Consider the following 57,671-nt stretch of genomic DNA (forward strand, 5'->3'; position numbering starts at 1 on the left):
CGCGAGTTCCTCACCCGCATGCTCGAAGGCAAGGCGCTGGCGGGCGTGCGGATCAGCACGCGGGATAACGAATTGCACTACGACTTCAACGATTGACCTGACGGAATGCGATCAAAACTGTGGGAGCGGGCTTGCTCGCGAAGACGGCGTATCAGTTGATGCATCCGGTGACTGATTCACCGCGTTCGCGAGCAAGCCCGCTCCCACAGTTGGAGCCGGTTCCTACAGTTATTACGCAATTTACGGGTTAACCGATGCTATTCAACCAAGCCTCACGCCTGGCCAAAGTCACCAGCCCTCTCGGGCCGGATGTGCTGCTGCTCAATGAAATGGGCGGCGGCGAAGAGCTGGGGCGGCTGTTCAACTATGAGCTGCAACTGACCTCGCTGGACGCCAACATCGACCTCAACCAGTTGCTGGGCAAGCCGATGAGCGTCGGCCTGCAACTGGCGGACGGTGGCGAGCGGCACTTCCACGGCATCGTCGCACGGTGCAGTCAGAACATCGACCAAGGCCAGTTCGCCAGTTATCAGGTGACGCTGCGCCCGTGGTTCTGGCTGCTGAGCCGCACTTCGGACTGCCGGATTTTCCAGAACCAGAGCATCCCGCAGATCATCAAGCAGGTGTTTCGCGACCTGGGTTTTTCCGACTTCGAAGACGCCCTGAGCCGGCCGTACCGCGAGTGGGAATACTGCGTGCAGTACCGCGAGACCAGCTTCGATTTCGTCAGCCGCTTGATGGAGCAGGAAGGCATTTACTACTTCTTCCGCCATGAACCGGACCGCCATGTGCTGGTGCTGGCCGACGCCTATGGCGCCCACACCAAGGTGCCGGGCTACGCGTCGATTCCGTATTACCCCAAGGACGAGCAGCAGCGCGAACGCGACCACATGCACAACTGGCACCTGGCGCACGAAGTGCAACCGGGCTCACTGGAGCTCAACGACTATGACTTCCAGCGCCCCAGCGCCAGCATCGACGTGCGCTCGGCGATGCCGCGCCCTCACACTGCCGGCGACTATCCGCTGTACGACTACCCCGGCACCTATGTGCAAAGCGAAGACGGCGAGCACTATGCGCGCACTCGCATCGAAGCCCTGCAAACCCTGCATGAACAGATCGAGTTCAGCGGCAATGCGCGTGGCCTCGGCTCAGGCCACCTGTTCAGCCTGACCGGCTTCAGCCGCCAGGACCAGAACCGCGAATACCTGATCGTCGGCTGTCGCTATTACATCGTTCAGGAAAGCCTGGAAAGCGGCGGCGGCTCGGGTTCGGCGCAATTCGAAAGCAGCCTCACGTGCATCGACGCCCAGCAAAGCTTCCGCCCGCTGGCAAACACCCACAGACCAATCGTCAAAGGCCCGCAGACCGCCTTGGTGGTCGGCCCCAAAGGCGAGGAAATCTGGACCGACCAATACGGCCGCGTAAAGGTGCACTTCTACTGGGACCGCCACGACCAATCCAACGAAAACAGCTCGTGCTGGATTCGTGTCTCGCAATCCTGGGCCGGTAAAAACTGGGGCTCGATGCAGATCCCGCGTATCGGCCAGGAAGTGATCGTGAGCTTTCTGGAAGGAGACCCGGACCGGCCGATCATCACCGGCCGGGTGTACAACGCCGAGCAGACGGTGCCTTACGACCTGCCGGAAAACGCCACACAGAGCGGCATGAAAAGCCGTTCGAGCAAGGGCGGCACGCCGGCCAACTTCAATGAAATCCGCATGGAGGACAAGAAGGGTCTGGAGCAGTTGTATATCCATGCCGAGCGCAATCAGGACATCGTGGTGGAGGTGGATGAAAGCCACTCGGTGGGGCATGACCGCAACAAGAGCATCGGGCATAACGAGACGGTGACCATCGGGAATAACCGTACGCGCATCGTCAAGCAGCAGGACGTCCTCTTGGTCGGTCAGAGGAAGACCGACAGCATCAGCCAGAGCTACATCATCGAAGTGGGTGAAAACCTGCGCCTGGTCTGCGGCAAAAGCATCCTGGAGCTGAACGCCAGTGGGCAGATCAACCTCACCGGCGTGAATATCAGCTTTTATGCCAGCGGCGATGCCGAGTTCAACACCGGCGGCGTACTGCATCTGAATAACGAACACGGGCCCGGCGCCACGCCCGATGGCCAGGGCATCAAAAAAAGCATCGACGCCAATATTGAAGCCGTCTTCCCCGCGCCTAAAAGCTCCTGACGAGACCCGTTTGCCATGACGTACCGAATCAACGAATTCCAGTTCCAACTGCCTGCGGGCGAGCTGCAAGACGCGTCGATCAACATCCTCAAGTTCCCTGAGCTGGGCACGTCCTTGATCATCAGCCGCAGCTTCCTCACCGACGGCGAAACCCTGCACAGCAATTTCGACGACCAGCTCAAGCGCCTGGAAAAACAGGTGCAGGACTTGCGCTGCCAGCCGAGCGTTTCCGTGCGTTTGGGTGCAGCCCAGGAAGTGGAAGGCATCGAGCTGCGCAGCCAGTTCAACAAGGGCAACGACAAAGTGTTCCAGTATCAACTGGCCTTGGTGTTGCCGGGAACGCGCAAGATGCTCGCCTTGAGTTATGTGAAGGCGGACACGCTTGGGGATGCCGAGGCGGCGCATTGGGCGACGATTAAGAACTCACTGTCGTTCGACGCTATTTCTTGATGAGCAGCCTGCATGTCTGACGCGTTATGGGCGGCCCGAATGGGCGATGCGCTGTCCCACACCTCGATGATGGCGGACATCCTCGGTGGTGTGCTGGAAGTGGCGGCCAATATCGCGATCACTGCGGTGGCGACGGCTGCCGTGGTGGCAGCCACCGGCATTACTGTGGCCACCGGCGGCCTCGGCTGCTTCGTGCTGGGCGCGGTAGTGGGCACGATTGTCGGCCTCGCCATGAGCAAGAGTGGTGCGGACAAAGGCCTGACCAAGATATGCGATGCCTTTAGCAACGCCCTGTTTCCTCCCTCGGTGCAGGCGAACATTCTCACCGGTTCCACCGATACCCTCACCAATAACCTGCCTGCCGCCCGCGCGGCCGGGGCGATCAGCTCCCATGTCACACCGGCCGGCACCGAGCTGGAAGCGTCCAAGCCTGAACCAGAACCCAGCTACCTGGACATGGCCGAAGGTTTCTTCTCGCAGATGTGGCGCCCCACCGTCGCGACGCCCGCGCCGGGCGCCGTGCCGAAGCCGCTGGACCTGGTCGTGTGCATGAAGCACCCGCCAATGCCGCCGCAGTTTCTTGCCGAAGGTTCGGAAAAGGTTACGGTCAATGGTCAACCTGCCGTGCGCAGCGGTGATCGCAGTACCTGCGATGCGACGGTGGTGTCGTCCGGCTTGATCTCATCCAACGTGGCCATCGGCGGCGGCTCGGTGGTGGTGCGTGAAATTCGCAGCGGCAAGACCCCGGGTGTCGGCCTGGCGGTCACGGCGTTGTTGATGCTCAAGGGCAGCAAGGGCAAGTTCTTCAGCAAGTTGCCGTGCATGTTGGTCAGCGGCGCGACCTCGATGGCAATCAGCAGTGCGATGGGGGCTGCGGCCAACGCCGCGATGGGCTCGTCGAACCCGGTGCATGCTGCGACGGGCGCGAAGATACTCGGCGATGTCGAGGAACTGGATTTCGTGCTGCCGGGTATCCTCCCGATTGACTGGCAGCGCTTTTACAACAGCCGCGACGAACGCCAAGGCAGCCTGTTCGGTGCCGGTTGGAGTGTGGCCTTCGAGGTGTGCGTCGACATCCAGCCGCATCCCGAGGGCGGCGAAACGCTGGTCTACACCGATGAACAGGGCCGGCCCATCGACATGGGTTCGATTCCGTTGGGCGGCGCAGAATTCAGTGCCGGTGAAGGGCTCGCGGTACGGCGACACCTGAATGGGCAGTTGCTGATCGAAAGTGACGACGGCGTGTACCGCTTGTTCGAGCCGACACCGGCAAACCCGTCGCGACTGCGCCTGAGCCAGTTGGGTGACCGTAACGACAACCGCATTTATCTCGACTATGACGACGCCGGGCGCCTGGTGCATCTGCGCGATACGTTCGATCTGGTGCAGGTTGAGCTGATCCGTGATCAGGGCCATGTGACCCACATCGAACGCCTCTATCCGGATCAACATCGTGAATTGCTGGTCAGTTATGGCTATGACGCCGAGGGCAATCTGGCGCAGGTGCGCGACGCAACCGGCCAGGTGCAGCGACGCTTCGCCTACGATGCCGGGCGGCGCATGGTTGAGCATCAATTGCCCACCGGGTTGCGCTGCTTCTATGAGTGGGCGTTGATTGAAGGCCTGGAATGGCGTGTGGTCCGGCACTGGACCGATGAGGGCGACGCCTACCAGTTCGACTACGACTTGCAGGCGGGCCTGACCCGCATCACCGACGGTTTGCAACGCGTCAGCACTCGGCACTGGAACACTCAGTACCAGATCATTCAATACAGCGACAATCTCGGCCAGACCTGGCTGTTCGAATGGAACGACGAACGCCAGTTGCTCGGCGCCACCGACCCGCAAGGCGGCCGCTATGAGTACAGCTACGATGAGAGCGGCAACCTGATCGGCGAAACCGACCCGCTCGGGCGCAGCGACTCCACCTTATGGCTGGAGCACTGGGCGTTACCGCTGGTGGAGACCGACGCCGCCGACAACAGTTGGCAGTATCGCTATGACCCGCGCGGCAACTGCATCGCCGAGACCGATCCGCTGGGTTACATCACCCGCTATCGTTATGACGCCCACGGCCAGGTCGTGGAAATCATCGACGCCACCGGCAAAAGCAAACAACTGCGCTGGAACCCGTTCGGGCAACTGGTCGAGCATATTGATTGCTCGGGCTACCCAACGCGCTTCAGCTACGACGAGCGCGGTTATTTGCAGCTCATCACCGATGCCCTCGGTGAACGTACCCAATTCAGCTACGACGCCCAGGGCCGATTGCTCAGCAGCCAACTGCCGGACGGCCGCACCGAACATTTCCAGCGCGATGCCAGCGGGCAGTTGGTGGGCTATACCGATCCCGCCGGGCACACCACGCTCTATCAACATAACCGGCGTGGCCAGGTGCGCCAGCGCACCGACGCCCATGGTCGCCAGGTGCAGTTCGGCTACGACAGCTACGGGCGTCTGCAAGCGTTGGTCAATGAAAACGGTGAAAGCTATCGGTTTGCGTGGGATGCCGGCGATCGGCTGGCTGAACAGCAAGACCTCGACGGCAGCGCCAAGCGCTACGACTACGACCGGCTGGACAACATCACAGCGGTGACTGCCGTTCCGGCGCCTTATGGCAATGGCTTGGCGGTGGTCCCCGAAACGCCGCCAGCGCCTATCGTTCATCGGCTGGAGCGTGATGCGGTCGGCCGACTGGTCGCCAAGACCACCGACGATGGCCGCACTGAGTACAGCTACGATGCGGTGGATCAGCTCACGGCGGTCACCTTCACTGATCTGCAAGGCAATGCCCAGGCGTTGGCTTTCGCCTACGACGCTGTCGGCCAGTTGCTTGCCGAACAAAGTGCCGGCGGCAAGCTGCAACATCACTACGACGAACTCGGCAACCTGATCCAGACCCAACTGCCGGACGGGCGCTGGCTCAATCGCCTGTACTACGGCAGCGGCCACCTGCACCAGATCAACCTCGACGGCCAGGTCATCAGCGACTTCGAACGCGACCGCCTGCACCGCGAAGTGCTGCGCACCCAAGGCCAGCTCAGCACCCGCAGCGAATACGACCGCAGCGGCCGCCTGCGCTCACGCCAACGCCGCCTTAACAGCCAGCCATCGCTGATGCCTGCAGCGACGCAAAAGCAGTTCGAATACGACCCCGCCGACAACCTGATCGGCAAACTCGACCAGCAACCCGCCGCGCAACATCGTCAACTGCTGCACTACGACGCCACCGGCCGCATCATCGCAAGCCAGGACAACCTGCACGGCCAGCGCGAAACCTTCGCCTACGACACCGCCGCCAACCTGCTCGACGGCCCGCAGACGGGCGCCGGCTTAGTGGTGCATAACAAGCTGCTGACCTATCAGGACAAGCGTTATCGCTACGATGCGTTTGGACGGATGATCGAAAAACGCAGCGCCAAACGCGGCGTGCAGCGGTTTGTGTATGACGCAGAAAGCCGGTTGGTTGAAGTGCGTAATGAAAGCGGCAGCGTGGTCAGGATGGTCTACGACCCGCTGGGGCGGCGGGTTGAAAAAACCGAGCACGGCAGCGATGGGTATCCGTTGGGGGAAACCCGGTTCATGTGGGATGGGCTGCGGTTGTTGCAGGAGCACAAGCACAGTCAAACCAGTCTTTATGTGTATGAAGACGACGGCGGCTATCAACCGTTGGCCCGCGTCGACGGTGACGGCCCACTGCAGAAAATTCGTTACTACCACAACGACCTGAACGGGTTGCCGGAGCAACTGACCGAAGCTGACGGACACAGCGTCTGGCAGGCGACTTATCGGGTGTGGGGCAACACGCTGGAAGAGGTGCGCGAGCCTTATTACATCGAGGAGCAAAATCTAAGGTTTCAGGGCCAGTATCTGGACCGGGAGACGGGGCTGCATTTCAATACGTTCAGGTTTTATGATCCGGATGTGGGGCGGTTTACGACGCCGGATCCGATTGGGTTGGCGGGAGGACTGAACCTCTATCAATACAGCCCAAATCCCGTCGGCTGGATCGATCCTTGGGGTTGGAGTTGCGTTCAGTTCAAACGCTGGAAACGCGGCCAAGCCATAGACAAACCGTTGCCTAACGGCAAAGCTCCGGCTTGGGATGTGGTAAGAAATCGGTATTGGAAAAACCGCTATGAAGCTTCAAAAACATCTGGCGAATTCAGTCCGTCTAACATGAGCCGTATGAAGCGTGGTTCGGCACCCCTGGACGCCAACGGCAACTCAATGGAATTGCATCACCACAACCCTCAAAGAAACGGTGGTAGGGATGTGAACAATCCTCGAAACCTGCGTGAGGTCACTCGCGAGCAGCACGCAGCACTGGATGAATTCAGACAGTTAGGAAGCAAGTAATGACCGCTATAGACATCATTAAAAAATTCGTCGAAGGCTCTATTTCACCCAAGGAATTCGAAGAAAAAGTCTACGCAGATGCAACTGTCGAAGCGTTGCTGAAAGCTGAGAAAAACTTGCCAGCGTACGTCAGTGAACCTGATCTCTATACCTATGCAATCAGTCAGGACTTTGGAAATTTTGAGTGCATTTACAATGTTCAAACGCTTCTGTCGGGTGTTCTGAGCAAGCATGGCATTACTCACACGGTGGAAAAAAAGTACGAAAATCTATTTAACCTGACGCTAAAAGTTCAACCAAAGTGGCTGTCCCTATCATCCGACTATCTATCGAACCTAATCGAAGAGCAAAAAAGTCTGAGTCCGAAAGATTTGCAGTCGTGGTTGAAGGAAAAAATAAAAACTGATTTCCGGTGTTTGAAAACACAGCCAAAATGGCTTCAAAGCCCCGAATGGCCAATAGAAAGTGGAAAGCCGATGGTTTTCGTGGGGCAGCTCGACATTAGCGAATTGAGCCACGACAGCGCACAGGCTTACCTTTTTTTTGATGAAGATAAAAAGACCTTCCATACCATCACCCAAGCTTGCTGATGAGCAGTTAAGTGGGAAACATCTAAATTTACAATCAAATAAATCCCTACCCTTTGGCAATTCCCAAGCCCTGCGCTTCGCCTACGAAGTCCACGGTCAGTTGCTCGCCGAGCGAGTGCCGGCGGCCACCTGCACCAGATCAACCTCGACGGCCAGGTGATCAGCGATTTCGAACGCGACCGCAGCGGCCGCCTGCGCTCACGCCAACGCCGCCTTAACAGCCAGCCATCGCTGATGCCTGCGGCGACGCAAAAGCAGTTCGAATACGACCCCGCCGACAACCTGCTCGACGGCCCGCAGACGGGCGCCGGGTTGGTGGTGCATAACAAGCTGCTGACCTATCAGGACAAGCGTTATCGCTACGATGCGTTTGGACGGATGATCGAAAAACGCAGCGCCAAACGCGGCGTGCAGCGGTTTGTGTATGACGCCGAAAGCCGGTTGGTTGAAGTGCGTAATGAAGCGGCAGCATGGTCAGGATGGTCTACGACCCGCTGGGGCGACGGGTTGAAAAAACCGAGCATGGAAGCGATGGGTATCCGTTGGGTGAAACCACGTTCATGTGGGATGGGCTGCGGTTGTACAACAAAAGAAGTAAGGGGTTGGATGCGTGACCCTGATAACTACGAGCTGGAATATTATTCCCACAACCGATCCAAAGGCGCGCTGCTGACTGACAGGTACAAAGACCCCGGTGACTTTATCGGCCCCGCAGAAAAGCCTAAATATTATTAAGGATTATTGGCGGACGAGAATCCAACACTGACAGATGAGATCATGGTCACTATGGCGGCAGGTAACGATCTCGATGAACAAAACCTTAAAACTGAAGCGCACGCCCTACACCAAAAGGCATGGAGTTTACTGCCGGAACCAAAGCCTGAGTGGACCCCCTTATCGTCTTGGGTCACTGGCTCCCTCTTCAACCTTCACTTCGAAAATGGCGAGTTCAACGCAGCCGAGCCATGGGCTCAAAAGACTCTTGAGGGCAGAGTCGGATATAGATACTGGTCCATTAATTAATGTGGGGATGGTATCTCTCGAACTGGGAAGAAGTGCCGGGGCGTATAAATACTTTGATGAAGCTTATAAATTCGGTAAGGCACGCGCCTTTCAAGAAAGACCAAAGAAACATTTGAATTTCTATCTGGATGAAAATAAAAAGAAGCATTGATTGCTCGTCCCCACAAAAAATGAGCACCCAACCCAGTCGGCGTGCCCATTTTTTTCCAACCCGCCTCCCTTCAGACGGTACCGCTCTTACGGGTTGACGCTGTCTTTGAGCGACTTGCCCGGCTTGAACGCAACGGTGTTGCTCGCCTTGATCTTCACCGGCTCACCGGTTTGCGGGTTTTTGCCGGTGCGGGCGCCGCGGTGGCGTTGCAGGAAGGTGCCGAATCCAACCAGTGTGACGCTGTCCTTGCGGTGCAGGGCGCCGGTGATTTCTTCGAGAACGGCGTTGAGGACGCGGTTGGCCTGTTCTTTGGTGAGATCCGCTTTTTCAGCGATGGCGGCTGCGAGTTCTGGTTTACGCATAAGTGAAGCCTCTTTGACGGTTTTTTGTTGTTATGTCCGTGCTGCTCTCTTATGGAGCAGCGCCCAAGGCGCCGCAGGCTCTACTCTGCGGCAGACGGGAGTGAGGATGGCATGCCCTCGCACGCTCCGCCAGTCTCGTGGCGACCTTTATAGAGGTAAGAACGTGCTGATTCCGACAGAACGACCGGTATTTACGCCAGTAACGGCGGAAGTTCTTTGTTCAAGGCCAGTTTTTCCATCACGGCGCTGCCGGTCAGCGCGTAGCCGAGCAGGCGGCCGCTGGCGTCGCGGCACAAGGCCTTGATGTCGGCGCCCTGCCCTTCGACGCTCCACACGCCTTCGGTGCCGCGTGGCGGTGGCGAAACCACCAGTGGGCAGATCGGGGTTTTCACGGTGATCGGCATCGGCCCGTAACTCACGGCCGTGGCGTTGCCGGCCAGGGTCTGGGCCAGGGCGCGGGCGCAGCTCATCAGCGGCATCACATAGAGCAGGTTCAGGCCATCGACCTCGGCGCAGTCGCCCAACGCGTAGATGTTGGCGTGGGAAGTCTTGAGGTGGCGGTCGACCATGATTCCACGGTTGATTTGCAGGCCGGCGGCGGCGGCCAAGTCCACCCGTGGGCGCAGGCCGATGGCCGAAACCACCAGGTCGCAGTGAATCACTTCACCGTCGGACAGGTGAGCCTCCAGGCCGTCAGCCGTGCGCTGCAGGCGATTGAGCACCGGGCCCAGATGGAAACGCGCGCCAAGGCTTTCCAGCCCGGCCTGCACGGCAGCGGCTGCCGCCGGGTGCAGCAGGGTCGGCATGACCTGCTCGCACGGCGCCACCAGGTCGATTTCGTAGCCGCCAAGGATCAGGTCGTTGGCGAACTCACAGCCGATCAGCCCGGCGCCGAGCAGCAGCACCCGGCGTTTGCCGGCGGCGGCGGCACGAAAGCGTGCGTAATCTTCGAGGTCGTTGATGGGGAAAATCAGCTCAGCCGCGTCGCCTTCAACCGGGACACGCACGGTTTCTGCGCCCCAGGCCAGGATCAGGTCGCGGTAGATCACCGCTTCCTCGCCGATCCACAGGCGTTTGTGGCCCGGGTCGATGCCGCTGATGCGGGTGTGGGTGCGCACTTCGGCCTTGAGTTGCTCGGCCATGGCGCCCGGTTCGGCCATGCTCAGGCCGTCGGCTTCCTTGTTCTTGCCAAAGCCGGTGGAGAGCATGGGCTTGGAGTAGGAGCGCCCGTCATCTGCGGTGATCAGCAGCAACGGGGTCTCGCTGTCGAGCTTGCGAAACTCCCGGGCCACGTTGTAACCGGCCAATCCTGTGCCGATGATCACGACAGGTGCGTTCATTCCTTTCTCCTTGAAGTACGTTTCAAAAATCGATGATTAACCGATTTCGATCATTTCGAAATCCATTTTGCCCACGCCGCAGTCCGGGCACAGCCAGTCTTCCGGAACGTCCTGCCACAGGGTGCCCGGTGCGATACCGTCATCCGGCCAGCCGTCTTTTTCGTCATAGATCAGGCCGCAGACTACACATTGCCACTTCTTCATTACTTGCTTCCTCAGGGTCCAGGCATCTTGGCCGACGGTCGATAGACCAACGCTGCCGTGCGGCTCAGGGCGTTTTGTACTGATCGGAGCCGGCAGATGCAAGCATGTTCGGCGCAAACGGCCGGTTCAGCCCGGCAAAAGCTCAGGATGCCATGGTAAGCTCGCCGCCTCTTTTGCTGCCGATACTGACTCACCGTGCCGCACTCAATCGCCCCTCCCGATGCTTGCCAATGGCTGACCCAGAGCCTCCTGAGCCCACTGCCCGCGCCCTTGACCCTTGACTGGCTGTTCGACGAAGGCTCGCTGACGCGCCGGCTGACGGGGCTGTCCGACGATGGCTTCAGCGTGACGCCGCTGTTCGAAGGTTGGCAAGCGCTGCGCGACGATGAATGCGCGGCGCTGAACCTGGCCCCGGCCACTGTCGGTTGGGTGCGCGAGGTGTATCTGCGCGGCCATGGTCAGCCGTGGGTGTTCGCGCGTAGCGTGGCGGCGCGCAGTGCCTTGCAAGGCGACGGGCTGCACATGGACGAACTGGGCAGCCGTTCGCTGGGCGAGTTGCTGTTTTGCGACCACGCCTTCACCCGCCAGGCCATCGAGGTGTGCCACTACCCACGGCAATGGCTGCCGACTGCGGATCAGGCCGACGGGTTATGGGGACGCCGCTCGCGCTTTGATCGCGGGTCGCTGAGCGTGCTGGTGGCGGAAATTTTCCTGCCGGGCTTCTGGCAGGCGTTGCATGACCGTGCGGAGAACTACTGATGTATCAACGTCTGCTCAAATCCCTGAACCACCTGAACCCCAGGGCCTGGGATTTCATTCAGTTGTCCCGCATGGACAAGCCCATCGGCATTTACCTGCTGTTGTGGCCGACGCTGTGGGCGCTGTGGATTGCCGGCAAGGGCTCGCCGTCCTTGCTCAATATCGTGATTTTCGTGCTCGGCGTGGTGCTGACCCGCGCCGGTGGCTGTGTGATCAATGACTGGGCCGATCGCAAGGTCGACGGCCACGTGAAACGCACCGAACAACGCCCACTGGTGAGCGGCAAGATCAGTTCCAAAGAGGCGCTGGTGTTTTTTGCGGTGCTGATGGGCATCAGCTTCCTGCTGGTGTTGCTGACCAACGCCACCACCATCCTGCTGTCACTCGGCGGCCTGGCGTTGGCGGCGAGCTACCCGTTCATGAAGCGCTACACCTATTACCCGCAAGTGGTACTGGGCGCGGCATTTTCGTGGGGCATGCCGATGGCGTTCACCGCTGAGACCGGTCACCTGCCTGCCACGGCGTGGCTGCTGTACATCGCCAACCTGTTGTGGACGGTGGGCTATGACACGTATTACGCGATGACCGACCGCGACGACGACTTGAAGATCGGCGTGAAATCCACTGCCATTCTGTTCGGCGATGCCGACCGCGTGATCATCCTCACGTTGCAAGGTTTGTCGCTGGTCTGCCTGGTGCTGGCGGGTATGCGGTTCGAGTTGGGCGGCTGGTTCCACCTGGGGTTGCTGGCGGCGGCAGGCTGCTTTGCCTGGGAGTTCTGGTACACCCGCGACAAGGACCGGCTGAAATGCTTCAAGGCGTTTTTGCACAACCACTGGGCCGGGTTGGCAATTTTTGTCGGGATCGTGGCGGATTACGCGTTTCGTTGACCCTGTGGGGAGCGGGCTTGTTGTGGCGAGCGGGCTTGCCCCGCGTTGGGCCGCGTAGCGGCCCCTCTCAGGGCCACTGTGTGTTGTCACAGAGACCGAGGCGTCAGGTTTCAGGGCTGCTTCGCAGCCCAACGCGGGGCAAGCCCGCTCGCCACGACAGGCCCTCAGCCCACGACAAGCCCGTTGCTTTAACCGGCCTGCTCGCCACAACCAGCTCGCTGGCCGTTAGGTGATCAGGGCTTGGCGACCTTCCAGGCACCGTCCATTTTGCCGTCACCGGTCATGTCACCGGCCTTCTTGTCCATCACGAAGGTGTAAAGCGGCTTGCCGCTGTAGGCCCATTGGCTTTTTTGATCATCACGGGTGATGACGGTCCACTTGCCCATCGGCTTGTCGGTGGATTCGGCCATCAACGGCGGCCAGTTGGTGGCGCACTTGTCGTTGCACATGGACTTGTCACCCGAGTCCTTGGCAAAGGTGTAGAGCGTCATGCCCTTGTGGTCCACCAGCATGCCGTCTTTGGTCATCGCCGGCTCCGCCGCAAACGCCAGTGTCGGCAGCGTCAACGCGGCCGTTACCAGCAGGGCTTTCCAGGAAAAAGTACTGTGAGTCATCGGAACCTTCCTTTTGTGGTTGTCAGGATTCGGACCCAAAGGGTAGTCCAGAGTGCCGAGAATTGCCCAAGCGACTAAATTACTGTCACACGACTGCAATAATTCCGTTATCTAATGCGGCGCAAGACAGTTAAATGACAAGAGGATTTAGGCATGGTTGGCAGGAGCATTCTGATCGTTGACGACGAAGCGCCCATTCGCGAGATGATCGCCGTTGCGTTGGAAATGGCCGGCTATGACTGCCTGGAGGCGGAGAACTCCCAGCAGGCCCATGCCATTATCGTCGACCGCAAGCCGGACCTGATCCTGCTGGACTGGATGCTGCCCGGCACTTCCGGCATCGAGCTGGCACGCCGCCTCAAGCGTGACGAGCTGACCGGGGACATCCCGATCATCATGCTCACGGCCAAAGGCGAAGAGGACAACAAGATCCAGGGCCTGGAAGTTGGCGCCGATGACTACATCACCAAGCCATTTTCCCCACGCGAGCTGGTTGCCCGCCTGAAGGCCGTGCTGCGCCGTGCTGGCCCTACCGATGGCGAAGCGCCGATCGAAGTCGACGGCCTGATCCTGGACCCGATCAGCCACCGCGTGACCATCGATGGCAAGCCAGCCGAGATGGGCCCGACCGAATACCGTCTGCTGCAATTTTTCATGACCCACCAGGAACGCGCCTACACCCGTGGCCAACTGTTGGACCAGGTGTGGGGCGGCAATGTGTATGTGGAAGAGCGCACCGTCGACGTGCACATCCGCCGCCTGCGCAAAGCTTTGGGCGACGCCTACGAGAATCTGGTACAAACCGTGCGCGGCACCGGCTATCGGTTTTCAACCAAAGGTTGAAAGCAGCTAAAAGCAGTTAGCTACAAGCGGAGTTGAAGCCCATCGGCTCTGACTTGAAGCTTGCAGCCTGAAAATTTTCACTGTCCGAAGGACCGATTGTGAACCAGAACTGGCATGGCACCCTGATCCGCCACATGCTGTTATTGATCACCGGCTGCCTGGTGGTCGGCCTGGTCAGCGGCCAATACGGCTGGAGCCTGGCCGTCGGCATCGGTCTGTACCTGGGCTGGACCCTCAAACAGCTGCTGCGCCTGCATGAATGGCTGCGCCAGCACAAACCCGACGAAGCACCGCCTGACGGCTACGGCCTGTGGGGCGAGGTGTTCGACAGCATCTACCACTTGCAACGTCGTGACCAACGGGTTCGCGGGCGTCTGCAGGCGGTGATCGACCGGGTGCAGGAATCCACCGCCGCGCTCAAGGACGCGGTGATCATGCTCGACAGCGACGGCAACCTGGAATGGTGGAACCGCGCCGCCGAAACCCTGCTGGGCCTCAAGACGCCCCAGGACAGCGGCCAGCCGGTGACCAACCTGGTGCGCCACCCGCGCTTCAAGGAATACTTCGAGCAGGACAATTACGAAGAAGCCCTGGAAATCCCCTCGCCCACCAATGACCGCGTGCGCATCCAGCTGTACCTGACGCGCTACGGCAACAACGAGCACCTGATGCTGGTGCGCGACGTGACCCGCATCCACCAGCTGGAACAGATGCGCAAAGACTTCGTCGCCAACGTCTCCCACGAACTGCGCACGCCGTTGACGGTGATCTGCGGCTACCTGGAGACGCTGCTGGACAACGTCGACGAGATCAACCCGCGCTGGAGCCGCGCCCTGCAGCAAATGCAGCAACAGGGCTCGCGCATGCAGACCCTGCTCAACGACCTGCTGTTGCTGGCCAAGCTTGAGGCCACCGATTACCCGTCGGACAACCATCCCGTCGCTGTGCAGAGCCTGTTGCAGACCATCAAGAATGACGCCCAGGCGCTATCCGGCGAGCGCGGGCAGCAGATCAGCCTGGACGCCGACCCGCTGGTGCTGCTCAAAGGCAGCGAGGGCGAGTTGCGCAGCGCGTTTTCCAACCTGGTGTTCAACGCCGTGAAGTACACCCAGGACAAGGGCAATATCCGCATTCGCTGGTGGGCCGATGAACACGGCGCACACCTGAGCGTGCAGGACTCCGGCATCGGCATCGACGCCAAACACTTGCCGCGCCTGACCGAGCGCTTCTACCGCGTCGACTCCAGCCGCAACTCCAACACCGGCGGCACCGGGCTGGGCCTGGCCATCGTCAAGCATGTGCTGTTGCGCCATCGCGCACGGCTGGAAATCAGCAGTGTGCTGGGGCATGGCAGCACGTTTACCTGCCACTTTCCGCCGACGCAGGTGACGCGTTCGCGGGTGATCGGCACAGATGAATAACCCGAAAGCGACGCTGGGTTAAGTGTGGGAGCTGGCTTGCCTGCGATGGCGGTGGGTCAGCTGAAAATACGCCAACTGACAGTCCGTTATCGCAGGCAAGCCAGCTCCCATACTGGACTTGCATCGTTTCCAGGAACGCATTCCTTGCCCCGCCCGGCAGCGAGCACTAGGCAAGCGCCCCGTCAGCCGCTACATTGGCCGACTTGCGCCTGCCTTACAGGCCCTTCTGTCACTCCTTATTGAACACACGGAACCTGCAAAACCCCATCATGGACCCTTCCCCTGGTATCACCCTCGCCACACTCTTCGCCGACTTCGGCATGATTCTTTTTGCACTGATCCTGGTACTGCTCAACGGTTTCTTCGTTGCGGCGGAATTCGCCATGGTCAAACTGCGCGCCACCCGGGTCGAGGCCATCGCCCACAAGAACGGCTGGCGCGGGCAGATCCTGCGCACCGTGCACAGCCAGCTCGACGCCTACCTGTCGGCCTGCCAGCTGGGTATCACCCTTGCCTCCCTGGGCCTGGGCTGGGTCGGTGAACCGGCTTTTGCGCATATCCTCGAGCCGTTGCTGGGCGCGGTGGGCGTAGAGTCGCCGGAAGTGATCAAGGGCGTGTCGTTCTTTGCCGCCTTCTTTGTGATCTCCTACCTGCACATCGTGGTGGGTGAATTGGCGCCTAAATCCTGGGCCATCCGCAAACCCGAGTTGCTGTCGCTGTGGACCGCGGTGCCGTTGTACCTGTTCTACTGGGCGATGTACCCGGCGATTTACCTGCTCAACGCCAGCGCAAACGCCATCTTGCGTATTGCCGGCCAAGGCGAGCCTGGCCCGCACCATGAGCACCATTACAGCCGTGAAGAACTCAAGCTTATCCTGCACTCCAGCCGTGGCCAGGACCCGAGCGACCAAGGCATGCGTGTACTCGCCTCCGCCGTGGAAATGGGCGAACTGGAAGTGGTGGACTGGGCCAACTCTCGCGAAGACCTGGTCACCCTGGACTTCAACGCCCCGCTCAAGGAAATCCTAGCGCTGTTCCGCCGCCACAAATTCAGCCGCTACCCGGTGTATGACGCGGTGCGCAACGAGTTTGTCGGCCTGCTGCACATCAAGGACTTGCTGCTGGAACTGGCGGCTCTGGACCACATCCCCGAGTCGTTCAACCTGGCCGAGCTGACCCGCCCGCTGGAGCGCGTATCGCGCCATATGCCGTTGTCGCAGTTGCTGGAGCAGTTCCGCAAAGGCGGCGCGCACTTTGCTCTGGTAGAGGAAGCCGACGGCAAGATCATCGGCTACCTGACCATGGAAGACGTGCTGGAAGTGCTGGTCGGCGATATCCAGGACGAACACCGCAAGGCCGAACGCGGCATTCTCGCCTACCAACCGGGCAAACTGCTGGTGCGTGGCGACACGCCGCTGTTCAAGGTGGAACGCCTGCTGGGCGTCGACCTGGACCACATCGAAGCCGAAACCCTCGCCGGGCTGATCTACGACACCCTCAAACGCGTGCCGGAAGAGGAAGAAGTGCTGGAGGTTGAAGGCTTGCGAATCATCATCAAGAAGATGAAAGGGCCCAAGATCGTGCTGGCCAAGGTGCTGTTGCTGGATTGATCTGCAAAGTTGATGGCCGTGCACCTTCGGCCAAACAATGAAAATCAACCTGTGGGAGCGGGCTTGCTCGCGAAAGCGCTGGTTCAGTCGATTCATTCAATGACTGAGAGTCCGCATTCGCGAGCAAGCCCGCTCCCACATTTAGTGTGTGATGTTTATCGACAGCGTCTGCGCTGTGATCACGCACCCGGCACAAAGTGCTTCTGCGCCGTGCCGCGTGCGATCAGGCGGGAGATGTAGTCGAGTTTCTGCGCGTCCTGGTCGATAAACCGGAAGGTCAGCTGCAGCCAGTCGCTGTCGGGCTTGGGCTCGTAGGCGACGACGGCGTGCAGGTAGCCGTTGAGGCGTGCCACTTCGGCGTTGTCGCCTTGCTCAAGATCGAGTACCGCACTTTCCAGTACCTGCGGCAGGACTTCACCACGGCGCACCACCAGCAGCGCTTCCTTGATGCTCAGCGCTTTGATCACGCATTGCTGGGTGCCGCTGGACAGGCGCAGTTGGCCTTGGCCACGGCCGCCGGCCGGCGATGCCGCTGGCGTTTGCACCGGCGGGCTATTGAGCAGGCCTTTGCTTGGCGCAGCCACCGGCGCCGGTTTCACGGCTTCAGGCTTGCCGCCGGTCAGGGCGCTCAGGGAGTCGTTGCCAAAAGCCGAATTCATTTTGGTCGGCGCACTGGCGATCAGCGCGTCGAGGCGACCGATCTTGTGCAGGGCCTGCTTGACCTTGTTCAGCAATTGCTCGTTGGTGAACGGCTTGCTGACGTAGCCGGAGACGCCGGCCTGAATGGCCTGCACCACGTTTTCCTTGTCGCCACGGCTGGTCACCATCACGAACGGCATGGCTTTGAGATGGGCCTGCTCGCGGCACCAGGTCAGCAACTCCAAGCCTGACATCTCGGGCATTTCCCAGTCGCACAGCACCAGGTCGAAGGTCTCGCGCATCAGGATGGATTGCGCCTTTTTGCCGTTCACCGCATCTTCGATCTTGATCCCCGGAAAGTAGTTGCGCAGGCACTTCTTCACCAGGTCGCGGATAAACGAGGCATCGTCCACCACCAATACACTGACTTTACTCATCGACCCTTCATCCTATAAAAACTTCGGCACGCAAAACGCCTGACTGATGGCATTTTGCCAAAACTCGCGGGTCACAGAAGGACTTTATTGTTCCTGCCGCGCAAAAAATTCAGATGCCGCAAACGAAAACGCCCGACCAAAGGCCGGGCGTTAATTTCTCGGGCAACCTTACTTATCGTCAGATTCGCCCGGAACATTAGGGATTTGATCGGCTGTGCCTTCAACTTCGGCTTTCATGCGCTTGAGGCCCATGTGCCGCACGTCGGTACCGCGTACCAGGTAAATCACCAGTTCCGAGATATTGCGCGCGTGGTCGCCGATACGCTCCAGCGAACGCAGCACCCAGATGATGTTCAAGACCCGCGAGATAGAGCGCGGGTCTTCCATCATGTAGGTGGCCAGCTCGCGCAGTGCGGTCTTGTATTCGCGGTCGATGGTCTTGTCGTACTGCGCTACCGACAATGCCAGCTCGGCGTCGAAGCGGGCAAAAGCGTCGAGGGCGTCGCGCACCATGTTGCGCACCTGGTCGCCGATGTGGCGCACTTCCACGTAACCGCGCGGCGCTTCGCCTTCTTCGCACAACTGGATGGCGCGACGGGCGATCTTGGTGGCTTCGTCACCGATGCGCTCCAGGTCGATCACCGACTTGGAGATGCTGATGATCAAACGCAGGTCAGACGCGGCCGGCTGACGCCGCGCCAGAATGCGCAGGCATTCTTCGTCGATGTTGCGTTCCATCTGGTTGATCTGGTCATCGATTTCACGCACTTGCTGGGCCAGGCCCGAGTCGGCCTCGATCAGCGCGGTGACGGCGTCGTTGACTTGCTTCTCCACCAGCCCGCCCATCGCCAGGAGGTGGCTGCGCACCTCCTCAAGCTCGGCGTTGAACTGCGCGGAGATGTGATGGGTAAGGCCTTCTTTGCTAATCATGGGTTTGCTCCGCAAAAGCTGTAAGCCGCAGGCTACAAGCTGCAAGCTGATGTGTGTCGTTGATCAAACTGCTTTTACTTGCCGCTTGAAACGTGCGGCGTGCAGCTGGGGCTAGCCATAGCGACCGGTGATGTAGTCTTCGGTCTGCTTCTTCGCCGGGTTGGTGAACAGGGTATCGGTGTCGCCAAATTCCACCAGCTTGCCCATGTACATGAACGCGGTGTAGTCGGAAACCCGCGCCGCCTGTTGCATGTTGTGGGTCACGATGACGATGGTGAACTTGGATTTCAGTTCGTAGATCAGCTCTTCGACTTTCAATGTGGAGATCGGGTCGAGTGCCGAGCAGGGTTCGTCGAGCAGCAGCACTTCCGGCTCCACGGCGATGGTGCGGGCGATCACCAGACGTTGCTGCTGGCCGCCGGACAAACCGAGGGCCGACTCGTGCAGGCGGTCCTTGACCTCATCCCACAGTGCCGCGCCTTTAAGCGCCCATTCAACGGCCTCGTCGAGGATGCGTTTTTTGTTGATGCCCTGAATGCGCAGGCCGTAGACCACGTTTTCGTAGATGGTCTTGGGAAACGGGTTGGGCTTCTGGAACACCATGCCCACCCGGCGGCGCAGCTCGGCCACGTCCTCGCCCTTACGGTAGATGTTGGTGCCGTAGAGGTTGATCGCGCCTTCTACACGGCAACCGTCGACCAGGTCGTTCATGCGGTTGAAGGTGCGCAGCAACGTCGACTTGCCGCAGCCGGACGGGCCGATGAAGGCGGTCACGCGCTGCTTGGGGATGTTCATGCTGACGTCGAACAGCGCCTGCTTCTCACCGTAGTACAGGCTCAGGCCCGGCACTTCGATGGCCACGGTTTCCTGGGCCAGGCTCAGGCTCTGCTTGTCGCGACCCAGGGCCGACATGTTAATGCCGTGGGTGTGGGTTTCGTGTTGCATGGGATGCTCCCTGTGCTACCAATTCGTTTCGTTGAACCGATGGCCCCATGATTGGGCCTGGCGGTTTATCTCAAATCTGTGTCCGGCGCGGTTCAGTGTGGGAGCGGGCTTGCTCGCGAATGCGGTCTGTCAGCCAGCCCAAGTGTTTCTGATACACCGCATTCGCGAGCAAGCCCGCTCCCACATTTAGTACGCGTTCACTTCAATTAGCTGTCCAGCGCCTTGTATTTTTCGCGCAGGTGGTTACGGATCCACACCGCCGACAAGTTGAGCGTGGCGATCACCAGCACCAGCAGCAAGGCGGTGGCGTACACCAACGGCCGCGCAGCTTCGACGTTGGGGCTCTGGAAGCCGACGTCATAGATATGGAAGCCCAGGTGCATGATCTTCTGGTCCAGGTGCAGGTACGGGTAGTTGCCGTCCACCGGCAGCGACGGCGCCAGTTTCACCACACCCACCAGCATCAGCGGCGCCACTTCACCGGCGGCGCGGGCCACGGCGAGAATCATGCCGGTCATCATCGCCGGGCTGGCCATCGGCAGCACGATCTTCCACAGCGTTTCTGCCTTGGTCGCGCCCAGTGCCAACGAACCCTCGCGCACGGTGCGGGGAATCCGCGCCAGGCCTTCTTCGGTGGCCACGATCACTACCGGCACCGCCAGCAGCGCCAGGGTCAGCGAGGCCCACAACAGGCCCGGCGTACCGAACGTGGGTGCCGGCAGGGCCTCGGCAAAGAACAGACGGTCAACCGAGCCACCCAGCACATACACGAAGAAGCCCAGGCCGAACACGCCGTAGACGATGGCCGGTACGCCCGCCAGGTTGTTCACCGCAATGCGGATAATCCGCGTCAGGGTGTTCTGCTTGGCATATTCGCGCAGGTACACCGCCGCCAGTACGCCGAACGGCGTCACGATCATCGCCATGATCAGGGTCATCATCACGGTGCCGAAAATCGCCGGGAAGATCCCGCCTTCGGTGTTGGCTTCCCGTGGGTCATCGCTGAGGAATTCCCAGACCTTGCTGAAGTAGAAGCCGATTTTGGTCATCGTGCCCATGGCGTTCGGCTGGTAGGCGTGCACCACTTTACCGATGCCGATTTCCACTTCTTTGCCGTTAGCGTCGCGCGCCGTCAGGCTGTCGCGGTTGAACTGCGTGTGCAGGTCCGCCAGGCGCGCTTCGATGTCCTTGTAGCGGTTGTTCAGTTCTGCGCGGTCCGAGTCCATATCAGCTTGGGCGGTAGCGTCGAGCTTGCCTTCCAGCTCCAGCTTGCGACCGTGCAGGCGGATACGCTCCAGCCCGGCATTGATCGCGCCGATGTCGGTTTTTTCCAGACTCTTGAGTTGCGCCGCCAGCTTGTTCACGCGGTCAACGCGGGCCTGCAGCTCCGGCCACGCGGCCTCGCCTTCGGCGATGACCTTGCCGTCCTGTTTGACGTTGACCAGGGTGCCGTAGAAGTTGCCCCATTCACGGCGTTCGATGGCCATCAGGTTGGCCGGCTTGGTCTGGTCCTTGAGCCACTCGCCGACGATCCAGGTGAAGTCGTTGCCGTTCAGGTCGCGGTTGCCGACCTTGATCAGCTCGCGGGTCATGAATTCCGGGCCTTGGTCGGGCACCGGCAGGCCAGCGCTTTTCAGGCGCTCGCGCGGCACTTCTTCTTTCTGCACCACTTCGCCGATGACGATGTGGTTTTCCTGGCCCGGCACGTTGTAGTTGGCTTGGATAAGGTCAGCCGGCCAGAAGTGGCCCAAGCCACGCACGGCGATCACGGCCAGCAAACCAATGGTCATGATGACCGCGATGGACACCGCGCCACCGCTGATCCAGACGCCGGGGGCGCCGCTCTTGAACCATCCATTCAGGGAGTTCTGTTTCACAGACTTCTACCTTTCTTAAAGCGACGAGTATTTCTTGCGCAGACGCTGACGAATCAGCTCGGCGAGGGTGTTCATGATGAAGGTGAACAACAGCAGCACCAGCGCCGAGAGGAACAGCACGCGGTAGTGGCTGCCGCCGACTTCCGACTCGGGCATTTCCACCGCGACGTTGGCCGCCAGTGTGCGCAGGCCTTCGAACAGGTTCATCTCCATCACCGGCGTATTACCGGTGGCCATCAACACGATCATGGTTTCACCGACCGCACGGCCCATGCCGATCATCAGCGCCGAGAAGATACCCGGGCTGGCGGTCAGGATGACGACGCGGGTCATGGTCTGCCATGGCGTGGCGCCCAGGGCCAGGGAGCCCAGGGTCAGGCCGCGCGGCACGCTGAACACGGCGTCTTCGGCGATGGAGTAGATGTTCGGGATCACCGCGAAACCCATGGCCAGGCCGACCACCAGTGCGTTGCGCTGGTCGTAGGTGATGCCCAGGTCGTGGGAGATCCACATGCGCATGTCGCCGCCGAAGAACCAGGTTTCCAGGTACGGGCTCATGTACAGCGAGAGCCAGCCCACAAACAGGATCACCGGGATCAGGATCGCGCTTTCCCAGCCATCCGGAACGCGCAGGCGGATCGACTCAGGCAAGCGGCTGAACACGAAGCCGGCGACCAGAATGCCAATCGGCAACAACATCAGCAGGCTGAAAATCCCCGGCAAGTGCCCTTCGACATACGGCGCCAGGAACAGGCCGGCGAAGAAGCCGAGGATCACCGTCGGCATCGCTTCCATCAGTTCGATCACCGGCTTGACCTTGCGGCGCAGGCTCGGGGCCATGAAGTAGGCGGTGTAGATCGCCGCAGCAACGGCCAGCGGTGCAGCCAGCAGCATGGCGTAGAACGCGGCCTTCAAGGTACCGAAGGTCAGCGGCGCCAGGCTCATCTTGGGTTCGAAATCAGTGTTGGCGGCCGTCGATTGCCAGACGTATTTAGGCTCGTCGTAGTTTTCGTACCAGACCTTGCTCCACAACGCGCTCCAGGACACTTCCGGGTGCGGGTTGTCCAGCAGCAGCGGTTGCAGCTTGCCGCCGGCTTCGACGATGACGCGGTTGGCGCGTGGCGACAGGCCGAACACGCCTTGGCCATCGACCACCGGGTCGACCAGCAGCGTGCGGTGCGCGGTGCTGTGGAACACGCCGAACTTGCCGGACGCGTCGAGGGCGGTGAAGCCTTTGCGACGTTCTTCAGCGGTGATTTCCACGATGGGCGCGGTGCCCATCTGGAAGGTACGGATCTGCTTCAGGCGTTGCTCGCCGTCCGGGTCACGGGCCATGAACCACTGGGCCAGGCCGCCTTTGGAGTTACCCAGGATCAGCGAGATACCGCCCACCAGCTGAGTGCTGGCGGTGATCTCGGCATTACCGTCTTCGAGCAGTTTGTAGCGACCATTGAGGCTCTTGTCGCGCAGGCTGAAGACGTCGGCAAGGGCACGACCGTTGATCACGTACAGCCACTGCTGGCGTGGGTCGATGAAGATCGCCTTTACCGGCTCGGTCATTTGCGGCAGCTCGATACGCTTCTGCTCGCTGGTGACTTCGCCAGTCATCATGTTTTCTTCGCGGCTCAGGCTCAGCACGTTCAAGTAGGAACCTGCGGAACCGGCAACGACCAGCGAGGAATCGGTGGCGTTAAGTGCGACGTGCTCCAGCGGGCGACCCTGCTCGTCGAGCACGATCGGCGTTTCGCCGTAAGGGTATTCAATCGCCGGGGTGATGGTTTTCTTGCCATCCGGGTAGGACACCTTATAGGTGTGGCGGAACACCAGGGACTGGCCATTCGACAAACCCAGGATCACCAGCGGGCTGCCCGGCTGGTCTTCACCAATGGACGCAACACTGGCACCGGCGGGCAGCGGTAAATCGACACGCTTGAGCTCGGCGCCGGTGCCCACATCAAAGAACAGCGCCTGGCCCTTGTCGGAAACCCGCATGGCGACCTGGTTCTGCTCTTCGAGGGAGATCATCAACGGCTTGCCGGCGTCCTGCATCCAGGCGGGCGTCAGCGCATCTTCCTTGGTCAGCGAGGCGCCCTGGAACAGTGGCGCGACGACGTAGGCAAGAAAGAAGAAAATCAGGGTGATGGCGCCGAGGACGGCGAGGCCGCCGATCAACACGTACCAACGGGTCAGGCGATCTTTGAGCGCGCGAATGCGGCGCTTGCGTTGCAGCTCAGGCGTATTGAAATCAATGCGCTTGGGGGGAGAAGTCGTCGTCATGGTGGAATTGGCCAGATCATTCATGCGCACACCCTAGCGATCCTGTATGACAGAAAGATGACAATGCAGTGACGCAAGAAATCCGCCGCGGAGCAGAGCTGGCAGCGGACTAAAAAATTAGGGGTGTAGACGGTTAATGTGGGAGCGGGCTTGCCCGCGATGGCATCAATACGGTTTCAACGCTACACCGTGTCGCCAGCATCGCGGGCAGGGCCCGCTCCACAAAAAAGCATGCATCTACACCAGGTATCGCAGGCTTAGTTGCCTTCTTTCAAACCCAGGTCAGCCAGGGCTTTGGCGGCCACTTTGGCTGGCAGCGGGATGTAGCCGTCTTTGACGACAACTTCCTGGCCCTGTTTGGACAGAACCAGCTTCACGAACTCAGCTTCCAGCGGCGCCAGAGGCTTGTTCGGGGCTTTGTTGACGTACACGTAGAGGAAGCGCGACAGCGGGTATTTGCCGTTCAGGGCGTTTTCTTCGCTGTCTTCGATGAAGTCAGTGCTGCCTTTCTTGGCCAGGGCCACGGTCTTCACGCTGGCGGTTTTGTAACCGATGCCCGAGTAACCGATGCCGTTCAGCGAGGAGCTGATCGACTGCACAACCGACGCCGAACCTGGTTGTTCGTTCACGTTTGGCTTGTAGTCGCCTTTGCACAGGGCTTCTTCTTTGAAGTAGCCGTAGGTGCCGGATACCGAGTTACGACCGAACAGTTGCACCGGCTTGTTGGCCAGGTCGCCGGTCACACCCAGGTCGCCCCAGGTTTTAACGTCAGCTTTGGCACCGCACAGACGCGTCGAGGAGAAGATCGCGTCGACTTGTTCCATGGTCAGGTGCTGGATCGGGTTGTCCTTGTGCACGAACACGGCCAGGGCATCCACAGCCACCGGGATAGCGGTTGGCTTGTAGCCGTACTTCTGCTCGAAGGCCGCCAGTTCGGTGTCCTTCATCTTGCGGCTCATCGGGCCCAGGTTGGAGGTGCCTTCAGTCAGCGCAGGAGGAGCAGTGGCGGAGCCGGCAGCCTGAATCTGGATGTTGACGTTCGGGTATTCCTTTTTATAGGACTCAGCCCACAGGGTCATCAGGTTAGCCAGGGTGTCGGAACCAACGCTGGACAGGTTGCCCGATACACCGGTGGTCTTGGCGTAAGCCGGAATTGCCGGGTCAACACCAGCGGCTACCGCGTTAGCGGTCGCAACGCCAGCAGCGACAAAAGTCATTGCCGCCATCAAACGTTTCAGTTTCATGCCTTGCTCCTAGCAGATAGGGATAGTTGGATCGGGGCCAAGTATCGGTAGGCCGTGTGAACACTCTATGTCCGCAATGTGACAATTAGATGAAAGGCCAGCATTTGTGAAAAACCTGACAGGAAGGGGAAAGATCAGTAAATCCGGGACTTGCGAGGAGGTTGAAGCGCATGAAGCGGTGTTTCAGAAACACTCTGTAATCGTTGGCCAACCATAAACCCTGTGGCGAGCGAGTGCCCTCGCCACAGCGTCATCACAAGGTTCTAGCGCCTCCGCTTCCACAGATAGCCACCCACCAGCATCCCCATTACGCACAGCACGGCGACATAGTAGGCAGGGCCCATCGGGCTTTCCTTCATCAGCAGCGACACCGCCAGCGGCGTCAAACCACCAAACACGGCGTAGGCGACGTTGTAGGAGAACGACAACCCGCTGAAACGCACCACTGGCGGGAAGGCTTTCACCATCACGTAAGGCACCACGCCGATCACCCCGACAAACAGGCCGGTCAGGGTATACAGCGGGAAGAGCCAGTTCGGGTGATCGATCAGGCTGTGGTACAGCGTCCACGATGTTGCCAACAACAACAGGCAACCGATGACCAGCACACGGCCAGCGCCAAAACGATCAGCCAGGGCGCCGGAAGCGATGCAGCCCAGGCTCAGGGTCACGATGGCCAGGCTGTTGGCTTGCAGTGCGATGGTCGGGCTGAAGTGGTAGACGGTTTGCAGCACGGTCGGGGTCATCAGGATGACCACGACAACACCGGCCGACAGCAACCAGGTCAACAGCATCGACAGCACGATGGCGCCACGGTGGTCGCGCAACACCGCGCGCAATGGCAGCTCGGCGGCCAAGGTTTTGCGTTGCTGCATCTCGGCGAAGATCGGCGTCTCATGCAGCCAGCGGCGCAGGTACACCGAGAGCAGGCCAAACACGCCGCCCAGCAGGAACGGGATACGCCAGGCGTAGTCGGACACTTGTTCCGGGCTGTAGAGCGAGTTGATGGCGGTGGCCACCAGCGACCCCAACAGGATGCCGGCGGTGAGGCCGCTGGTCAGGGTGCCGCAGGCATAGCCGATGTGGCGCGGCGGTACGTGCTCGGAGACGAACACCCAGGCGCCCGGTACTTCGCCGCCGATGGCCGCGCCCTGGATGACGCGCATCAACAGCAGCAGAAGCGGCGCCCACAGGCCGATCTGCGCGTAGGTCGGCAGCAGGCCCATGATCAAGGTCGGCACGGCCATCATGAAGATGCTCAACGTGAACATTTTCTTGCGGCCGAGCAGGTCGCCAAAGTGCGCCATGATGATGCCGCCCAATGGACGAGCCAGGTAGCCGGCGGCGAAGATGCCGAAGGTCTGCATCATGCGCAGCCATTCCGGCATATCAAGGGGGAAGAACAGTTTTCCGACCACGGTGGCGAAAAACACGAAAATGATGAAGTCGTAAAATTCCAGCGCCCCGCCCAAGGCAGACAGCGACAGGGTTTTGTAGTCGTTGCGGGTCAGCGGGCGCGACGGTTGCGCGCTGCTTGCGGGCACGGAGGACATGGGGAGGGTTCTCTTATAGTAATGACGGCAAGCCCGGGACTTGCGGCGGGTCTGGCAAGATAGCAAATCGTTTGAAAAAGCACAGCGTCCACCGAATAACACTTCGCAGGCGCGCGTTATTCCCCGTTTCTTCCCTTTATTAGCCATCAGAAGCACAGTTGCAGGAAAAAGCCGCGTTACAGCCGGGATTTGCCGACCAAATGAGCGCTGGGAGGTCGTCGTGGCGCCAGCGTCTCGATATACTCGGCCCGTGCAAGCGCCAAACCCGCTGTCTTGAGGGGCTGCTGTGCCAAAACGTCGTTGGGTGCCATCCAGCCGATTTGGCAGAGTTTCCCTTTAGTACGCCTTACGAGAAACGCATCGAGCGGTGTATGTTGGTGCTGAAACGTTTTTCCAGAGACGGCTATCCACTTGAAATACCCATGAAGCGTCACGGGTCAGAGGCACCCTCGGCATGATCGAACTCGAACAAGAAGATCCTATCCCGCAAGGCGATCTCGCCCTGCAAATCACCGCACTCCCGCGTGAAACCAACGGTTTTGGCGACATCTTCGGCGGCTGGCTGGTCGCGCAGATGGACCTGGCCGGCACCGCCATGGCCAGCAAAGTGGCCGGCGGACGTGTCGCCACGGTGGCGATCGATCGCATGGCGTTCCTGGTGCCGGTGGCGGTCGGCGCGCAATTGTCCTTCTATACCCAGGCCCTGGAAATCGGCCGCAGCTCGATCCAGATGATGGTCGAGGTGTGGAGCGACGACCCGCTGTCCAGCGAATGGCGCAAGGTGACCGAGGCGGTATTTGTGTTTGTCGCCATCGACGGCAGCGGCCGTACCCGCTCGGTGCCATCGCGCGCGCGTTAAACATCGCCGGGTTTTGACGGTCAATTGCCCCATTGCCTGCCATGAGAGAGCACTGCTATGCCTACGCCCCACGTTGAAACCGTGAAGATCGACGAGCTGGACTGCTGGCGCGTCCGCCACAACGGCGCCGAAGTGATGGTGGCCCAACAGGGCGCGCACATCTTCAGTTACCAGCGCCAGGGCGAGCAGCCAGTGATCTGGCCGAACCCTGAGGCGGTGTTTAGACAGGGCAAAGGCATTCGTACCGGCGTGCCGGTGTGCTGGCCGTGGTTTGGCGTATTCGACCGTAACCCGCAAAGCGTGAAGGCGATGCGCCAAAGTGACCAACCCGCGGGGGCCCATGGTTTTGTGCGCACGGCACTGTGGGAATTGGCCGCGACCGAACTCGAAGGCGATGCATTGCGCGTCGATCTGGTATTGCCGGTGCCCGCGGGCGGCTTCCCCGGCTGGCCGCATCAGGTCGACCTGAAGCTGAGCCTGCTGCTGGACGAGCAACTGCATATCCGCCTGACCAGCCACAACCGTGGCACCGACACCGTGACCCTCAGCCAGGCGCTGCACACTTATTTCGCCGTGAGCGACGTGCGCAATGTGCAGGTCGAAGGCCTGGACGGGCTGGGTTATATCGACACCGCCGACGGCTGGAGCCACAAACAGCAATCCGGCCTGCTGCACTTCACCGCCGAGACCGACCGCATCTACCTGAATACTCCGGCGCAGTTGAGCATTGTCGATAAAGACTGGCAGCGTCGCCTCCAGCTCACCAGCCAAGGCTCGAACTCGACCGTGATCTGGAACCCATGGACCGAACGCGCCAAGGCGTTCGACGACATGGCCGATGACGGCTGGCAGGGCATGCTGTGCATCGAGACGGCGAATGTGCTGGATGATGTGGTGGCATTGGCGCCCGGTGAAAGCCATACGCTTGGCGTAAGCATCACCCCTCTCGCCGTGTAAACCCAATCAAAAATGTGGGAGCGGGCTTGCTCGCGAATACGGCGTGTCAGCCACATATGCACTGACTGACACCCTGCATTCGCGAGCAAGCCCGCTCCCACATTGGGTTCTGCGGCAAATTAAAGATCGGACTCTTTGACCGCCCGCACCTTGCCCGCGTCCAGCGCGTACGCCGCATCCGCCAAATCGTTATTGACCTTCTCCACCTTCAACGTGCCGGTAACCCACAGCGGCGTGTAGATGTCATCCAGCTTCAACCCCTTGGGATAGCGCACCAGCACCAACTGGTTGGGCGGCGGCGGCGGCACGTGGATGCAAGCGCCTGGGTACGGCACCAGGAAGAACAGCGTGCTGCGGCCCTTGGCGTCGGTTTCCAGCGGCACCGGGTAACCGCCGATGCGGATATTCTTGCCATTCATGGCGGCCACGGTCTTGGTCGAATACATCACCGCCGGCAAGCCCTTGCTTTGCTTGAGGCCACCTTTGTCGGTGAACGTGCCTTGGGCTTCGGGGGAGTTGTGGTCGATCTCGGGCATGGCTTCGAGGGCTTTCTGGTCCGACAGCGGCATCAGGTCGAGCCAGTCGGTTTCCGGCAGTTCGCCAGCGTGCGCCAGGCCAGAGCCCAGCAAGAGGAGAGTAAACAGAAGACGGCGCATGGTGAGGCTCGGCAAGTACAGGTGGCGAGCATTCTAGCCCTCTGCGCCTGCGCAGCGCAGAGGGCTTTGTCGCTTAATTACTTTTTACGCAGCAGGCCGTAGATCACCAGCAGCACGATGGCGCCGATCAGCGCACCGATAAAGCCTGCGCCTTGACCTGCCTGGTAGATGCCCAGGGCCTGACCACCGTAGGTGGCGACCAGAGAACCTGCGATACCCAGCAGGATGGTCATGATCCAGCCCATGCTGTCGTCGCCAGGCTTGAGGAAACGCGCCAGCAGGCCGACGATCAAGCCGATAAAGATGGTTCCGATGATACCCATGGCATTTCCCTCTGATTGAATGTGAGTCATGCCAAAGCCTAGTCAGGCTTTGCCATCCTGCAATCAGAGAGACGGCGGTGACCAATGGTTCCCGCCGATCCTCGGGTTATTGCTCGGCGATCAGCGCTTCGACCTTGAGGATCTGGGCTTGCAGCGTCGCACGGTCTTTGCAGCGCAGGTTGGCGTGACCGACCTTGCGTCCGGCCTTGAAGGCCTTGCCGTAGTGATGCAGATGGCAATCATCGATCGCGATCACGCGCTCAACCGGCGGCACAACGCCGATGAAGTTGAGCATGGCGCTTTCGCCGACCTTGGCCGTGGAGCCCAACGGCAAGCCCGCCACCGCGCGCAGGTGGTTTTCGAATTGGCTGCACTCGGCGCCTTCGGTGGTCCAGTGCCCGGAGTTGTGCACACGCGGCGCGATTTCGTTGGCCTTGAGGCCACCGTCGACTTCAAAGAACTCGAACGCCATCACACCGACATAATCCAGCTGCTTGAGCACACGGCTGGAATAGTCTTCGGCCAGGGCCTGCAGCGGGTGATCGGTGCTGGCCACGGACAGCTTGAGGATGCCGCTGTCGTGGGTGTTGTGCACCAACGGGTAGAAGCGGGTTTCGCCATCGCGGGCACGCACGGCGATCAGCGAGACTTCACCGGTGAAGGGCACGAAGCCTTCCAGCAGGCATGCGACGCTGCCCAGCTCGGCAAAGGTGCCGACCACATCGGCGGCGGTGCGCAGCACTTTCTGGCCCTTGCCGTCATAACCCAGGGTGCGGGTTTTCAGCACAGCCGGCAGCCCGATGCTGGCAACGGCAGCGTCCAGATCCGCCTGGGACTGGATGTCGGCGAAGGCCGGCGTCGGAATGCCCAGGTCCTTGAACATGCTCTTTTCGAACCAGCGATCACGCGCGATGCGCAAGGCTTCGGCGCTCGGGTAAACCGGTACGAACTGCGACAGGAAGGCCACGGTTTCGGCTGGGACGCTTTCGAATTCGAAGGTCACCAGGTCGACTTCATCGGCCAATTGGCGCAGGTGATCCGCGTCGCTGTAGTCAGCCCGCAGGTGTTCACCGAGGGCCGCCGCGCAGGCGTCCGGCGCCGGGTCCAGGAAAGCGAAGTTCATCCCCAGCGGTGTTCCCGCCAGGGCCAGCATGCGACCCAATTGGCCGCCACCGATTACACCGATTTTCATCAATCAATAACCTCAGGCGATGCGTGGGTCTGGATTGTCCAGCACGCTGTCTGTCTGCTCAGCACGGAATTTTTTCAGCACCGCGTGGAACTGCGGGTGCTTGGCGCCCAGGATGCTGGCAGACAGCAAAGCGGCGTTGATCGCGCCGGCCTTGCCGATCGCCAGGGTGGCCACCGGGATACCGGCCGGCATCTGCACGATGGACAACAGCGAATCCACGCCCGAGAGCATCGACGACTGCACCGGCACACCGAGCACCGGCAGGTGGGTCTTGGCCGCACACATGCCTGGCAGGTGCGCCGCACCGCCGGCACCGGCGATGATCACCTCGATGCCACGGGATTCTGCTTCATCGGCATACTGGAACAGCAAATCCGGCGTGCGGTGGGCAGAGACCACTTTCACTTCATACGGAATGCCGAGTTTTTCCAGCATATCGGCGGTGTGGCTAAGGGTGGACCAATCGGACTTGGAGCCCATGATCACGCCAACCAATGCACTCATCGTCGTGCCTCTTCTCTCTGGGCGCCCGCAGGCGCGTCAAAAAACAACAAGCCACGCGGGAAATCCGGCGTGGCTTGTTGTACGAAATTTGGCCGGTTGGACCGGCCGAAGGCCGCGCAGTATACCGTAATAATCCAGATAAACAGCCCCTGGAATGACCATCTGTCCAGTGGCGCAAACCAGCGGTTTTATTGACTTTCAGGTCAGCGAAAACACTGCCGATGAACCATGGAAACTGGATCAATGTGGGAGCTGGCTTGCCTGCGATAGCATCACCTGAATATGCCTGATGTACCGAGGCGTCTGCATCGCAGCGGTGCGGCGATCCGACAAGCCAGCTCCCACACTAACCACGTTCAACTGGAGGGGACTGCGCCGCCCCGCCTTCCAACTTGCGCCACAACAACCGTACGTTGGCCTTGCGCACCAACGCGCAGCGATACAAACGGATCTCCAACGGCACATGCCATTGCGGCCCGCCACACACCACCAGTTCGCCCCGCGCCAATTCGGCACGCACACTCAGTTGCGGCACCCAGGCAATGCCCAGCCCTTCCAGCGCCATGCTTTTGAGGCTATCGGCCATGGCGGTTTCGTAGATGGTGGTAAAGCGCAGGGAGCGCTGGCGCAGCAGCAGGTTTACCGAGCGCCCCAGAAACGCTCCGGCGCTGTAAGCCAGTAACGGCACACTGCCCTCGCCTTCCAGGTCGAACAGCGGCTTACCGTCGGCATCGGCGGCACACACCGGGAGCATTTCGGTGTTGCCCAGGTGCAGCGACGGGAAGATTTCCGGGTCCATCTGCATGGCCGCGTCAGGGTCGTAGAACGCCAGCATCAAATCGCAGCCGCCTTCGCGCAGTGCATGCACCGCGTCGCCCACGTTGGTGGCAACCAGCCGCGTGGCGATGTTCAGGCCTTCGTTGCGCAGTTGCGCGATCCAGCGCGGGAAGAAGCCCAGCGCCAGGGAATGCGCTGCCGCCACTTGCATGACCTCGCCCTGCCCGCCTTCCAGATGATGCAAATGGCGCAGCACTTCGCCGAGCTGCTCGACCACCGTGCGCGCGGTCACCAGAAACAACTGCCCCGCCGCCGTCAGTTCGACTGGCGTGCGCGAGCGGTTGACCAGGGTCAGGCCCAGCGCGGCTTCAAGGCTGCGAATACGCCGGCTGAATGCCGGCTGGGTGACAAAGCGCCGCTCCGCCGCCTGGGAAAAGCTGCGTGTCGCCGCCAAGGCGCTGAAGTCTTCCAGCCATTTGCTCTCAAGGTTCATCACTTCCTCCCACGGGTACGCACCATTTTGGCACACACGCCCGCCATGATAACCGGGTCACACCTACATTATGCCGTTTGTGCATAGGCCAGTGTTTAACAGCATTGGCCCAAAAACTCCCACAAGCCTAGCATTCGCAGCGTTCCGGCCAGTTCCGGGTTCATATCGAGATGATTTCCGTCATGTCCTCCGCTGCATCATTCCGCACAGAAAAAGACCTGCTTGGCGTACTCGAAGTACCGGCTCAAGCGTATTACGGCATCCAGACCCTGCGAGCGGTGAACAACTTCCGCCTCTCGGGCGTTCCGATTTCGCATTACCCGAAATTGGTGGTCGGCCTGGCAATGGTCAAGCAAGCGGCTGCTGACGCCAACCGCGAGCTGGGCCAGCTCAGCGAAGCCAAGCACGCTGCCATCAGCGAAGCCTGTGCCCGTCTGATCCGCGGCGATTTCCACGAAGAGTTCGTGGTGGACATGATTCAAGGCGGCGCTGGCACTTCAACAAACATGAATGCCAACGAAGTCATCGCCAACATCGCGTTGGAGGCCATGGGCCACAACAAGGGCGAATACCAGTACCTGCACCCCAACAACGACGTGAACATGGCGCAGTCGACCAACGACGCCTACCCGACCGCGATCCGTTTGGGTCTGCTGCTGGGCCATGACGCGCTGCTGGCCAGCCTCGACAGCCTGATCCAGGCGTTCGCCGCCAAAGGTGTTGAGTTCAGCCACGTGCTGAAAATGGGCCGCACCCAATTGCAAGACGCCGTGCCGATGACCCTCGGCCAGGAATTCCGCGCCTTCGCCACCACCCTCGGTGAAGACCTGGCCCGCCTGAAAACCCTGGCGCCAGAGCTGCTGACCGAAGTAAACCTGGGCGGCACCGCCATCGGCACCGGCATCAACGCCGACCCGCGTTACCAGGCCCTGGCCGTGCAACGCCTGGCGCTGATCAGCGGCCAGCCGCTGGTACCGGCCGCCGACTTGATCGAAGCCACCTCCGACATGGGCGCGTTCGTGCTGTTCTCCGGCATGCTCAAGCGTACCGCGGTGAAGCTGTCGAAAATCTGCAACGACCTGCGCCTGCTGTCCAGCGGCCCACGCACAGGCATCAACGAGATCAACTTGCCGGCACGCCAGCCAGGCAGCTCGATCATGCCCGGCAAGGTCAACCCGGTTATCCCGGAAGCCGTGAACCAAGTGGCGTTCCAGGTAATCGGCAACGATTTGGCCCTGACCATGGCAGCCGAAGGCGGCCAACTGCAGCTGAACGTGATGGAGCCGCTGATCGCCTTCAAGATCTTCGACTCGATCCGCCTGCTGCAACGCGCCATGGACATGCTGCGCGAGCACTGCATCGTCGGCATCACCGCCAACGAAGCCCGTTGCCGCGAGCTGGTGGAGCACTCCATCGGCCTGGTGACCGCGCTGAACCCGTACATCGGCTATGAAAACGCCACCCGCATTGCGCGTATCGCCCTTGAAAGCGGCCGCGGCGTGCTGGAACTGGTGCGCGAAGAAGGCTTGCTCGACGACGCCATGCTCGACGACATCCTGCGCCCCGAAAACATGATTGCCCCACGTCTGGTCCCACTGAAGGCCTGACGTTTGTTGCACCGCTCACCAGGTTGAGGGACTAGACACCTCTCACCTTTTGAGGGCCTGAAGGCTCCTTCTTCAGGCCCTTTTTTTTGCCTCAAGGTTGCGAAATGACGCCCATAAAAAATCCAATATCGCCCTGCAAACCCTCCTTGCCTGCAACAGCTTGGCTGAAACCTTTAATCGCCCCGTGCAGACGGATCACGCTCTCCTAGGTATAGTGCCGCCCCTCTTCGCGTCAGAGATCGTCGGTAACGAGGTCCTGGACAGCGCGAAACCGCATGAATAACAACACCCGCAAAAGGATTGGGGTCGAAGCGTCGTGCACTGCCTGGTGCCGAGCGATGCGTCGCACCGTCCTGCGTTTTTGCCATTAGAAAAATCAGCGAGGAACACTCCATGCTCGAAGTCATCAACGACTTCCTCTCAGGGAAAGTACTGATCGTGCTCATTGTCGGGCTCGGCGGCTATTTCACGATTCGCTCGCGTTTCGTTCAGTTGCGCCACTTTTTCCACATGTTCTCGGTGTTCAAAGACAGCCTGAAGAGCAGCTCCGGCCAGCTCAGCTCGTTTCAGGCGCTGATGCTCAGCCTGGCCGGCCGTGTGGGTGCCGGTAACATCGCAGGCGTCGGTATCGCCGTGACGCTGGGTGGCCCCGGTGCCGTGTTCTGGATGTGGGTCACCGCGCTGGTGGGCATGTCTTCGAGCTTTATCGAGTGCTCCCTCGGCCAGCTGTACAAACGCACCGACGCTGAAGGCACCTACCGTGGCGGCCCGGCGTACTACATTCAGCACGGCCTGCAGAAGCGCTGGCTGGGTATGGTCATGGCGTTCCTGTTGCTGGTGACCTTCGGTTTCGCCTTCAACGGCCTGCAAGCCCACGCTGTGACCCACTCGCTGAACAACGCGTTCGGCCTGGACACCACCTACACCGGCCTCGCGCTGGCGGTATTGCTGGGCCTGGTGTTCATCGGCGGGATCAAGCGTATCGCCTCGATCGCCGACCTGCTGGTGCCAGTCAAGACCCTGGTCTACATCGCCGTGACCCTGTACGTGATCGTGCTGCAATTCGACCACGTGCCGGCCATGCTCGCGACCATCGTCAAGAGCGCCTTCGGCCTCGACCAGGCCTTCGGTGGCCTGGTGGGCAGCGCGATCATCATGGGTGTGAAGCGCGGCGTGTTCGCCAACGAAGCCGGTTTGGGCAGTGCGCCTAACGTGGCGGCAGTGGCCTCGGTAGAACACCCGATCGCCCAAGGTGTGGTGCAGGCGTTCAGCGTGTTCCTGGACACCTTCGTAATCTGCACCTGCACCGCGTTGCTGATCCTGCTCTCCGGTTTCTACACCCCAGGCTTTGAAGGCGACGGCATTGCCCTGACCCAGAACTCCCTGGCGGCGGTCGTCGGCGACTGGGGCCGGATGTTCATCTCGGTGGCCCTGGCGTTGTTCGTGTTCACCTCGATCATGTACAACTACTACCTCGGCGAGAGCAACCTGCGCTTCATCGTGGGCGACAACCGCAAGGTGCTGATGGGCTACCGCGCGCTGGTGCTGGTGCTGATTTTCTGGGGTTCCATCGAGAACCTGAGCACCGTGTTCGCCTTCGCCGACATCACCATGACCCTGCTGGCGTTCGTCAACCTGTTTGCCCTGGCGTTCCTGTTCAAGATCGCCATGCGCATCCTGAACGACTACGACGGCCAGCGCGCGGCGGGCATCAAGACCCCGGTGTTCGACTCCGGCCAGTTCCCTGACCTGGACCTGGACCGCAAGGCCTGGCCTGCGAACCCGGTGAAGCCTGAGCCTGGCGCTCAAGCCTCGGCTGAACTGAACGCTCAAGCGCAACGCTGAGCGTCACAAGCCTAGATAGATGACACGCCGCCCGGCCTTGGGCATGCTCTGGGCCCGGCGGCGTTTTTCGTTCAGGAGAAGTCTCGATGTCCACAGCTAACACCATCATGGTGCTCTACACCGGCGGCACCATCGGCATGCAAGCCAGCGCCAACGGCCTGGCCCCGGCATCCGGTTTTGAAGCGCGCATGCGCGAACAGCTTGCCACCCTGCCACTGCCTGCCTGGCGCTTCCGGGAAATGGCGCCCCTGATCGACAGCGCCAACATGACCCCGGCCTACTGGCAGCGCCTGCGCGTCGCGGTGATTGAAGCCGTGGACGAGGGCTGCGACGCAGTACTGATCCTGCACGGCACCGACACCCTGGCTTACAGCGCGGCGGCCATGAGCTTCCAGTTGCTCGGCCTGCCTGCGCCGGTTGTGTTCACCGGTTCGATGCTGCCTGCCGGCGTGCCCGACAGCGATGCCTGGGAGAACGTCAGTGGCGCCCTGCGCGCGTTGGGCGAAGGCCTGTCGCCGGGCGTTCAGCTGTATTTCCATGGCGCGCTGATGGCGCCGACGCGTTGCGCAAAGGTCCGCAGCTTCGGTCGTCATCCGTTCGCCGCGCTGCAGCGTAACGGTGGCGTCGCCAAGGCCCAGGCCATTCCCGCCGCCCTGGATTATCGCCAACCCAAGGCCCTGGCCAACGTCGGTGTGTTGCCGCTGGTGCCGGGCATCGCCGCGGGCCAACTGGACGCGCTGATCGACAGCGGCATTCAGGCACTGGTGCTGGAATGCTTCGGCAGCGGCACCGGGCCGAGCGATAACCCGGCGTTCCTCGCCAGCCTTGAGCGGGCGCAGGCGCTGGACGTGGTCGTGGTGGCAATCACCCAATGCCATGAAGGCGGCGTGGAGCTGGATGTGTACGAAGCCGGCAGCCGTTTGCGCGGCGTAGGCGTCCTGTCTGGCGGTGGCATGACCCGCGAGGCGGTGTTCGGCAAATTGCAGGCCCTGCTTGGTGCCGGGCTTGCGACCGGTGAAATCCGCCGCCTGGTGGAACTGGACCTGTGCGGCGAACTGAGCTGACCGGCATGTAACTTGCTCCCCTTCCAGCCATCCCCTGGCTGGAAGTTCCCATGCTGCACTCCCACCTCACCACCCTCAATGCGGTTTCGTTGGTGCTCAACACCTTCCAGGCCGAAGGTTTGCCGTTTGAGGCGCTGCTGGCCGGCAGTGGTATCTGCGCGGCGGACCTGAGCCGCTCCGACACGCGCATCACCACCAATCAGGAGATGCGCGTGTGTGCCAATGCCGTGGCCCTGCGCCAGGATGTCGGCCTGGAGCTGGGTCGCCAAATGCATGTTTCGGCCTACGGCATGCTCGGTTACGCCCTGCTCACCAGTGCCACCTTCGGTGACGCTTTGCGCCTGGCCCTGCGTTATCCGGCGCTGTTGGGAACACTTTTCGAGCTGAGCCTTGAAGAGGACGGCGATCGCATCTGGTTCACCGCCAGCGACTACCGCGAAAACCCTGCGCTGGAAATGTTCAACGTCGAACTGTGCCTGGCCTCGCTCAAGGTGATCTGCGATGACCTGCTCGGCCAGCCCTTGCCGCTGCTCGCCGCGCGCTTTGAACATGACGCCCCGGACTACCGCACGCGCTACACCGAGCGCTTCCCTTGCCCGTTGCAGTTTCAGGCCACCGCCAATGCCTTTGCCTTCGACAAGCACTGGCTCGACCGGCCGCTGCCGCTGGCCGATGCGATTACCCACCAGGCCATGGCCGAGCGCTGCCGCAAACAGAACCTGGAGTTCACCGGGCGCCAGGCCTGGCTGGGCAGGATTCGCCAACTGCTCACCGCCCAACTCAACGCAGCACCTGGCCTGGAAGGCCTGGCCGAGCAGATGAACTGTTCAGCGCGCACCCTGCGTCGGCATCTGCACGACCTGGGCTGCAGCTATCAGGAACTGCTGGACGAGCTGCGCTTTGAGCGCGCCAAGCAGCTGTTGGCTGAAAACCAATGGCCGATCTATCGGATTGCCGAGGCGTTGGGCTTCAGCGAAACCGCGAGTTTCAGGCATGCGTTTGTTCGCTGGAGCGGCGTGGCGCCGAGCCAATTTCGACCATGACGCCCCATTGAGGGGCGAATTTCGGACAGACAATTTGGCCATATTCATCCCCTTTTGGCCGCTCCTGCCATTCTCATAAACCGCGTCCGCCGCAAGACTGCATCCACCGATACAGCCTGCGGAGAACAACAAATGCTGACGATCTACTCGGACGATCACCACCTGCACCACGGCCGTTGCGAACTGATGGACGGGCAACTGATGCCCTGCTTTGAGATGCCCTCGCGTGCCGACCACGTGCTGCAACGGGTCAAGGACCGTGAACTGGGGCCGGTCAACGCGCCACAGGACTTTGGGCTGGCACCGCTGCAACGCATTCACAGCCGTGACTACCTGGATTTTTTCAAAGGTGCCTGGGAGCGCTGGACCGAGTTTGGCCAGGACGGCGACCTGCTGCCCTACACCTGGCCCGCCCGCACCTTGCGCCGCGTGTTGCCCACCAGCCTGCACGGGCAGCTCGGTTACTACAGCTTCGACGGCGGCGCACCGATTACCGCCGGCACCTGGCAAGCGGCCTACAGCGCGGCGCAAGTCGCCCTCACCGCCCAGGCCGCCATCCAACAGGGCGCCCACAGCGCCTTCGCCCTGTGCCGCCCGCCGGGGCATCACGCCGCCAGCGATTTGATGGGCGGCTATTGCTACCTCAATAACGCCGCCATCGCGGCCCAGGCCTTTTTGGATCAGGGCCACAAAAAAGTCGCGATTCTGGATGTGGATTACCACCACGGCAACGGCACCCAGTCGATTTTCTATGAGCGCAGCGATGTGCTGTTCACCTCGATCCACGGCCACCCGGAAGCGGAATTTCCGTTTTTCCTGGGTTATGCCGATGAGCTGGGCGACGGCGCGGGTCAAGGTTTCAACTTCAACTATCCGCTGCCCGCCGGCTCCGGCTGGAACACCTGGAGCGCCGCGCTGGAGCAGGCCTGCCAGGAAATTACACGCTACGGCGCCGACATCATCGTCGTGTCCCTGGGTGTGGACACCTTCAAGGACGACCCGATCTCGCAGTTCAAGCTCGACAGCCCGGACTACCTGGCCATGGGCGCGCGTATCGCCCGGCTGGGCAAGCCCACGCTGTTTGTGATGGAAGGCGGCTATGCGGTGGAAGAAATCGGCATCAACGCCGTCAACGTTCTCGAAGGTTTTGAAGGGGCAGCCCAATGAACATGCTCAAGTCACTCGTGCTCTGCGCCGCCGTTATCAGCGGCGCGGCGCATGCCGAAGAGAAAACCCTGCGGGTCTACAACTGGTTCGACTACATCACGCCCAAAGCGCTGGATGACTTCAAGGCACAGCACTCCGACATCAAGCTGGTGTACGACATTTTCGACACCAACGAGGCGTTGGAAGCCAAGCTGCTTACCGGCAACTCCGGCTATGACGTGGTGGTGCCGTCCAACGTGTTCCTGGCCAAACAGATCGAAGCCGGCGTATTCCAGCCGCTGGACCGCAGCCATCTGCCGAACTGGAACCACCTCGATCCCAAGCTGATGAAGCTGATTGAAGCCAATGACCCAGGCAATAAATTCGCCGTGCCCTACATGTACGGCACCATCCTCATCGGCTTCAACCCGGCCAAGGTCAAGGCCGCGCTGGGTGACAACGCGCCGGTGGACAGCTGGGACCTGATCTTCAAGGAAGAAAACATCAGCAAGCTCAAGCAGTGCGGCGTCGCGCTGCTGGACTCGCCTTCGGAGATTCTGCCGCTGGCCCTGCAACACCTGGGCCTTGACCCCAACAGCAGCAACCCCAAGGACTATGAAAAAGCCGAGGCGCTGCTGATGAAAATCCGCCCCTACATCACGTACTTTCACTCCTCCAAGTACATGGCCGATATCGCCAACGGTGACATCTGTGTGGCCGTTGGATATTCCGGCAGCTTTTCCCAGGCCGCCAACCGCGCCAAAGAGGCGAAGAACGGTGTGACCGTGGACATGCGCCTGCCCAAGGAAGGTGCGCCGATCTGGTTCGACATGCTCGCCATCCCCAAAGGCGCCAAGAACCCGCAGGACGCGTACACCTTTATCAACTACCTGCTGCAACCGCAGGTGATCGCGCCGATCAGCGATTTTGTCGGCTACCCCAACCCCAACAAAGACGCGACCGAGCAGGTGGACCCGTCGATTCGCAACAACCCCAACCTGTACCCGACCGAGGCGGCCATGGCCACGCTCTACACCTTGAAACCGCTGGGGCGCGACGCCGAGCGCGCTCGCACGCGGGCCTGGACCAAGATCAAGTCGGGCACCTGACACCCCACCGCCAACGGACAGTCAGTGACCACAGGACTGACTGTCCGCCACCCAACTGCTCGCAAGAGAACCTGCCGCCTGCGCAGCACCGCACGCCTGCCCGCCTGATTGCTGGGCCCATCGACCACAGGCAACGCCCACACCCCGCCGCCGCTAACTAAGTAATGCCCGGTCCCTCCTTATCGCGCCTAACGTGAGCGCGTCGTCGCCGCGAGATCAGCCAGAAACCGCTACAGCCAGGGATCTGCGCGCTGAGGCCCACGGGCGACCTCGCGTATTTCTCAAGGCCAAGGAGTGCCCATGAAAGACCTCGTTCCAACCGAAAACAGCGGATTAGTAGCGCAGCTGGCTACCGGCCCGTCCCTGCGTGAAGTGGCTTGCATCACCTTGCGTGCGGCGCTGCGCGAGCTGTATCCGGAATTGGATATCAACCCGGACCTGGCCATCGTCAACGCCCCGCAATGGCTCGAACTGGGCGGCGACATCATCCCCGCCAAGCCGGCGACGGACACCCTCACCGGCGCCCTGACACGCAGTGCAATTTCCCGCGTGCCCGTGACTTTCCTTGATAGCGAACACTACCTGGCGTACCCCTCAGGCAATGGTCCTGACGTGCACCTGCCCGTCAGGATCGACGCAATAGGCCGACTGATCAATGAGCTCGCGCCGCTGCTGTTCGTGGCCTTCCAGGAGCAACAGATAGATTTCTGGAACCAGAGCGCAGGCACCAGCGGCCCACGCTGGCGGATATTTGCCCAGTCGCTGCGTGAGGTGTGGAACGTGCAAGAGGTTCATGGCTGGGACGCCGACGACTGCGCCGTGGCGCGGGCGGTGTTTCACTATCCCGAGTTCATCGAGCGCCAGCCCCACGACCCGTATGCGACACGCGCCTACCTGGTGGACATCGATGCGCAGGACAGCAGCGGCACCCAGCACATCAGCGTCATGGCGATGGCCGTGCTGATCGCGCGTCACGGTGAACAGACCCTCATCCTCAGCTACTCGATTGATACCGGCTATGCAAAATTTGCCAGCCTGGAGGCCTTCGGCCAGACACTGCTGCCCTATATAGCCGACTTGCCCGGCAAAACCCTGAACTGGCGCTTACTGGAGCCGGACGGCAACTTTTTCGAACACCAGGCCTTCAGCCTGATCGGCTTGCAAATCGAAGCCATGGGCGATCTCGACCTTGCCGATGCGGACCCCAAATCGCTGCTGCCCACCCGCACTGTCGGCGTGCAAGGGGTCGAGCTGGCGCTTCTCGATCAGTCGCGTATTGGCAGCGCGCGACGGGCGTTGCCGGCGTGGCTGCTGCAGGCCTCGGAAACCGACCAGTCAGCCTACGGGCGCTACATGATGGACCTGGCCGCGCTGAGCCTTCAAAGCAAAGGCAAGACCTTCATGGACGAGTTGCCAACCCTCACCGACTTCACCCGCACGGCCTTGCGCACGGCGCTGATCAAGGATCATCCGCAGGCCTCCCGGCTGGACCTCGACCGCGTGACGATAACCATCACCAGCCAAGTCGTGTGGGGAACCGTCGCGCTGCCTGGCCAGACGCAAACCCTGACCTTGAGCCTGGTCGAGCTGGCCTTGCAAAACCTCGTCGCGCTGCCGCTGGGCAACAAGACGGTGAGTTACCAGGGCGCCAGCCCGACACCCGCGTGGATGACCGCAGACTACCTGGAGCAACTGATCACCCAGGCAGACATCGGCAAGCACTACCCCGAGCGGGTCAGCACGCTGCTGCTGGACAATCCCGAGCAAGCGTTGCGGCGCCAACACTTGTACGCCGGACAATTGCGCCTGCAACTGCCCTTGCTGGCGTTGCAGTACAAGATTCGCGGCCTGTTCAACGTTGACGAACAGGGTTATCGCTACGCGCACGCGGTCATGGCCAGCAACGCGCAACACCGCCGCGTGGACGGCATCACCGTGGTGATCCGGCCGCTGGCACTGCGCCCCAAGTGGCGCGCGAGCGGGGCCACCGACAGCGTCGATAATATGTTCCTGATTGGGCCACAGGACCCTGCGAATGGTCCTTGCCTGTTGTATCGACCACTGTCCAACGAACCCTTGATGCAGTTTCCCTCACAGGCCAACCTGCTTTACGCCATCAAGCAGGACACACCATTACGCCAGTCGGTACTGGCCTGGTTGCCCGACGCTGTGCGCCCGGATTACGCCCAGTTTGTCTTCCCCGGCAGCGTGCCTTCACCCTGGGTCCTGCCGACGCTGCTCAGCGAGCCGGTGAGTTCGATGGTAATGAGCGGCTCGATTGAATTCGGCACCCAGGCGCTGGGCGCGGACAGCCTGGCGGTGCTGTACACCGCCAACGCCCGCGCCCTGGTGACACTGGCCGACCGTCAATCGGTGTCCAATGCCGAGGCTCGCTGGGAAAGCTTCAAGCATGCCGGCTGGATCGTTCTGAATGCGGCCCTGCCGTTCATGGGCCGCACAGCGGGCGCCGCAGCCTGGATCTGGCAGCTCATGGATGACCTGCAGCAGGTTATCGAGGCCCGAGAAAGCGGCGATCAAACGGCGGGCGTGAGTGCTGCCGTGGACTTTTTTCTGACCCTGGGCATGGCCCTGGCGCTGCACATCAGTCTGCAGCACGCGCCGGCGCGTGCGCCTGAAAAAAGCCCGCCGCCGGCACCGCCGTTACCGGCCAAACCGTCGATCATCCAGCACCCCACGCTCGACACCGCCCACCTGCCGACTGAGCATGAAATCAATCTTCACACCCGCGGCGCCCTCACGCGTAACCGCAACAGCCTGGACGCGACACTGGACAGTTTCAGCCTGGCCAAACCCGAAGGGCTGGGCGAAATAATCACCCAGCCCGGCCCCCATCTGCACCTCTACCCCAAGGGCCAGGCGTGGTACGTCCCGGTGGCGCAGCGCTGGTTCGAAGTGGCGCTGGATGAAAACGACACCGTGATGATCATCGACCCCAAGGCCCCAAACCGCGAAGGCCCGGCCTTGATCGGCAACCGCCTCGGCCAGTGGTTTGTCGACACCCGGTTGCGCCTTCGCGGCGGCGGAATGCGCAGCCGGCGACAGAAAGGCCAGCGCCTGAGGCCGCCGAAAATTCGCGAACTGCGTGAGCAACTGGCGGCGTTCGACACGCAGGTCGATCGACGACGCCAGGACATGATGGGGTTGCAGCAGGCCATCGATCACGCGCCACCGGCCGATCGCGCAAACGCCCGCACCACCTACCTGACGCACGTCAGCAGGCGCCTGGAAGAATTGGACGTACCGATCGCCCAGCTCAAATCGCTGAACATCCTCGATACCGTGCCGACGTATCAGGAAGCCATGCTGGGCTATCTGCAAGACCAGATGGTCCTGGCGCGAAGTGCCACCGCCGAACAGATGATCCGCTTTCGAGACGGGCTGCACACCGTTTCTGAATACCTGGACAAAGAGGACTTGCCCGACACCCCGATGGCCCTGGAAGACTGCCGTGCCGTCGACGCGTCGACCCAGGCCATGGTCGAGCGCATCGGTTACCTGCAATCACGTTTCAAGGAGGCCCGCACCCTGGGGGTCAAAGGCGCGGAACTGGTGCTGCGCCACGAACAGGTGCTGCCCAAGATAACCCTGGATGATCTCAAGGCCTTCCGCATCACCCTGTCGCGCTTCCTTTGCGTGAATGAAGCCGCCTCGGCCAGCAAAGACACCGCCCGCTCGGCGATCGCGCAGATGGTCGACCGGGCCGACCTGGCGGTGCAGAGCCTGTGCGAGGCTTTGCAGCCAGACAATATGGCCACGCTGGATGAACAAATCGAAGTCCTCGACAGCCTGGTAGACCAGTTCACTGGCCTGGATCAAAGCCTGGCCGATTTGCCGGCCGATTTTCCACTGGACGTACACCGCCCGGCCCTGCAGACCTTGCAGCAGCTCACCGATGAATTCGCCCAACGGGCGATCAAGCAAATGACCACGCTGCTGCGCGAGCGCAAGGCCCTGGAGTCGGCGATTGCCGGCCCTTCGACGCCTGTGCCCAGACCGCAGAAAAAGGTGATCAAGACCCGCTTCCAGGGCATCGTGGTCGGCGAAGAACGCCCGCTACAAGCGGGAGAACCGACCCCGTTGGTGGAGGTCAAGCAAGCACTGACCGGCAAGGTGATTGCCCTGTTTCATAAAAAGGACGGGGTATGGGTTGAGCGTGAGCGTGCGGTGGCGCGGCCCACTGCGCGGGCGCAGTCGCGAAACGTGGCCGCCAGCATCGCCAGTGCCCAGGCGCTGCTCGACGATGTCGAACAGTTCATCACGCGCACCCAGCGCCTGGCCGGCGAGGCAAGACGCCTGCCCGTGGAAATCGAAGAGCGTTTTCACCGCCGCGCCGCGCAGCTGGCGCAGGCCGGCGAGGACATTGAGGAGGCATTGACCGCCAGCAACGTGACCGAAAGCGGCTCACCGTCGGCCGCCTTGATCAACCGCAGCCTTGATGCCGCGATCAAACGCCTCTACACCGAGGGCCTGCGCACCCGGCTCGACATGCTCAAGCAGCGCCCACCGACCGCGGCCCATGTCGAACTGCTGTACCGCGAACACGAGATCATCATCAAACCGCTGCCAGGCCCACGCAGCAAGCTTTCCGGGCGCCACAAGGGCTATTTGAAGGAGTACGAAATCCTCGACGCCAAGCACTCGAATGCGCTGTGGTACGCCCACTTTCACTACAAGGACCTGGCAAGCCCCGAGGAGGCTTACACCGCCGCGCACCTCAAGACCCAATCGCAGCGGCGCCTGGGCGGCAAGTATGAAGCGCTGGCCAAGGCCGATGACCGCGACAACATCGCGGTGTACCGCAGTGAGATCGGGCCGTTGCTGGCGCGGTCACTGTTCTTCAAGACGGCCGCCTTGCCGGTGCCCCGGCGCTGAAGGTGGCGGCTGACAACCCCAGGCGCGGTACAACCGTCCAAGCGCCTGCGCGATGCTCGCCGGCGGCACGGCGGCAAACCCCAAGACCAGCCCGGCGCGCTGGTCGGGAGGTGTGCTGGAGTCGGGCAGCCAATAGGCGCTCAAGCCATTGACCTCGACCCCCACGGCGTGGGCCTGTGCCACCAGTTGCTGTTCGCGGGCGAGGCTGTCCACTCGCACCGTGAGGTGCAAGCCTGCCGCGACAGTGGGCAGGCTGCTCACGCCCTGCAGCTGACCGGGCCAGCCGCTCAACAGCGCGTCACGTCGGCTCAGCGCGGCGCGTCGCATACGCCGGATATGCCGCTGAAAGTGCCCCGCCGCCATAAACTCCGCCATCACCGCCTGAGTACTGACCTCCGAGTGGCGCATGTCGACCGCACGGCGCCGCGCAAACGCATCCACCAGGGCCGGCGGCAACACCAGGTAACCCAGACGCAACGCGGGAAACGCCACTTTGCCGAATGTGCCCACATACAGCACCCGCCCCGTGCGATCCAGCGCGGCCAAGGGCGACAAGGGTGCGCCGCTGTAACGGTACTCGCCGTCGTAGTCATCCTCGATGATCCAACCGCCCGTGCGCTCGGCCCAGGCCAGCAGTTCAAGGCGGCGGGCCAGGCTCATGACCACGCCCAACGGGTACTGGTGGGAGGGGGTGACATACGCCACGCGACAATCGCTCAGGGTATTGAGCACCTGGCAGTCAATGCCCTCGCCGTCCACGGGTACGCCGTGCAGGTGCCCACCGGCTAGGGCAAACGCGTGACCGGCGGCGCGGTAGCCCGGATTTTCTACCGCCACGCCATCGCCCGGCTCTACCAGCAACTGTGCACAAAGGCTGATCGCCTGCTGCGCGCCGCAGGTGATCACAATTTGCTCAGCCGCACATTGCATGCCCCTTGAACTGCGCAAATAAGCGGCAATCAGACCGCGCAGGCGCGCGTCACCCGCCGGGTCGCCGTAGCACAGCTGCTCCAGGTCGGGTTTGCGCCAAAAAGCCCCATTCAGCTTGGCCCAGACCTCAAACGGGAACAGGTCAAAGGCAGGCACACCCACGCGAAATGCCCGTGGCGGCCCCGACGGAGGCTGAGACAGATGGTTGGCTTTTACCCGCGCCAGGCTGGTGCTGTGGATAACTTCATGGTCCAGATCTTCCGGCAAATCCGCCCATTTTGTGGATAAGGCTGGGGATAAGCCTGTTGAAAACCCTGTGGATACTTTTGTGGATAATTTTTTCGCTGTCGGCAACTGGGCAACGTAGGTGCCGTCGCCAACACGGCTCTCGATAAACCCCTCTGCATACAGCTGGTCATAGGCGCGCACCACACTGTTGCGGGAAATCGACAACGCCGCCGCCAGGTCACGTGTGGGGGGCAACCGCGTTCCGCTGACCAGTCGCCCGTCCAACACGCGCTGGCGCAGGGCGTCATACAGCTGGCGCGTCAAACCCAGACGGCGATCCAGCTCGATCCCAGCGGGGTTGAATGACAGCGGCGGTGTGATGGGCGACATATTGGACCTATGAAATTGGTGCCATTTGGCTCTTACAACAGACCAATAGCCTGCCTAGGATGCAGGCATTCGCCAAGGAATATTTCCATGTACACACCCCGCGCCTTTGCCCTCGACGATTTGCCCGAACTGCAGCAACTGATCCAGCACACTCGCCTGGCGCAGCTGGTGACCTTTGGCGAGCAGGGCCTGCAGGCCAGTCACCTGCCGCTGCTGCTCAACCCCGATCAAGGCCCGAACGGTACGCTTTACGGGCACATGGCCAAGGCCAACCCCCAGTGGCGCGACCTGCAAAATGGCAGTGAAGCCCTGGTGATCTTTGCCGGTGCCGACGCTTACATCAGCCCGGCGTTTTACCCGGCCAAGGCCGAGCACGGCAAAGTGGTGCCCACCTGGAATTACATCGCCGTGCATGCGTACGGCAAGGCCGAGGTATTTACCGATGCCGAGCGCTTGCTGGCGGTGGTCACGGCGCTGACCGATCGCCACGAAGGCAACCGCGCCCAGCCCTGGAGCGTCAGCGATGCTCCCGCCGACTACATTGACGGCATGCTCAAGGCCATCGTCGGTTTCGCCCTGCCCATCGAGCGCCTGATCGGCAAACGCAAACTCAGCCAGAACCGCAGCCAGGCCGATATCAACGGCGTGCGCGAGGGCTTGGCCGCCAGCATCGATGTGCGCGATCAGACGCTCGCGCGCTTTATCCCTCAAGGAGGCACAGAATGAGCCAGATCGATATCCGCCCCGTCACCGCAGCCGACCATGCCGCCTGGCTGCCACTGTGGCAGGCGTACTTGAAGTTTTACGAAACCCAATTGCCCGACGCCGTCAGCCAAAGCACCTGGCAGCGCCTGATCGATGCCAGTGAGCCGACCCATTCCGCCCTGGCCTGGCAGGACGGCAAGGCGGTGGGCATGGTCAACTTCATCTACCACCGCTCTAACTGGAGCATCGAAAATTCCTGCTACCTGCAGGACCTGCTGGTGGAGCCGGCCCAACGTGGCAGCGGCGTGGGTCGCAAGCTGATCGAGTTTGTCTACGCCACCGCCAAGGCCGACGGTTGCTGCAAGGTCCATTGGTTGACCCACGAGAGCAATGCCACCGCGATTCAACTCTACGAACGTATTGCCGAACGTCCTGGCTTTATCCAATTTCGCAAAGGTCTTTAAGGAAATCCGCATGCCTATCTCACCCGCCGACTGGAAAGGCGTTCCCGCGCCCACCGTTCAAGTGCTCGAAGGGCGTTTCATCCGCCTGGAAAAACTCGACCCCGCGCGTCATGGCGATGGCCTGTTCCAGACCCTTGAAGGCCCTGGCGCCGATCCTAAGCTCTGGGACTATTTGCCTTATGGCCCCTTCCCCGAGCGCGCCGCGTTTGATGCCTGGCTCAACAACCATGCCCAGCACAGCGACCCGTACTTCTTCAGCGTGATCGACCGCCAGAGCGGCGAGGTACAAGGCATCCTCAGCCTGATGTCCATCGTCCCGGCCCAGGGCCGCATCGAGATCGGCCACGTGACCTTCGGCGCGCCGATGCAACGCTCGCCCAAAAGCACCGAAGCGGTGTACCTGCTGGCCAATCACGCTTTTGAGCAGGGCTACCGTCGCCTGGAATGGAAGTGCAACAACGCCAATGCCCGTTCCAAATACGCGGCGCAGCGCTTGGGCTTCAGCTTTGAAGGCGTGTTCCGCCAGCACATGGTGGTCAAGGGGCAGAACCGCGATACGGCGTGGTATTCGATCCTGGATTCGGAATGGCCAACCCTTGGAGCAGGGTTTGAAGCGTGGCTGTCCGAGGCAAACCAGCAGGGTTCTGGCCAACTAAAAACACTGGCCGAGTGCCGGGCCTGATTCTGAGCCACAACACACAACCAATGTGGGCGCGTGCGTGCTCGCGAAGACGGTAGACCAGTCAACACCGGCAATACCTGACACACCGCTTTCGCCAGCAAGCCCGCGCCACAGTTGATCTGCAGCGGGCCCACTGCTGTCATCTCCCCGACACATTCCTGCAATCACCCTTCGCTATACAGGTCGACTCGTTTCCATAACAAGGTCGTCCGCCATGCCCCCGTCGCCCCACCGCCTCGCACTCGCCATCACGTTATTGGCCAGCAGCCTCGCTGAAGCGGCGCCTGCGCCGACCAAAACCGTGCTGATCGACACGCCCACCACCGCGGGGCAAACCCTGACCGGCAGCGATTCGTTGACCACCACGGCGCCGGGCAGCATCACCACCTCCGGCGTGGCCGTCACGCTCAAGGATGGCACCAGCGGTGCGGGCGTGGTGATCACCAACGCGGGCAAGCTGGTCTCAACCGGCGGGCGCGCAATCGACAGTTCGGGCACGCTCACCGGGGCGCGCAACTACAGCGTCTACAACCTCGCGGGCGGTGTAATCCAGGGCGCCAATGACGCGCTGCGCATCAACAGCAACTTTGCCAGCGGCCGTTTGTTGATCGACAACAGCGGCACCATTCGCTCGGCCACCGGCCAAGGGCTGGACCTGGATGCGATCCGCAGCGCCAACGTGACGACCACGATCATCAACCGCGCCGGTGGGTTGATTCGGGGCGATGCCAGTGACGGCATGAAGACCGGCGCCAACGCAAACATTACCAACTATGGCGAGATCTCCACCGGCGACACGTTCTCGCGCGATGACAAATTCGACGGCGTCGATATCGATTCCGCCACCGGTGTGACGGTGACCAACTACGGCCTGATTTCTGGCGGTCGCCATGGCATCACCACCGACCTGGGTGCGTCGCTGACCAACTACGGCACGGTGATTGGCCGCAACGGCTCGGGCTTTGGCTCCGACGGCGACGGCACAGTGATCAACCACGGCACCATCACCGGCGCCTTCTCCGGATTGCAGCCGGACGGCGACGGCGATGGCGTGGACATCGACAAAATCGCGCATATCGAAAACTACGGCATCATCCAGGGCATCGGTGCCGGCGGTGTCGACAAAAATGGTTTTGCCAACGGCAGCGAAGGCATCGCCCTGGGCGGCGGCTATGTGTACAACGCCAAGGGTGCGCTGGTCAGCGGCGCCAACAACGCGATCCTGGTGGACGACGGTAGCGACGGCCCGGGCGTTGCCGCGACCACCCTGGAAAACCACGGCGTCATCCAGGGTCTGAATGGCTTTGGCGTGAAGTTTGTCGGCAACTTTGCCGACACCGTGATCAACGGCGGCACCATCAGCGGCAGCAATGGCTTGGCTGTGGATCTGGGCGGCGGTGATGACACGCTGGTGTTGCTCAGTGGCAGCCACTTTCTCGGCCTGGTGGATGGCGGCGCCGGTTATGACCGGCTGAGCCTGGATGACGCTGCAGGCGGCAGTTTCGGTAACAGCCGCAATTTTGAATGGCTGGCCGTGAAGCAAGGCACCTGGACCCTCACCGGCAGCGGCGATTTCAGCGACGGCGGCGAGATTTTCAGCGGTGCCAAACTGATCAACCAGGGCGGCATCGCCGGTAACGTGACAGTCGATGCCGGCGGCATCTACGCCGGAGGCGGCTCGGTGGGCAGCCTGGTGGTCAACGGCACGCTGCAAACCAATACGGCGCTGGGCACCGCCACCATCGCCCGCGACCTGACCATGGGCAGCGGCTCGACCCTGGCCTATGGCGTGAATGCCGATGGCAGCAGCGCGCCAATCAAGGTCGGCGGCACGGCCAACCTCAATGGCGCGACCCTGGCAATCAACCCTGCCAGCGGCACGTATCCATGGCAGAGCCATTACACCGTGCTGCAAGCCGGCAGCATCAAGGGGCAATTCGGTACCGTCACCAGCGACTATGCATTCCTCACGCCGAGCCTGGATTACAGCCCTACCCAAGTCGGCCTGACGTACGCCCGTAACGACATTGCTTTCAATCAGTTCGCCACTACCGGCAACGGCGCCAGTGCGGCCAACAGCCTGACAGGCCTGGGCACCCACAATCCGCTGTATAACGCCCTGCTCTCCACCACCACCGCCACCGCCGGTGCAGCCATCGAGCAATTGGCCGGCAGCAGCACTGCCAACCTCACTGGCGCCACCCTCGGCGCCAGCGCCCAAGTAGGCAACAGCATGCTTGCGGCGATGCATCAATTGGGCGGCGGCGCGGGCTTGATGGTCGGGCTTGATCAGCGCGACACCCCAGTGCTCGCCGCCAGCGGCGTACCCAGCGATGCGCGCAACCTCAATGACCCGAACGCGCGTGGCCGCCTATGGCTGCAGGGCATCGGCAGCTACGGCAAGCTTGATGGCGAGCACGGCAGCAACGGCCTGACCCAACGCACCAAAGGCACAGTGCTGGGGGCCGATTGGGCCCTCGACAGCGACTGGCGCGTGGGTTTGCTGGGCGGTTATTCGAAGACCGACCTGGACACCACCGGCGTGGACGGCAGCGTCGACAGCTGGCACGCCGGCGTCTACGCCATGCGCCAGAGTGGGCCTCTGGCCTTGCGCCTGGGCGCGGCTTACAGCGGGCACCAGGGCGACAGTAAACGCACGGTGGCCTTCAACGGTTTCAACGACCGCCCCAAAGGCGACTATGACGCCAACAGCCAGCAGGCCTTTGCCGAACTCGGTTACGCCATGGGCAGCGGCCACCTGAGTGCCGAGCCATTCGCCAACCTCGGCTACCAGCGCTACGAGCGTGACAGCTACACCGAAAAAGGCGCCGCCGCCGCACTGCATGTCGACGGTCAGACCCAGGACAATTTCAGCAGCACATTCGGTTTGCGCCTGGCGCACCTGAGCCAACTGGACAACGGCATCAGCCTCACGCCCCGTGTCAGCGCCGGCTGGAAGCACACTTACGGCGATGTCGACAGCAGCACGCGCCAGGCTTTCCTGGCCGGCGGCACAGCGTTCAATGTCGAAGGCAGCGCCCTGGACCGCAACAGCCTGCTACTCGAAGCCGGGCTGGACGTAGGCTTGTCGGCGCGCCATAGCCTGGGCCTGGGCTACACCGGCGAGATCGGCAGCAACAGCCGCAATCACGCGTTGGTCGGCCAATGGCAGATGAGTTTTTAATCGCTCAGCACTAAAGACAACTCCCGCGAATCAGGGGTCGGTAGCCTGACAGTTATCGCCCCGTCATCTCGCTAAATTCCCGGCCTCTTATTCCATGAGGCTGGATTTACATGTCACTTGCACAAAAACAGTTCGCTATAGCCCTTACCCTCATGCTGGTGGTCACAGCTGCTCCGTTTGCACAGGCGCAGAGGAACATGGAGCACGACAGCGACTGGCTTAACGAGATCCCTCTGGGCGATCAGCCCGCCGTGCACGACCGCGCGCCTCCCGCGCCTGCCGATGAGTTTTACCTCGTCGAGCATGCCACCACCCATAACGGCAAACAGGCGGCAATCATGCTTGATTACGCTATTGATCAACTGTTGGAGTCCGGCGCGTTGAGCAAGCGGGAACAGGACGCACTCGAGCACCTGGGCAGTTACCTGGGCAGCCTGGCGCCAGGCAACGTCGGGGCGGTGCTTGAGCAATTGGCGGGCAGCCAGCATGCCACCCTGGGCACCGCCACCCAAGACAGCCTGAAACAGCTGAACGCCAACCTGCTGTCGGCGATCCGCGAACTGAGCGGCCAGACACGCGAAGACGCTCGGGTGTGGCTCAACGGCCTGGGCAACAGCGGCAAGCTCGACGACCACCGCGGCAGCGCCGGTTTGCAACAGCGCACACAAGGCCTGATGGTCGGCGCCGACTGGTCGGTGGACACCGCCTGGCGCTTGGGTGTAATGGGGGCCAAGTCAGGCAGCAACCTGAACGCCAAACGGTTCAAGGCCGAACTGGAAAGCTGGCACCTGGGCGCCTACGCCTTGCGCCAGGACGGCCCGCTGGCACTGCGCCTGGGGGCGATTTACAGCCACCACGATGGGCGAAATAAACGCAGCGTCGACGTCGACTTCCTCAACTTGCGCGACCAACTCAGGGGCAAGTACAGCGCTCAAAGCCAGAACGCATTCGCCGAGTTGGGCTATCAACTGGGCGGTGCCGCAATCAGCATCGAGCCCTTTGCCGGCCTAGGTTGGCAGCGCTATCACCGCGACAGCTTCACCGAAAAAGGTGGCGTGACAGCCCTTAACGTCGGCGAACAAACCCAGCAGAACCTGAACAGCACCTTCGGCCTGCGCCTGTCGAGCCTGTATGCCCTGGGCAATCAGATGATCCTCAACCCCCACTTGAGTACACACTGGCAGCACCTCTATGGCGACGTCAGCAGTACGCTTCGCCAATCTTCGGCGTGGGATAAACGCGATGATTTCGACAGCGGCTTCACCCTCAAAGGCACCGCCCTGGACCGCAACAGCCTGGGCCTGCGCGCCGGTCTCGACCTTGCACTGTCGGCCCGACACACGTTGGGCCTGACCTACATCGCTGACGTTGGCAGCAACAGCCGCCATCAGGGGTTGATGGGCCAATGGGCCATGGGCTTTTGACCCACGCTTTATTTCAGGCGAAAAAAAAGGGGGGCACCTGCCCCCCCGAGGATTAAGCGGTTGTCTTGAAGGCTGTGACTCAGCCTTCGATTTCAATCAGGATTTCGCCAGGGTTGACCCGGTCGCCCTTGGCCACATGAACGGCGGAAACTTTGCCGGCAATCGCGGCCTGCACTTCGGTTTCCATCTTCATGGCTTCGGTAATCAGCACGGCCTGGCCGGCCTTGACCACGTCGCCTTCCTTGACCAGTACGTCGACGATATTGCCCGGCATCGCCGTGCTGACATGGCCCGGCTCGGTCGCGTGCTTGCGCTTGCTGCCGCCGCTGCTGACGAACTCGTTGAGCGGTTCGAACACCACTTCTTCGGGCATGCCGTCGATGGACAGGTAGAAGTGGCGCTTGCCTTCGGCCTTGACGCCGACACCGGTGATGTCGACGCGGTAGCTTTCGCCGTGCACGTCGATCACGAACTCGGTCGGCACGCCTTCGCCACCGGCACGCGCTACGCCGCCGGCCTCAGGAATAGGCAACAACACTTCCGGGCTCAAGGTGCCGGCGTCACGTTCCTCAAGAAACTTGCGCCCGATGTCCGGGAACATCGCGTAGGTCAGTACGTCTTCTTCAGACTTGGCCAACGCACCGATTTCGCCGCGCAGCTTGGTCATTTCCGGCTTGAGCAGGTCGGCCGGGCGGTGGTCGATCACCTCTTCGCTGCCGATGGCCTGGCGGCGCAGTTTTTCATTCACCGTGCCCGGCGCTTTGCCGTAGCCGCCTTGCAGGTAGAGCTTCACTTCATTGGTGATGGTCTTGTAGCGCTCGCCGGCCAGCACGTTGAAGAACGCCTGGGTGCCGACGATCTGCGAGGTCGGAGTCACCAGCGGCGGGAAACCGAGGTCTTCACGCACACGCGGGATTTCGGCCAGCACTTCGCTCATGCGGTTGAGCGCGCCCTGCTCTTTCAACTGGTTGGCCAGGTTGGAAATCATCCCGCCCGGCACCTGGTTGACTTGTACGCGGGTGTCGACGGCGGTGAATTCGCTTTCGAACTGGTGGTATTTCTTACGCACGGCGTAGAAATACAGGCCGATTTCCTGCAGCAGTTCCAGGTCGAGGCCGGTGTCGAATTCGCTGCCTTTGAGGGCGGCAACCATCGACTCGGTGCCTGGGTGGCTGGTGCCCCAGGCGAAGCTGGAGATGGCGGTGTCGATATGGTCGGCGCCGTTTTCGATGGCCTTGAGTTGGCACATCGCGGCCAAACCCGCCGTGTCGTGAGAGTGGATAAAGATCGGCAGGCTCTGCTCGGCTTTGAGTGCCTTGACCAGCTCGCCCGTGGCGTACGGCGTCAGCAGGCCGGCCATGTCTTTGATGGCGACCGAGTCGCAGCCCATCGCTTCCATTTGCTTGGCCTGGGCCACAAACGCGTCGATGGTGTGCACCGGGCTGGTGGTGTAGGCGATGGTGCCTTGGGCATGCTTGCCGGCGGCTTTCACCGCTTCGATGGCCACGCGCAGGTTACGCACATCGTTCATGGCGTCGAAGATGCGGAACACGTCGATGCCATTCACCGCAGCCTTGGCGACGAAGGCTCTGACCACGTCGTCGCTGTAGTGGCGGTAGCCCAACAGGTTCTGGCCGCGCAGCAGCATTTGCAGGCGCGTGTTGGGCAACGCAGCGCGCAGTTTGCGCAGGCGCTCCCACGGGTCTTCCTTGAGAAAACGTACACAGGCGTCGAAGGTCGCGCCGCCCCAGACTTCCAGCGACCAGTAGCCGACTTTGTCGAGCTTGTCGCAGATCGGCAGCATGTCGTCGGTGCGCATGCGGGTCGCCAGCAACGATTGGTGGGCGTCGCGCAGGATGGTGTCGGTGACAAAGATTTTCTTGGACATTGTTGTATTCCTCACAGGCCTGCGTGGGCGGCGATGGCGGCGGCGATGGCCAGGGCCAGCTCTTCGGGTTTGCGCTTGATCGAGTAGTTGGTCAGCTCAGGGTGGCTTTCCACGAAACTGGTGTTGAACTGGCCGCTGCGGAATTCCGGGTTGCGCAGGATTTCCTGGTAGTAGGCGGCGGTGGTCTTCACGCCTTGCAGGCGCATGTCGTCCAGGGCACGCAGGCCACGGTCCATGGCTTCTTCCCAGGTCAACGCCCACACCACCAGTTTCAGGCACATGGAGTCGTAAAACGGAGGGATGGTGTAGCCGGTGTAGATCGCCGTGTCGGTGCGCACGCCGGGACCGCCGGGCGCGTAGTAACGGGTGATCTTGCCGAAGCTGGGCAGGAAGTTGTTCTTCGGGTCTTCGGCGTTGATACGAAACTGCAACGCGAAACCACGGTGCTGGATGTCTTCCTGTTTCACCGACAGCGGCAGGCCCGAGGCGATGCGGATCTGCTCACGCACAATGTCGATGCCGGTGATTTCTTCGGTGATGGTGTGCTCAACCTGCACCCGGGTGTTCATCTCCATGAAGTACACCTCGCCCTCGGCGAGCAGAAACTCCACGGTGCCGGCGTTCTCGTAACCCACGGCCTTGGCGGCACGCACCGACAGGTCGCCGATGTAGGCGCGCTGTTCCGGGGTGAGCTGCGGGCTTGGAGCAATTTCGATGAGCTTCTGGTTGCGGCGCTGAATCGAGCAATCACGCTCGAACAGGTGCACCACGTTGCCAAAGCTGTCACCGAGGATTTGCGCTTCGATGTGCTTGGGATTGACGATGCATTTTTCCAGGAACACTTCCGCCGAACCGAAGGCCTTGGTGGCTTCGGAAATTACGCGGGGGAAGGCTTGCTCGAGTTCTTCGCGGCTGTTGCAGCGGCGGATACCACGACCGCCACCACCGGAGGTGGCCTTGAGCATCACCGGGTAACCAATGCGGTCGCCTTCGGTGAGGGCTTCGGCGATGTCGGCGACGTTGCCTTCGGTGCCGGGCGTCACCGGCACACCGGCCTTGATCATGCTGCGGCGCGCTTCGGTCTTGTCGCCCATGCGGCGAATCACTTCGGCCGACGGGCCGATGAATTTGATCCCGCGTTCGGCGCAGATGTCTGCCAGCTCGGCGTTTTCCGACAGAAAACCGTAGCCGGGGTGCAGCGCATCACAGCCGGTTTCCACGGCCAGGTTCACCAGCTTGCGCGGGTTCAGGTAGCCGGCCAGAGGCTCGGCACCAATGCTGTGGGCTTCGTCGGCACGTTTGACGTGCAACGCGTGGCGGTCGGCGTCCGAGTAAACCGCGACCGAGCGAATGCCCATCTCGGCGCAGGCACGCACGATTCGTACGGCAATCTCACCACGGTTGGCGATCAGGATCTTTTTTATCACTTGGAAATTCCCTTGAGCCGTTTGCTGCGTCTTCGACCGGTTGGATCCGAGTCGGCGCGTGACCAAATGTTTCATGACAGTCGCGAGACACACACTAGGCGCAACGGAGGATTAACAAAAATCAATAATTATTGGGTTGTGTATAAGTAAACACTTATAGTTGGCCGGACGGCCTGAGGCGAGAGGATTGAAATAATGCGTAAGTCATTGATGCGTATGACATTACGTCAGTTGCAGATTTTCAACGAAGTCTGTGATTTGCGCTCCTACAGCCGTGCCGCCGAGGAAATGTCCCTCACACAACCAGCCGTAAGCCTACAAATTCGTCAGCTGGAAGAGCTGATCGGCCAGCCGCTGTTCGATTACGTCGGCAAAAAGCTCTACATGACCGAGGCCGCCGAAGCCTTGCAACGCGCCAGCCGGGATATTTTCGGGCGTCTGGAAAACCTCGACATGCAGCTGTCGGACATGCAGGGCTCGCTGCAGGGCCAGTTGAAGCTGGCGATCGAATCGAGTGCCAAATACTTCGTGCCGCACCTGTTTGCCGCCTTCAAGCGCCAGCACCCGGAGGTGCAGTTGCACCTGACAGTCGTCAATCGTGCCCAGGTGATTCGAAGGCTTTCAGACAACCGTGATGACCTGGTGATCATGTCCATGGTGCCCCAAGACATGGGCCTGGAGTTCCTGCCGTTTCTGAACAACCCGATTGTCGCCGTGGCGCCGCCTGACCATCCCTTGAGCCTGCAAGGCGCACTGCGTTTGCAGGACCTGGAACCGTACACGCTGCTGGTGCGCGAGCCGGGCTCCGGCACGCGACTGGCCTGCGAAGAGTACTTCAAGGAGAAACGCGTGCACTTCACCCAGACGGTGGAAGTGGCTTCGGCCGAGGCGCAGCGTGAGTGCGTGAACGCAGGGTTGGGCGTGGCGTTGCTGACGCGCCACGCGGTCAACCTGGAGCTGGCCACCGGCGGGCTCAAGGAGCTGCCGGTGGAAGAACTGCCGCTGTACCGCAGTTGGTGCCTGGTGCAGGCCAAGGCCAAGCGCCTGTCACCGGTGGCCCATGCGTTCCTGGGCTTTATCCGCAGCGAACGGGTGCAGATCAGCGCGTTGGCTGAGCGCTTCGCTGGGCAGCCGCGGGTGCCTGCCAATGGAGTTCCGGGTAGTCCGT

46 protein-coding genes and 1 pseudogene (2 of these 47 only partly in view) are annotated in these 57,671 nt (G+C 61.4%); 27 read left to right on the forward strand and 20 right to left on the reverse strand.

Features of this window, described 5'->3' with window-relative positions; genetic code table 11:
* The 7 genes and pseudogenes from AACW30_RS31700 to AACW30_RS30055 form a co-directional block, all read left to right on the forward strand.
* Positions 1-96: hypothetical protein (locus tag AACW30_RS31700; protein ID WP_442793498.1), on the forward strand; the 96-nt coding region annotated here is incomplete at its 5' end.
* A 158-nt stretch (positions 97-254) separates the two neighbouring features.
* The gene (locus AACW30_RS30025; protein WP_200624076.1) at positions 255-2,195 is read left to right on the forward strand and encodes a type VI secretion system Vgr family protein; all 1,941 of its coding nucleotides are present in this window, start codon (positions 255-257) and stop codon (positions 2,193-2,195) included.
* A 15-nt stretch (positions 2,196-2,210) separates the two neighbouring features.
* The gene (locus AACW30_RS30030) at positions 2,211-2,645 is read left to right on the forward strand and encodes a DcrB-related protein (RefSeq protein ID WP_200624077.1); all 435 of its coding nucleotides are present in this window, start codon (positions 2,211-2,213) and stop codon (positions 2,643-2,645) included.
* Positions 2,646-2,657: 12 nt separating this feature from the next.
* Positions 2,658-7,004, forward strand: a complete 4,347-nt coding sequence (locus tag AACW30_RS30035; RefSeq protein WP_200624078.1) for an RHS repeat-associated core domain-containing protein — start codon at positions 2,658-2,660, stop codon at positions 7,002-7,004.
* Complete coding sequence (locus AACW30_RS30040; RefSeq protein ID WP_200624079.1) at positions 7,004-7,594, forward strand: hypothetical protein; 591 nt, start codon at positions 7,004-7,006, stop codon at positions 7,592-7,594. Before AACW30_RS30035 ends, AACW30_RS30040 begins: the two co-directional genes overlap by 1 nt.
* A gap of 55 nt (positions 7,595-7,649) precedes the next feature.
* Positions 7,650-8,175: pseudogene (locus AACW30_RS30045) on the forward strand (RHS repeat domain-containing protein); the annotation flags it as partial.
* A gap of 227 nt (positions 8,176-8,402) precedes the next feature.
* Positions 8,403-8,768, forward strand: coding sequence for a hypothetical protein (locus AACW30_RS30055; protein WP_234452558.1), 366 nt, complete (start codon positions 8,403-8,405; stop codon positions 8,766-8,768).
* Between the two features lie 86 nt (positions 8,769-8,854).
* Here the strand turns inward: AACW30_RS30055 and AACW30_RS30060 are convergent, their stop codons facing one another.
* From AACW30_RS30060 to AACW30_RS30070, 3 genes are all read right to left on the reverse strand, one after another.
* Positions 8,855-9,130 (reverse strand): HU family DNA-binding protein, encoded by a 276-nt coding sequence (locus AACW30_RS30060; protein ID WP_003213368.1) that lies wholly within the window; start codon positions 9,128-9,130, stop codon positions 8,855-8,857.
* 191 nt (positions 9,131-9,321) lie between these two features.
* A complete protein-coding gene (locus tag AACW30_RS30065; protein WP_200624081.1) occupies positions 9,322-10,470 on the reverse strand; it encodes an NAD(P)/FAD-dependent oxidoreductase in 1,149 nt (382 codons plus the stop codon).
* A gap of 36 nt (positions 10,471-10,506) precedes the next feature.
* Complete coding sequence (locus tag AACW30_RS30070) at positions 10,507-10,674, reverse strand: rubredoxin (protein ID WP_003213373.1); 168 nt, start codon at positions 10,672-10,674, stop codon at positions 10,507-10,509.
* Positions 10,675-10,869: 195 nt separating this feature from the next.
* On the opposite strand from AACW30_RS30070, the gene AACW30_RS30075 reads away from it, so the two are divergent.
* Together AACW30_RS30075 and ubiA are read left to right on the forward strand one after the other, a co-directional pair.
* Entirely contained in the window at positions 10,870-11,433 is a 564-nt protein-coding gene (locus AACW30_RS30075) for a chorismate--pyruvate lyase family protein (protein ID WP_124418775.1), read from the forward strand.
* The gene (gene ubiA, locus AACW30_RS30080) at positions 11,433-12,323 is read left to right on the forward strand and encodes a 4-hydroxybenzoate octaprenyltransferase (RefSeq protein WP_200624082.1); all 891 of its coding nucleotides are present in this window, start codon (positions 11,433-11,435) and stop codon (positions 12,321-12,323) included. Before AACW30_RS30075 ends, ubiA begins: the two co-directional genes overlap by 1 nt.
* A 233-nt stretch (positions 12,324-12,556) precedes the next feature.
* Here ubiA and AACW30_RS30085 read toward each other — a convergent pair whose 3' ends face one another.
* Complete coding sequence (locus tag AACW30_RS30085) at positions 12,557-12,937, reverse strand: COG4315 family predicted lipoprotein (protein ID WP_106575898.1); 381 nt, start codon at positions 12,935-12,937, stop codon at positions 12,557-12,559.
* A gap of 153 nt (positions 12,938-13,090) precedes the next feature.
* Between AACW30_RS30085 and phoB the strand changes: the two genes are divergently transcribed.
* The 3 genes from phoB (at position 13,091) to AACW30_RS30100 (ending at position 16,811) form a co-directional block, all read left to right on the forward strand.
* Complete coding sequence (gene phoB / locus AACW30_RS30090) at positions 13,091-13,780, forward strand: phosphate regulon transcriptional regulator PhoB (protein WP_003195617.1); 690 nt, start codon at positions 13,091-13,093, stop codon at positions 13,778-13,780.
* A gap of 134 nt (positions 13,781-13,914) precedes the next feature.
* Positions 13,915-15,201: a phosphate regulon sensor histidine kinase PhoR gene (gene phoR / locus AACW30_RS30095; RefSeq protein ID WP_218877075.1), complete on the forward strand. Its 1,287-nt coding sequence runs from the start codon at positions 13,915-13,917 to the stop codon at positions 15,199-15,201.
* Between the two features lie 269 nt (positions 15,202-15,470).
* Positions 15,471-16,811: a hemolysin family protein gene (locus tag AACW30_RS30100; RefSeq protein WP_010207573.1), complete on the forward strand. Its 1,341-nt coding sequence runs from the start codon at positions 15,471-15,473 to the stop codon at positions 16,809-16,811.
* Positions 16,812-16,990: 179 nt separating this feature from the next.
* Here AACW30_RS30100 and AACW30_RS30105 read toward each other — a convergent pair whose 3' ends face one another.
* The 7 genes from AACW30_RS30105 to AACW30_RS30135 form a co-directional block, all read right to left on the reverse strand.
* Complete coding sequence (locus AACW30_RS30105; RefSeq protein WP_106575900.1) at positions 16,991-17,887, reverse strand: response regulator; 897 nt, start codon at positions 17,885-17,887, stop codon at positions 16,991-16,993.
* A gap of 168 nt (positions 17,888-18,055) precedes the next feature.
* On the reverse strand, positions 18,056-18,817 hold the full coding sequence (gene phoU / locus AACW30_RS30110) for a phosphate signaling complex protein PhoU (protein WP_053258703.1): 762 nt from the start codon (positions 18,815-18,817) through the stop codon (positions 18,056-18,058).
* Positions 18,818-18,928: 111 nt separating this feature from the next.
* On the reverse strand, positions 18,929-19,762 hold the full coding sequence (gene pstB / locus AACW30_RS30115; protein ID WP_056860879.1) for a phosphate ABC transporter ATP-binding protein PstB: 834 nt from the start codon (positions 19,760-19,762) through the stop codon (positions 18,929-18,931).
* 206 nt (positions 19,763-19,968) lie between these two features.
* Positions 19,969-21,639, reverse strand: coding sequence for a phosphate ABC transporter permease PstA (gene pstA, locus AACW30_RS30120; protein ID WP_106575901.1), 1,671 nt, complete (start codon positions 21,637-21,639; stop codon positions 19,969-19,971).
* Positions 21,640-21,654: 15 nt separating this feature from the next.
* The gene (locus AACW30_RS30125; RefSeq protein WP_200624195.1) at positions 21,655-23,688 is read right to left on the reverse strand and encodes an ABC transporter permease subunit; all 2,034 of its coding nucleotides are present in this window, start codon (positions 23,686-23,688) and stop codon (positions 21,655-21,657) included.
* Positions 23,689-24,173: 485 nt separating this feature from the next.
* The gene (locus AACW30_RS30130) at positions 24,174-25,160 is read right to left on the reverse strand and encodes a phosphate ABC transporter substrate-binding protein PstS (RefSeq protein WP_106575903.1); all 987 of its coding nucleotides are present in this window, start codon (positions 25,158-25,160) and stop codon (positions 24,174-24,176) included.
* Between the two features lie 263 nt (positions 25,161-25,423).
* Positions 25,424-26,713 (reverse strand): MFS transporter, encoded by a 1,290-nt coding sequence (locus tag AACW30_RS30135; RefSeq protein WP_200624083.1) that lies wholly within the window; start codon positions 26,711-26,713, stop codon positions 25,424-25,426.
* Between the two features lie 454 nt (positions 26,714-27,167).
* Between AACW30_RS30135 and AACW30_RS30140 the strand changes: the two genes are divergently transcribed.
* Both AACW30_RS30140 and AACW30_RS30145 read left to right on the forward strand, forming a co-directional pair.
* Positions 27,168-27,572 carry an acyl-CoA thioesterase gene (locus tag AACW30_RS30140; protein ID WP_003176975.1) on the forward strand — a complete coding sequence of 135 codons (405 nt, stop codon included), beginning with the start codon at positions 27,168-27,170 and terminating at the stop codon, positions 27,570-27,572.
* Between the two features lie 57 nt (positions 27,573-27,629).
* Positions 27,630-28,529 (forward strand): D-hexose-6-phosphate mutarotase, encoded by a 900-nt coding sequence (locus AACW30_RS30145; protein ID WP_200624084.1) that lies wholly within the window; start codon positions 27,630-27,632, stop codon positions 28,527-28,529.
* A gap of 119 nt (positions 28,530-28,648) precedes the next feature.
* Here AACW30_RS30145 and AACW30_RS30150 read toward each other — a convergent pair whose 3' ends face one another.
* From AACW30_RS30150 to AACW30_RS30170, 5 genes are all read right to left on the reverse strand, one after another.
* Positions 28,649-29,185 carry a DUF3299 domain-containing protein gene (locus AACW30_RS30150; RefSeq protein ID WP_200431080.1) on the reverse strand — a complete coding sequence of 179 codons (537 nt, stop codon included), beginning with the start codon at positions 29,183-29,185 and terminating at the stop codon, positions 28,649-28,651.
* A gap of 77 nt (positions 29,186-29,262) precedes the next feature.
* Positions 29,263-29,508: a GlsB/YeaQ/YmgE family stress response membrane protein gene (locus tag AACW30_RS30155; protein ID WP_010168336.1), complete on the reverse strand. Its 246-nt coding sequence runs from the start codon at positions 29,506-29,508 to the stop codon at positions 29,263-29,265.
* 106 nt (positions 29,509-29,614) lie between these two features.
* The gene (locus AACW30_RS30160) at positions 29,615-30,700 is read right to left on the reverse strand and encodes a 5-(carboxyamino)imidazole ribonucleotide synthase (protein ID WP_106575907.1); all 1,086 of its coding nucleotides are present in this window, start codon (positions 30,698-30,700) and stop codon (positions 29,615-29,617) included.
* A 12-nt stretch (positions 30,701-30,712) separates the two neighbouring features.
* A complete protein-coding gene (purE, locus tag AACW30_RS30165) occupies positions 30,713-31,204 on the reverse strand; it encodes a 5-(carboxyamino)imidazole ribonucleotide mutase (RefSeq protein WP_003195648.1) in 492 nt (163 codons plus the stop codon).
* Positions 31,205-31,550: 346 nt separating this feature from the next.
* Complete coding sequence (locus AACW30_RS30170) at positions 31,551-32,474, reverse strand: LysR substrate-binding domain-containing protein (protein ID WP_106575908.1); 924 nt, start codon at positions 32,472-32,474, stop codon at positions 31,551-31,553.
* A 182-nt stretch (positions 32,475-32,656) separates the two neighbouring features.
* Between AACW30_RS30170 and aspA the strand changes: the two genes are divergently transcribed.
* From aspA to AACW30_RS30205, 7 genes are all read left to right on the forward strand, one after another.
* Complete coding sequence (aspA, locus tag AACW30_RS30175; protein ID WP_053258714.1) at positions 32,657-34,081, forward strand: aspartate ammonia-lyase; 1,425 nt, start codon at positions 32,657-32,659, stop codon at positions 34,079-34,081.
* 393 nt (positions 34,082-34,474) lie between these two features.
* Positions 34,475-35,926 (forward strand): alanine/glycine:cation symporter family protein, encoded by a 1,452-nt coding sequence (locus AACW30_RS30180; protein ID WP_200624085.1) that lies wholly within the window; start codon positions 34,475-34,477, stop codon positions 35,924-35,926.
* 86 nt (positions 35,927-36,012) lie between these two features.
* Positions 36,013-36,990, forward strand: a complete 978-nt coding sequence (locus tag AACW30_RS30185) for an asparaginase (protein ID WP_200624086.1) — start codon at positions 36,013-36,015, stop codon at positions 36,988-36,990.
* A 50-nt stretch (positions 36,991-37,040) separates the two neighbouring features.
* Positions 37,041-38,033: an AraC family transcriptional regulator gene (locus AACW30_RS30190; protein WP_200624087.1), complete on the forward strand. Its 993-nt coding sequence runs from the start codon at positions 37,041-37,043 to the stop codon at positions 38,031-38,033.
* 132 nt (positions 38,034-38,165) lie between these two features.
* Positions 38,166-39,200, forward strand: coding sequence for a histone deacetylase family protein (locus AACW30_RS30195; protein WP_124418780.1), 1,035 nt, complete (start codon positions 38,166-38,168; stop codon positions 39,198-39,200).
* Positions 39,197-40,288, forward strand: coding sequence for a polyamine ABC transporter substrate-binding protein (locus AACW30_RS30200; protein WP_200624088.1), 1,092 nt, complete (start codon positions 39,197-39,199; stop codon positions 40,286-40,288). Before AACW30_RS30195 ends, AACW30_RS30200 begins: the two co-directional genes overlap by 4 nt.
* 300 nt (positions 40,289-40,588) lie before the next feature.
* A complete protein-coding gene (locus tag AACW30_RS30205) occupies positions 40,589-45,181 on the forward strand; it encodes a dermonecrotic toxin domain-containing protein (RefSeq protein WP_200624089.1) in 4,593 nt (1,530 codons plus the stop codon).
* Here the strand turns inward: AACW30_RS30205 and pdxR are convergent.
* Positions 45,137-46,729, reverse strand: coding sequence for a MocR-like pyridoxine biosynthesis transcription factor PdxR (gene pdxR / locus AACW30_RS30210; RefSeq protein ID WP_169367867.1), 1,593 nt, complete (start codon positions 46,727-46,729; stop codon positions 45,137-45,139). The genes AACW30_RS30205 and pdxR overlap by 45 nt on opposite strands.
* 87 nt (positions 46,730-46,816) lie before the next feature.
* On the opposite strand from pdxR, the gene AACW30_RS30215 reads away from it, so the two are divergent.
* The 5 genes from AACW30_RS30215 (at position 46,817) to AACW30_RS30235 (ending at position 53,188) form a co-directional block, all read left to right on the forward strand.
* Positions 46,817-47,455, forward strand: coding sequence for an FMN-binding negative transcriptional regulator (locus AACW30_RS30215; RefSeq protein WP_106575916.1), 639 nt, complete (start codon positions 46,817-46,819; stop codon positions 47,453-47,455).
* A complete protein-coding gene (locus AACW30_RS30220; RefSeq protein ID WP_119741140.1) occupies positions 47,452-47,898 on the forward strand; it encodes a GNAT family N-acetyltransferase in 447 nt (148 codons plus the stop codon). Before AACW30_RS30215 ends, AACW30_RS30220 begins: the two co-directional genes overlap by 4 nt.
* A gap of 10 nt (positions 47,899-47,908) precedes the next feature.
* Positions 47,909-48,580 (forward strand): GNAT family N-acetyltransferase, encoded by a 672-nt coding sequence (locus AACW30_RS30225; protein WP_200624090.1) that lies wholly within the window; start codon positions 47,909-47,911, stop codon positions 48,578-48,580.
* A gap of 214 nt (positions 48,581-48,794) precedes the next feature.
* Positions 48,795-51,764: an autotransporter outer membrane beta-barrel domain-containing protein gene (locus AACW30_RS30230; RefSeq protein WP_200624091.1), complete on the forward strand. Its 2,970-nt coding sequence runs from the start codon at positions 48,795-48,797 to the stop codon at positions 51,762-51,764.
* A gap of 197 nt (positions 51,765-51,961) precedes the next feature.
* A complete protein-coding gene (locus tag AACW30_RS30235; protein ID WP_325167546.1) occupies positions 51,962-53,188 on the forward strand; it encodes an autotransporter outer membrane beta-barrel domain-containing protein in 1,227 nt (408 codons plus the stop codon).
* Positions 53,189-53,267: 79 nt separating this feature from the next.
* Here the strand turns inward: AACW30_RS30235 and oadA are convergent, their stop codons facing one another.
* Both oadA and AACW30_RS30245 read right to left on the reverse strand, forming a co-directional pair.
* Complete coding sequence (gene oadA / locus AACW30_RS30240; protein ID WP_119741151.1) at positions 53,268-55,076, reverse strand: sodium-extruding oxaloacetate decarboxylase subunit alpha; 1,809 nt, start codon at positions 55,074-55,076, stop codon at positions 53,268-53,270.
* An 11-nt stretch (positions 55,077-55,087) separates the two neighbouring features.
* Complete coding sequence (locus AACW30_RS30245; RefSeq protein WP_003213442.1) at positions 55,088-56,503, reverse strand: acetyl-CoA carboxylase biotin carboxylase subunit; 1,416 nt, start codon at positions 56,501-56,503, stop codon at positions 55,088-55,090.
* A 195-nt stretch (positions 56,504-56,698) separates the two neighbouring features.
* Between AACW30_RS30245 and AACW30_RS30250 the strand changes: the two genes are divergently transcribed.
* Positions 56,699-57,671: the 5' portion of a LysR family transcriptional regulator gene (locus AACW30_RS30250; RefSeq protein ID WP_200624093.1), read on the forward strand. 2 nt of this gene lie beyond the right edge of the window; the window shows 973 of its 975 coding nt (coding positions 1-973); its start codon is at positions 56,699-56,701; the stop codon is cut by the window's right edge — 1 of its three bases falls inside, at position 57,671.
* Positions 57,603-57,671, reverse strand: the 3' portion of a protein-coding gene (locus tag AACW30_RS30255) for a PA3496 family putative envelope integrity protein (RefSeq protein WP_106575923.1). 126 nt of this gene lie beyond the right edge of the window; 69 of the gene's 195 nt are visible here — the last part of the coding sequence; its start codon lies off the right edge, out of view; the stop codon is at positions 57,603-57,605. The two genes, AACW30_RS30250 and AACW30_RS30255, sit on opposite strands and share 71 nt — an antisense overlap.

The sequence above is a fragment of the Pseudomonas sp. MF6747 genome (assembly GCF_963890955.1).
Classification (GTDB): domain Bacteria; phylum Pseudomonadota; class Gammaproteobacteria; order Pseudomonadales; family Pseudomonadaceae; genus Aquipseudomonas.

Excerpts from the sequence above, each read along its gene's own strand:
- ubiA (WP_200624082.1), top strand. The coding sequence starts at position 11,433 with ATGTATCAACGTCTGCTCAAATCCCTGAACCACCTGAACCCCAGGGCC.
- AACW30_RS30070 (WP_003213373.1), bottom strand. The coding sequence starts at position 10,674 with ATGAAGAAGTGGCAATGTGTAGTCTGCGGCCTGATCTATGACGAAAAA.
- pstB (WP_056860879.1), bottom strand. The coding sequence starts at position 19,762 with ATGCAACACGAAACCCACACCCACGGCATTAACATGTCGGCCCTGGGT.
- AACW30_RS30155 (WP_010168336.1), bottom strand. The coding sequence starts at position 29,508 with ATGGGTATCATCGGAACCATCTTTATCGGCTTGATCGTCGGCCTGCTG.
- AACW30_RS30065 (WP_200624081.1), bottom strand. The coding sequence starts at position 10,470 with ATGAACGCACCTGTCGTGATCATCGGCACAGGATTGGCCGGTTACAAC.
- AACW30_RS30135 (WP_200624083.1), bottom strand. The coding sequence starts at position 26,713 with ATGTCCTCCGTGCCCGCAAGCAGCGCGCAACCGTCGCGCCCGCTGACC.
- pdxR (WP_169367867.1), bottom strand. The coding sequence starts at position 46,729 with ATGTCGCCCATCACACCGCCGCTGTCATTCAACCCCGCTGGGATCGAG.
- AACW30_RS30030 (WP_200624077.1), top strand. The coding sequence starts at position 2,211 with ATGACGTACCGAATCAACGAATTCCAGTTCCAACTGCCTGCGGGCGAG.
- AACW30_RS30220 (WP_119741140.1), top strand. The coding sequence starts at position 47,452 with ATGAGCCAGATCGATATCCGCCCCGTCACCGCAGCCGACCATGCCGCC.
- oadA (WP_119741151.1), bottom strand. The coding sequence starts at position 55,076 with ATGTCCAAGAAAATCTTTGTCACCGACACCATCCTGCGCGACGCCCAC.
- AACW30_RS30170 (WP_106575908.1), bottom strand. The coding sequence starts at position 32,474 with ATGAACCTTGAGAGCAAATGGCTGGAAGACTTCAGCGCCTTGGCGGCG.
- AACW30_RS30160 (WP_106575907.1), bottom strand. The coding sequence starts at position 30,700 with ATGAAAATCGGTGTAATCGGTGGCGGCCAATTGGGTCGCATGCTGGCC.
- AACW30_RS30225 (WP_200624090.1), top strand. The coding sequence starts at position 47,909 with ATGCCTATCTCACCCGCCGACTGGAAAGGCGTTCCCGCGCCCACCGTT.
- AACW30_RS30185 (WP_200624086.1), top strand. The coding sequence starts at position 36,013 with ATGTCCACAGCTAACACCATCATGGTGCTCTACACCGGCGGCACCATC.
- AACW30_RS30205 (WP_200624089.1), top strand. The coding sequence starts at position 40,589 with ATGAAAGACCTCGTTCCAACCGAAAACAGCGGATTAGTAGCGCAGCTG.
- AACW30_RS30180 (WP_200624085.1), top strand. The coding sequence starts at position 34,475 with ATGCTCGAAGTCATCAACGACTTCCTCTCAGGGAAAGTACTGATCGTG.
- AACW30_RS30140 (WP_003176975.1), top strand. The coding sequence starts at position 27,168 with ATGATCGAACTCGAACAAGAAGATCCTATCCCGCAAGGCGATCTCGCC.
- AACW30_RS30025 (WP_200624076.1), top strand. The coding sequence starts at position 255 with ATGCTATTCAACCAAGCCTCACGCCTGGCCAAAGTCACCAGCCCTCTC.
- aspA (WP_053258714.1), top strand. The coding sequence starts at position 32,657 with ATGTCCTCCGCTGCATCATTCCGCACAGAAAAAGACCTGCTTGGCGTA.
- AACW30_RS30055 (WP_234452558.1), top strand. The coding sequence starts at position 8,403 with ATGAACAAAACCTTAAAACTGAAGCGCACGCCCTACACCAAAAGGCAT.
- AACW30_RS30235 (WP_325167546.1), top strand. The coding sequence starts at position 51,962 with ATGGAGCACGACAGCGACTGGCTTAACGAGATCCCTCTGGGCGATCAG.
- AACW30_RS30105 (WP_106575900.1), bottom strand. The coding sequence starts at position 17,887 with ATGAGTAAAGTCAGTGTATTGGTGGTGGACGATGCCTCGTTTATCCGC.
- phoU (WP_053258703.1), bottom strand. The coding sequence starts at position 18,817 with ATGATTAGCAAAGAAGGCCTTACCCATCACATCTCCGCGCAGTTCAAC.
- purE (WP_003195648.1), bottom strand. The coding sequence starts at position 31,204 with ATGAGTGCATTGGTTGGCGTGATCATGGGCTCCAAGTCCGATTGGTCC.
- AACW30_RS30125 (WP_200624195.1), bottom strand. The coding sequence starts at position 23,688 with ATGCAGGACGCCGGCAAGCCGTTGATGATCTCCCTCGAAGAGCAGAAC.
- AACW30_RS30145 (WP_200624084.1), top strand. The coding sequence starts at position 27,630 with ATGCCTACGCCCCACGTTGAAACCGTGAAGATCGACGAGCTGGACTGC.
- AACW30_RS30040 (WP_200624079.1), top strand. The coding sequence starts at position 7,004 with ATGACCGCTATAGACATCATTAAAAAATTCGTCGAAGGCTCTATTTCA.
- AACW30_RS30230 (WP_200624091.1), top strand. The coding sequence starts at position 48,795 with ATGCCCCCGTCGCCCCACCGCCTCGCACTCGCCATCACGTTATTGGCC.
- AACW30_RS30060 (WP_003213368.1), bottom strand. The coding sequence starts at position 9,130 with ATGCGTAAACCAGAACTCGCAGCCGCCATCGCTGAAAAAGCGGATCTC.
- AACW30_RS30200 (WP_200624088.1), top strand. The coding sequence starts at position 39,197 with ATGAACATGCTCAAGTCACTCGTGCTCTGCGCCGCCGTTATCAGCGGC.
- phoR (WP_218877075.1), top strand. The coding sequence starts at position 13,915 with ATGCTGTTATTGATCACCGGCTGCCTGGTGGTCGGCCTGGTCAGCGGC.
- AACW30_RS30195 (WP_124418780.1), top strand. The coding sequence starts at position 38,166 with ATGCTGACGATCTACTCGGACGATCACCACCTGCACCACGGCCGTTGC.
- AACW30_RS30035 (WP_200624078.1), top strand. The coding sequence starts at position 2,658 with ATGTCTGACGCGTTATGGGCGGCCCGAATGGGCGATGCGCTGTCCCAC.
- AACW30_RS30100 (WP_010207573.1), top strand. The coding sequence starts at position 15,471 with ATGGACCCTTCCCCTGGTATCACCCTCGCCACACTCTTCGCCGACTTC.
- phoB (WP_003195617.1), top strand. The coding sequence starts at position 13,091 with ATGGTTGGCAGGAGCATTCTGATCGTTGACGACGAAGCGCCCATTCGC.
- AACW30_RS30190 (WP_200624087.1), top strand. The coding sequence starts at position 37,041 with ATGCTGCACTCCCACCTCACCACCCTCAATGCGGTTTCGTTGGTGCTC.
- AACW30_RS30130 (WP_106575903.1), bottom strand. The coding sequence starts at position 25,160 with ATGAAACTGAAACGTTTGATGGCGGCAATGACTTTTGTCGCTGCTGGC.
- AACW30_RS30215 (WP_106575916.1), top strand. The coding sequence starts at position 46,817 with ATGTACACACCCCGCGCCTTTGCCCTCGACGATTTGCCCGAACTGCAG.
- AACW30_RS30085 (WP_106575898.1), bottom strand. The coding sequence starts at position 12,937 with ATGACTCACAGTACTTTTTCCTGGAAAGCCCTGCTGGTAACGGCCGCG.
- AACW30_RS30150 (WP_200431080.1), bottom strand. The coding sequence starts at position 29,185 with ATGCGCCGTCTTCTGTTTACTCTCCTCTTGCTGGGCTCTGGCCTGGCG.